The 45,925-nt window shown below is 44.0% G+C and carries 37 protein-coding genes and 3 pseudogenes; 26 read left to right on the top strand and 14 right to left on the bottom strand.

The window, feature by feature from the left end; translation table 11 throughout:
• From gidB to AB204_RS06455, 17 genes and pseudogenes are all read left to right on the top strand, one after another.
• A pseudogene (gidB, locus tag AB204_RS21260) lies at positions 1-178 on the top strand (16S rRNA (guanine(527)-N(7))-methyltransferase RsmG); the annotation flags it as partial.
• 611 nt (positions 179-789) lie between these two features.
• Positions 790-1,167: a F0F1 ATP synthase subunit I gene (gene atpI / locus AB204_RS06530; RefSeq protein ID WP_047962572.1), complete on the top strand. Its 378-nt coding sequence runs from the start codon at positions 790-792 to the stop codon at positions 1,165-1,167.
• A gap of 31 nt (positions 1,168-1,198) precedes the next feature.
• The gene (gene atpB, locus AB204_RS06525; RefSeq protein ID WP_047962571.1) at positions 1,199-2,023 is read left to right on the top strand and encodes a F0F1 ATP synthase subunit A; all 825 of its coding nucleotides are present in this window, start codon (positions 1,199-1,201) and stop codon (positions 2,021-2,023) included.
• 50 nt (positions 2,024-2,073) lie between these two features.
• Positions 2,074-2,319: a F0F1 ATP synthase subunit C gene (gene atpE / locus AB204_RS06520; protein ID WP_047962570.1), complete on the top strand. Its 246-nt coding sequence runs from the start codon at positions 2,074-2,076 to the stop codon at positions 2,317-2,319.
• A gap of 55 nt (positions 2,320-2,374) precedes the next feature.
• A complete protein-coding gene (gene atpF, locus AB204_RS06515; protein WP_047962569.1) occupies positions 2,375-2,845 on the top strand; it encodes a F0F1 ATP synthase subunit B in 471 nt (156 codons plus the stop codon).
• A 12-nt stretch (positions 2,846-2,857) separates the two neighbouring features.
• The gene (gene atpH / locus AB204_RS06510) at positions 2,858-3,391 is read left to right on the top strand and encodes a F0F1 ATP synthase subunit delta (RefSeq protein WP_047962568.1); all 534 of its coding nucleotides are present in this window, start codon (positions 2,858-2,860) and stop codon (positions 3,389-3,391) included.
• A gap of 14 nt (positions 3,392-3,405) precedes the next feature.
• Positions 3,406-4,947, top strand: coding sequence for a F0F1 ATP synthase subunit alpha (atpA, locus tag AB204_RS06505; RefSeq protein ID WP_047962567.1), 1,542 nt, complete (start codon positions 3,406-3,408; stop codon positions 4,945-4,947).
• Between the two features lie 73 nt (positions 4,948-5,020).
• Positions 5,021-5,884: a F0F1 ATP synthase subunit gamma gene (gene atpG / locus AB204_RS06500; protein ID WP_047962566.1), complete on the top strand. Its 864-nt coding sequence runs from the start codon at positions 5,021-5,023 to the stop codon at positions 5,882-5,884.
• Positions 5,885-5,918: 34 nt separating this feature from the next.
• Entirely contained in the window at positions 5,919-7,301 is a 1,383-nt protein-coding gene (gene atpD, locus AB204_RS06495; RefSeq protein ID WP_047962565.1) for a F0F1 ATP synthase subunit beta, read from the top strand.
• A gap of 21 nt (positions 7,302-7,322) precedes the next feature.
• On the top strand, positions 7,323-7,745 hold the full coding sequence (locus tag AB204_RS06490; protein ID WP_045967700.1) for a F0F1 ATP synthase subunit epsilon: 423 nt from the start codon (positions 7,323-7,325) through the stop codon (positions 7,743-7,745).
• 187 nt (positions 7,746-7,932) lie between these two features.
• A complete protein-coding gene (glmU, locus tag AB204_RS06485) occupies positions 7,933-9,348 on the top strand; it encodes a bifunctional UDP-N-acetylglucosamine diphosphorylase/glucosamine-1-phosphate N-acetyltransferase GlmU (RefSeq protein WP_047962564.1) in 1,416 nt (471 codons plus the stop codon).
• Between the two features lie 125 nt (positions 9,349-9,473).
• Positions 9,474-11,303 carry a glutamine--fructose-6-phosphate transaminase (isomerizing) gene (glmS, locus tag AB204_RS06480; RefSeq protein ID WP_047962563.1) on the top strand — a complete coding sequence of 610 codons (1,830 nt, stop codon included), beginning with the start codon at positions 9,474-9,476 and terminating at the stop codon, positions 11,301-11,303.
• A gap of 244 nt (positions 11,304-11,547) precedes the next feature.
• Positions 11,548-11,720 (top strand): annotated as a pseudogene (locus AB204_RS24110) (IS982 family transposase); the annotation flags it as partial.
• Between the two features lie 294 nt (positions 11,721-12,014).
• Positions 12,015-12,320 (top strand): type II toxin-antitoxin system TacA family antitoxin, encoded by a 306-nt coding sequence (locus AB204_RS06470; protein WP_047962561.1) that lies wholly within the window; start codon positions 12,015-12,017, stop codon positions 12,318-12,320.
• Positions 12,301-12,849, top strand: coding sequence for a GNAT family N-acetyltransferase (locus tag AB204_RS06465; protein WP_047962560.1), 549 nt, complete (start codon positions 12,301-12,303; stop codon positions 12,847-12,849). Before AB204_RS06470 ends, AB204_RS06465 begins: the two co-directional genes overlap by 20 nt.
• Positions 12,850-13,080: 231 nt before the next feature.
• Positions 13,081-15,039 carry a site-specific DNA-methyltransferase gene (locus AB204_RS06460; RefSeq protein WP_235428040.1) on the top strand — a complete coding sequence of 653 codons (1,959 nt, stop codon included), beginning with the start codon at positions 13,081-13,083 and terminating at the stop codon, positions 15,037-15,039.
• Positions 15,040-15,049: 10 nt separating this feature from the next.
• Entirely contained in the window at positions 15,050-18,223 is a 3,174-nt protein-coding gene (locus AB204_RS06455; protein WP_047962559.1) for a type III restriction-modification system endonuclease, read from the top strand.
• 45 nt (positions 18,224-18,268) lie between these two features.
• Here the strand turns inward: AB204_RS06455 and AB204_RS22695 are convergent, their stop codons facing one another.
• Positions 18,269-18,424, bottom strand: a complete 156-nt coding sequence (locus tag AB204_RS22695) for an AbrB/MazE/SpoVT family DNA-binding domain-containing protein (protein ID WP_161796539.1) — start codon at positions 18,422-18,424, stop codon at positions 18,269-18,271.
• A gap of 117 nt (positions 18,425-18,541) precedes the next feature.
• On the opposite strand from AB204_RS22695, the gene AB204_RS06445 reads away from it, so the two are divergent.
• The gene (locus AB204_RS06445) at positions 18,542-19,990 is read left to right on the top strand and encodes a flavin-containing monooxygenase (protein WP_047962557.1); all 1,449 of its coding nucleotides are present in this window, start codon (positions 18,542-18,544) and stop codon (positions 19,988-19,990) included.
• Positions 19,991-20,263: 273 nt separating this feature from the next.
• Here the strand turns inward: AB204_RS06445 and AB204_RS22275 are convergent, their stop codons facing one another.
• The 8 genes and pseudogenes from AB204_RS22275 to AB204_RS06410 all read right to left on the bottom strand — a co-directional run bounded on the left by AB204_RS22275 (position 20,264) and on the right by AB204_RS06410 (position 30,597).
• Positions 20,264-20,647 (bottom strand): hypothetical protein, encoded by a 384-nt coding sequence (locus tag AB204_RS22275; RefSeq protein WP_072061400.1) that lies wholly within the window; start codon positions 20,645-20,647, stop codon positions 20,264-20,266.
• 2 nt (positions 20,648-20,649) lie between these two features.
• Positions 20,650-21,009: a tlde1 domain-containing protein gene (locus tag AB204_RS06435; protein ID WP_047962556.1), complete on the bottom strand. Its 360-nt coding sequence runs from the start codon at positions 21,007-21,009 to the stop codon at positions 20,650-20,652.
• 463 nt (positions 21,010-21,472) lie between these two features.
• Entirely contained in the window at positions 21,473-22,027 is a 555-nt protein-coding gene (locus AB204_RS06430; RefSeq protein ID WP_324292609.1) for a rhomboid family intramembrane serine protease, read from the bottom strand.
• A gap of 100 nt (positions 22,028-22,127) precedes the next feature.
• Positions 22,128-22,523 carry a hypothetical protein gene (locus AB204_RS06425; RefSeq protein WP_047962554.1) on the bottom strand — a complete coding sequence of 132 codons (396 nt, stop codon included), beginning with the start codon at positions 22,521-22,523 and terminating at the stop codon, positions 22,128-22,130.
• A gap of 9 nt (positions 22,524-22,532) precedes the next feature.
• Positions 22,533-22,655: pseudogene (locus AB204_RS21250) on the bottom strand (LemA family protein); the annotation flags it as partial.
• An 18-nt stretch (positions 22,656-22,673) separates the two neighbouring features.
• Positions 22,674-27,623, bottom strand: a complete 4,950-nt coding sequence (locus AB204_RS06420) for a DNA repair ATPase (protein WP_047962553.1) — start codon at positions 27,621-27,623, stop codon at positions 22,674-22,676.
• Positions 27,624-27,730: 107 nt separating this feature from the next.
• Positions 27,731-29,935: a flotillin family protein gene (locus AB204_RS06415; RefSeq protein ID WP_235428039.1), complete on the bottom strand. Its 2,205-nt coding sequence runs from the start codon at positions 29,933-29,935 to the stop codon at positions 27,731-27,733.
• Between the two features lie 35 nt (positions 29,936-29,970).
• Complete coding sequence (locus tag AB204_RS06410; RefSeq protein WP_047962552.1) at positions 29,971-30,597, bottom strand: NfeD family protein; 627 nt, start codon at positions 30,595-30,597, stop codon at positions 29,971-29,973.
• A 787-nt stretch (positions 30,598-31,384) separates the two neighbouring features.
• On the opposite strand from AB204_RS06410, the gene AB204_RS06405 reads away from it, so the two are divergent.
• Complete coding sequence (locus AB204_RS06405) at positions 31,385-32,074, top strand: hypothetical protein (RefSeq protein WP_047962551.1); 690 nt, start codon at positions 31,385-31,387, stop codon at positions 32,072-32,074.
• A gap of 93 nt (positions 32,075-32,167) precedes the next feature.
• Positions 32,168-33,274, top strand: a complete 1,107-nt coding sequence (gene asd / locus AB204_RS06400) for an aspartate-semialdehyde dehydrogenase (protein WP_047962550.1) — start codon at positions 32,168-32,170, stop codon at positions 33,272-33,274.
• A gap of 122 nt (positions 33,275-33,396) precedes the next feature.
• Here the strand turns inward: asd and AB204_RS06395 are convergent, their stop codons facing one another.
• The gene (locus AB204_RS06395) at positions 33,397-34,125 is read right to left on the bottom strand and encodes a hypothetical protein (RefSeq protein WP_047962549.1); all 729 of its coding nucleotides are present in this window, start codon (positions 34,123-34,125) and stop codon (positions 33,397-33,399) included.
• A 359-nt stretch (positions 34,126-34,484) separates the two neighbouring features.
• Between AB204_RS06395 and AB204_RS06390 the strand changes: the two genes are divergently transcribed.
• Positions 34,485-35,111 (top strand): hypothetical protein, encoded by a 627-nt coding sequence (locus AB204_RS06390; RefSeq protein WP_047962548.1) that lies wholly within the window; start codon positions 34,485-34,487, stop codon positions 35,109-35,111.
• Between the two features lie 82 nt (positions 35,112-35,193).
• On the opposite strand, the gene gyrB is transcribed toward AB204_RS06390, so the two are convergent.
• The 4 genes from gyrB to dnaA are packed head-to-tail and all read right to left on the bottom strand — an operon-like array spanning position 35,194 to position 41,245.
• Positions 35,194-37,608, bottom strand: a complete 2,415-nt coding sequence (gyrB, locus tag AB204_RS06385) for a DNA topoisomerase (ATP-hydrolyzing) subunit B (protein WP_047962547.1) — start codon at positions 37,606-37,608, stop codon at positions 35,194-35,196.
• A gap of 18 nt (positions 37,609-37,626) precedes the next feature.
• Positions 37,627-38,718, bottom strand: a complete 1,092-nt coding sequence (recF, locus tag AB204_RS06380; protein ID WP_047962546.1) for a DNA replication/repair protein RecF — start codon at positions 38,716-38,718, stop codon at positions 37,627-37,629.
• Positions 38,719-38,751: 33 nt separating this feature from the next.
• Positions 38,752-39,852 carry a DNA polymerase III subunit beta gene (gene dnaN / locus AB204_RS06375; protein WP_047962545.1) on the bottom strand — a complete coding sequence of 367 codons (1,101 nt, stop codon included), beginning with the start codon at positions 39,850-39,852 and terminating at the stop codon, positions 38,752-38,754.
• A gap of 4 nt (positions 39,853-39,856) precedes the next feature.
• Complete coding sequence (gene dnaA / locus AB204_RS06370) at positions 39,857-41,245, bottom strand: chromosomal replication initiator protein DnaA (protein ID WP_047962573.1); 1,389 nt, start codon at positions 41,243-41,245, stop codon at positions 39,857-39,859.
• Between the two features lie 738 nt (positions 41,246-41,983).
• Between dnaA and rpmH the strand changes: the two genes are divergently transcribed.
• From rpmH to mnmE, 5 genes are all read left to right on the top strand, one after another.
• A complete protein-coding gene (gene rpmH, locus AB204_RS06365; RefSeq protein WP_015836465.1) occupies positions 41,984-42,124 on the top strand; it encodes a 50S ribosomal protein L34 in 141 nt (46 codons plus the stop codon).
• An 18-nt stretch (positions 42,125-42,142) separates the two neighbouring features.
• Positions 42,143-42,502 (top strand): ribonuclease P protein component, encoded by a 360-nt coding sequence (gene rnpA / locus AB204_RS06360; protein WP_047962544.1) that lies wholly within the window; start codon positions 42,143-42,145, stop codon positions 42,500-42,502.
• Entirely contained in the window at positions 42,466-42,723 is a 258-nt protein-coding gene (gene yidD / locus AB204_RS21245; RefSeq protein WP_072061399.1) for a membrane protein insertion efficiency factor YidD, read from the top strand. Before rnpA ends, yidD begins: the two co-directional genes overlap by 37 nt.
• Before the next feature lie 2 nt (positions 42,724-42,725).
• A complete protein-coding gene (yidC, locus tag AB204_RS06355; RefSeq protein WP_047962543.1) occupies positions 42,726-44,357 on the top strand; it encodes a membrane protein insertase YidC in 1,632 nt (543 codons plus the stop codon).
• Between the two features lie 116 nt (positions 44,358-44,473).
• On the top strand, positions 44,474-45,838 hold the full coding sequence (gene mnmE, locus AB204_RS06350) for a tRNA uridine-5-carboxymethylaminomethyl(34) synthesis GTPase MnmE (protein WP_047962542.1): 1,365 nt from the start codon (positions 44,474-44,476) through the stop codon (positions 45,836-45,838).
• Positions 45,839-45,925: the final 87 nt, after the last annotated feature.

Raw genomic sequence — 45,925 nt, 5'->3', positions numbered from 1 at the left:
CTCTTGGTGCCATCATCTCCCTAAGCCGCTTGAAGGGCGTTTTTATGCTCTGAAAGGTGTGTTACCGTAAGATGAGTTGGCTCAATTGCCCGCAGGGATCGTCCTTGAGAAAGCTATTTCTCTTCAAGTTGCAGAGTTGGATGAACAGCGTCATCTGGTTATTCTTAAGTCAAACTAACTTTGTTATTTGTCAATAAAAATATAAATAATTAGTGATGCTAACCACATTTAAGATGTTGCTAGCGTTACTAATTATTCCTTTCCATTGTTTTAATTTTATTTACTGGTTGTTCACAGAAAAACAACGTTATTTTTATATTGATATGATTTTTCTTTCTGATGACAGCTATCGATTTTCTTTATAAATAAAATTTAGGGAAAGTGGGCAAAATAAACATTTAACCTTTTTTATCGATATAGCAGATAAAATTTTATAGGTATAATATTAATTGATTGATTTTAAGTGGAAAAAATAAAAAATCTTTATCATATATTTAATGATAAAAATAATTGATGAATTTTGTTTGGTGTGATACGCATCACGTTTAATTTCGCATTTATCCCATTAATCGTTGCAGAATATTAAATGGTATTTGTGAGCAATCTAGCACCAAAGTTAGAAATTTAAATAATTATTCACTTTTTCGCTACTTATGGATTGAATTCATTTTGGCGGCCCGTATAATTTGCACGTTTTTGTCACTTGACACTCTTAAGCAAAGCCAGTTTTATACAGCATTCAGCAAGACCTGATATGTGATGGTGTACCTCAGGGAGAAAACAAAAGTCATGTCTGTATCCCTTTACAGCGGTAGAATGGCACTGAAACTGTTACTTTTGCAGTTAATGACTTTTGTTATTCTCAGTGTAGCTTTTTGTACCAAAAGTATAGAGTGGGGCGCTTCTGCTTTTGCAGGTGGGTTAGCATGTTGGCTACCAAATGTCATCTTCATGTTGCTTAGCCGCTTCCAAAAAGCGAAAGAAGAAGGTGTTCCAGTACGGATTGCATGGTTTTTCGCGATTAGCGAAGGGGTTAAAGTTATCATTACGATAACTGTGCTGATAGTCGCTTTAGGGGTGTTCAAAGCGGCATTTGCACCACTTGGTGTGGCCTATTTAGCGGTGCTGATTGTGCAGATCATCGCACCTGCCGTAATGAACGGTTAGCGTTTTTAACAACAAAAGGGTAAAAAGCATCATGTCTGCATCAGGAGAAGTTTCAACTTCGGAGTACATAAGCCACCACCTGAAGAATCTTCAGTTGGACTTGCGTACCTTTGAGTTGGTCAATCCCCACGCTAGTGGTTATGAGGCGACGTTCTGGACGTTGAACATTGACTCGCTTTTTTTCTCCATCGTATTAGGAATGTTGTTTCTATTTGTATTCAGAAGAGTCGCGGTTCGCGCCACTGATGGCGTTCCGGGTAAATTCCAGACTGCAGTAGAAATGGTAATCGGTTTCGTTGATAACACCGTTCGTGATATGTATCACGGTAAGAGCAAAGTCATTGCCCCACTGGCTTTAACTGTGTTCGTTTGGGTGTTACTGATGAACGCATTGGATTTGCTGCCAATCGATTTTATTCCTTTAATCGGTGAACACGTCTTCGGCTTACCTGCTCTGCGCATTGTTCCAACAGCAGATGTCAGCGTTACCTTGTCGATGGCTCTGGGTGTCTTTGTCCTCATTCTGTTCTACAGCATTAAGATGAAAGGAATTCGTGGTTTTGCGAAGGAGCTGACATTACAGCCTTTCAACCATCCACTGTTTATTCCAATTAACTTAATTTTGGAAGGGGTCAGCTTGCTGTCTAAACCTATATCACTCGGTCTGCGACTGTTTGGTAATATGTATGCCGGTGAATTGATCTTTATTCTTATTGCGGCTCTTTTACCGTTTTGGTCACAGTGGTTACTCAGCCTGCCGTGGGCGATTTTCCACATACTGATTATTACGTTACAAGCCTTTATTTTCATGGTTCTGACGATTGTTTATCTCTCGATGGCATCTGAAGAACATTAATTTTTATCAATCAATAATAGTGTTTTAACTGAAACAAACTGGAGACTGTCATGGAAAACCTGAATATGGATCTGCTGTACATAGCTGCCGCTATTCTGATGGGGTTGGCGGCTATCGGTGCTGCGATCGGTATCGGCATCCTCGGGGGTAAATTCTTGGAAGGCGCTGCACGCCAGCCTGATTTAATTCCTCTGCTGCGTACGCAGTTCTTTATCGTCATGGGTCTGGTTGACGCCATCCCGATGATTGCTGTGGGCCTGGGCTTATTTATGATGTTCGCTGTTGGCGGCAAGTAAAATAGCAGAACTGCAAATTACGCCAATTCATTAATTGAAATAGAGGTATTGTGCCGTGAATATTAACGCAACAATCCTCGGCCAGGCCATCGCGTTTGTCCTGTTTGTTTTGTTCTGCATGAAGTATGTATGGCCACCAATCATGGCGGCCATTGAAAAACGTCAGAAAGAGATTGCTGACGGTTTGGCTTCAGCAGAGCGTGCCAAAAAGAACCTGGACTTAGCGCAAGCCAATGCGTCCGACCAACTGAAAAAAGCGAAAGCTGATGCACAAGTTATCATCGAGCAGGCTAATAAACAAAAAGCCCAAATTATTGATGATGCTAAAGTAGAAGCCGAGCTGGAACGTAACAAAATTGTCGCGCAAGCTCATGCTGAAATTGAAGCTGAACGCAAGCGCGCTCGTGAAGAGTTACGTAAACAAGTTGCGATGCTGGCTATCGCAGGTGCCGAGAAAATCATCGAACGTTCCGTGGATGAAGCTGCTAACAGCGACATCGTTGATAAACTGGTCGCTGAACTGTAAGGAGGGAGGGGCATGTCTGAATTTGCTACGGTAGCTCGCCCCTACGCCAAAGCAGCTTTTGACTTTGCTGTAGAACACCAATCTCTTGAACACTGGCAAAACATGCTGGCGTTCACTGCCGAGGTCACTCGCAATGAGCAGGTTGGTGAGCTGCTTTCCGGTTCATTGGCACCGGAAACGTTAGCCAAAACCTTTATCACCATTTGTGGTGAGCAGGTTGATGCGCATGCTCAGAACTTTATTCGTGTAATGGCAGAAAATGGTCGCTTGCTGGTATTGCCAGAAGTCTTCCAGCAATTTATCCAATTGCGTGCGTCACTTGAATCAACCATCGATGTTGAAGTGATTTCTGCGTCCGAACTGAATGAGCAGCAGCAGGCTAAAATTTCTGCGGCGATGGAAAAACGTCTGTCACGCAAAGTGAAGCTGAATTGCAAAATTGACAAGTCTGTTATTGCCGGTGTGATTATTCGCGCAGGTGACATGGTGATCGATGGCAGTATTCGTGGCCGTCTGGATCGTTTAACAGACGTCTTGCAGTCTTAAGGGGACTGGAGCATATGCAACTGAATTCCACCGAAATCAGCGAACTGATCAAACAGCGTATTGCTCAGTTCAATGTCGTGAGCGAGGCTCACAATGAAGGTACGATTGTTTCCGTTAACGACGGTATCATTCGTATCCACGGTTTAGCCGATGTCATGCAGGGTGAAATGATCTCTCTGCCTGGCAACCGTTACGCAATTGCACTGAACCTGGAGCGCGACTCCGTAGGTGCGGTTGTCATGGGTCCGTATTCTGACTTAGCCGAAGGCATGAAAGTCAAATGTACCGGCCGTATTTTGGAAGTACCTGTTGGTCGTGGTCTGCTTGGTCGTGTTGTTAACACACTGGGTGAGCCAATCGACGGTAAAGGCGCTGTTGAGCACGATGGCTTCTCACCTGTTGAAGTGATTGCCCCGGGCGTTATCGATCGTCAATCCGTTGACCAGCCTGTCCAGACAGGTTACAAATCTGTTGATGCCATGATCCCAATCGGCCGTGGCCAGCGTGAGCTGGTAATCGGTGACCGTCAGACGGGTAAAACTGCTCTGGCTATCGATGCGATCATCAACCAACGTAATTCTGGTATCAAATGTATCTATGTTGCGATTGCTCAGAAAGCTTCTACCATTGCTAACGTAGTTCGTAAACTGGAAGAGCACGGTGCACTGGAAAACACCATCGTTGTTGTTGCGTCCGCTTCAGAATCAGCGGCCCTGCAATATTTGGCACCATATTCTGGTTGTGCGATGGGTGAATACTTCCGTGATCGCGGTGAAGATGCACTGATTGTTTACGATGACCTGTCTAAACAGGCTGTTGCATATCGTCAGATTTCCTTGTTGCTGCGTCGTCCACCTGGACGTGAAGCATTCCCTGGTGACGTTTTCTATCTGCACTCCCGCCTGTTGGAGCGTGCAGCGCGTGTTAACGCTGAATATGTTGAAAAATTCACCAATGGCGAAGTGAAAGGCCAAACCGGTTCTCTGACTGCACTGCCAATCATTGAAACTCAGGCGGGTGACGTTTCTGCGTTCGTACCAACAAACGTTATCTCCATTACTGATGGTCAGATCTTCCTTGAATCTTCCCTGTTCAACGCAGGTATCCGTCCGGCGGTTAACCCGGGGATTTCCGTATCCCGTGTAGGTGGTGCTGCTCAGACTAAGATCATCAAGAAACTGTCTGGTGGTATCCGTACCGCTCTGGCTCAGTACCGTGAACTGGCTGCGTTCTCCCAGTTTGCTTCTGATCTGGATGATGCAACACGTAAGCAGTTGGATCATGGTCAGAAAGTAACTGAACTGTTGAAACAAAAACAGTATCTGCCGATGTCCATTGCACAGCAGGCTCTGTCCCTGTTTGCTGCTGAGCGTGGCTATCTGGAAGATGTCGAAATCGCGAAAGTGGTCAGTTTCGAAGCTGCGCTGTTGGCATATGCTAGCCGTGAACATGCTGATCTTCTGAAAGAGATTGACCAGTCTGGTGATTACAACGGAGAGATTGAAGCTAAGCTGAAAGCTCTGTTGGAATCCTTCAAGGCGACTCAGTCCTGGTAACACTATTCGGCCCTGTTTGATTCTGTTGATGAATAAAAAACATGGGCCGTCTGGTTAATGAGGAGAAGCAGAAATGGCCGGCGCAAAAGAGATACGTACCAAAATCGCCAGTGTGCAGAACACGCAAAAAATCACTAAAGCGATGGAAATGGTCGCCGCGTCCAAAATGCGTAAAACGCAGGATCGCATGGCAGCCAGCCGTCCTTATGCAGAAACCATTCGCAGTGTGATTGGACACCTTGCGTTAGGTAATCTGGAGTACAAACATCCATACCTTGAAGAGCGCGAAGTGAAGCGTGTTGGGTACGTGGTTGTTTCGACTGACCGTGGTTTATGTGGCGGTTTGAACATTAACTTGTTCAAAAAATTGCTGATAGAAATGAAAGACTGGTCTGATAAAAGCGTTCAGGTTGACTTAGCGCTTGTTGGATCGAAAGCGGTTTCTTTCTTTTCTTCTGTTGGAGGCAACATTGTTGCCCAAGTAACAGGGATGGGAGATAACCCATCATTGTCCGAATTGATCGGGCCAGTCCACGTCATGATGCAAGCATATGACGAAGGGCGTCTGGATAAACTGTATATAGTGACAAACAAGTTCATGAATACAATGTCTCAGGTTCCGACGATCACTCAGTTATTGCCTCTGCCAGCCGGAGACGATGAAACACTGAAGAAGAAGTCCTGGGATTATCTGTATGAACCTGATCCTAAGGCGCTGTTGGATACCCTGCTGCGCCGCTATATAGAATCGCAAGTTTATCAGGGCGTCGTTGAAAACCTGGCTAGTGAACAGGCCGCACGAATGGTAGCGATGAAAGCCGCGACCGATAACGGTGGCAACCTGATCAAAGAGTTACAGTTGGTTTACAACAAGGCTCGTCAGGCCAGCATCACTCAGGAACTCACCGAAATCGTTTCGGGTGCTTCTGCGGTTTAACAGCTAGGTTTACGAATTACGTAGAGGATTCAAGATGGCTACTGGAAAGATTATCCAGGTAATCGGCGCCGTAGTGGACGTCGAATTCCCTCAGGACAGCGTACCGAAAGTATACGATGCCCTTGAGGTTAAAAACGGTGAAGAAAAATTGGTGCTGGAAGTTCAGCAGCAGTTAGGTGGTGGTATCGTTCGTTGTATCGCAATGGGTACCTCCGATGGCCTGCGCCGTCATTTGGACGTAACTGATTTAGGGCACCCAATCGAAGTACCAGTGGGTAAAGCTACACTGGGCCGTATCATGAACGTATTGGGTGATCCAATTGACATGAAAGGTGAGATCGGCGAAGAAGAGCGCTGGTCAATTCACCGTACAGCACCAACCTATGAAGAGCTGTCCAACTCTCAGGAACTGCTGGAAACCGGTATCAAAGTCATGGACTTGATCTGCCCATTCGCTAAGGGTGGTAAAGTGGGTCTGTTTGGTGGTGCGGGCGTAGGTAAAACCGTTAACATGATGGAGCTGATCCGTAACATCGCGATCGAGCACTCAGGTTACTCCGTGTTTGCTGGTGTTGGTGAGCGTACCCGTGAAGGTAACGACTTCTATCATGAAATGACCGATTCAAACGTACTGGATAAAGTATCTCTGGTATACGGTCAGATGAATGAGCCACCAGGAAACCGTCTGCGCGTTGCACTGACTGGCTTGACCATGGCGGAAAAATTCCGTGATGAAGGCCGTGACGTTCTGCTGTTCGTTGATAACATTTACCGTTATACCCTGGCAGGGACAGAAGTATCTGCACTGTTGGGTCGTATGCCATCTGCGGTAGGTTACCAGCCAACACTGGCGGAAGAGATGGGTGCTCTGCAAGAGCGTATCACTTCAACCAAAACTGGCTCTATCACCTCCGTACAGGCGGTTTACGTACCTGCGGATGACTTGACTGACCCATCACCAGCGACAACCTTTGCTCACTTGGATGCAACTGTCGTATTGAGCCGTCAGATCGCGTCTCTGGGTATTTACCCTGCGGTTGACCCTCTGGATTCAACCAGCCGTCAGCTTGATCCACTGGTTGTTGGTCAGGAGCACTATGATGTTGCCCGTGGCGTTCAGTCTATCCTGCAACGTTATCAGGAGCTGAAAGACATCATCGCTATTCTGGGTATGGACGAACTGTCTGAAGATGACAAACTGGTTGTGGCACGTGCCCGTAAGATCCAGCGCTTCCTGTCTCAGCCATTCTTCGTTGCAGAAGTCTTCACCGGCTCACCAGGTAAATTCGTTTCTCTGAAAGACACCATCCGTGGCTTCAAAGGTATCCTGAACGGTGATTATGACCACCTGCCAGAGCAGGCGTTCTACATGGTTGGTACCATCGACGAAGCTGTGGAAAAAGCGAAAAAGCTTTAATACGGCTGACGGGAGGTTGATATGGCTGCAATGACGTTCTCCCTGAACGTAGTCAGTGCTGAAAAACAGATGTTTGAAGGACTGGTACAGAAAATTCAGGTGACAGGCAGTGAAGGTGAATTGGGGATCTATCCTCAGCACACACCACTGCTTACTGCCATAAAACCGGGCATGATACGTATTGTTAAACAGTTTGGTGAAGAAGAATTTATCTACCTGTCAGGTGGAATTCTTGAAGTTCAGCCAAACGGCGTTATCGTACTGGCCGATACAGCGATCCGTGGTAAGGATTTGGACGAAGCTAAAGTGCTTGAAGCCAAGCGCAAGGCGGAAGAACATATCCGTAATTCTCACGGCGATGTTGATTATGCTCAGGCATCTGCTGAATTGTCGAAAGCGATCGCGAAACTTCGCGTTATCGAATTGACAAAAAAAATGATGTAATAAGTACCCGATAGATTTTGAATTGCGCCCAACTGAGCTGCAACTTGAAAGATTAAGGGTATAGGCAGTGAGATAAAAAGCCAGTTAGTGAAAGCTAACTGGCTTTTTTGCATTGCGAAATATGTAGCAATTTATTTCGTAAACAGGTTTACTTTCATACTTAAAATTGGGAATTGTTAGGTTTCTTATGTCTATTAGTGAAAACTGTGCCAGTGAAAACAGTATCAGTGCAAAAAGTGTTGTGATCCTTGCCGCAGGTAAAGGAACGCGCATGTATTCTGATCTTCCTAAAGTTCTGCACTTGCTGGCTGGTAAACCAATGGTTCAGCATGTCATTGATATCGCAATGGAATTAGGTACGCAAAATGTTCATCTGGTTTATGGACATGGTGGTGACCTGATGAAACAAACACTCTCCAACCAAAATCTTGCCAACCAAAATTTAAACTGGGTACTGCAAGCTGAACAGCTTGGTACTGGTCATGCCATGCAGCAGGCCGCCCCACATTTTTCGGATGATGAAGATATTCTGATCCTTTATGGTGATGTCCCTTTGATCGCCAAAGATACCTTAGAGCGTCTGATCGACGTTAAGCCAGAAGGCGGTATTGGTTTATTAACGGCTATTTTGGATAACCCAACCGGATATGGCCGGATCATCCGCGAAAATGGCGACGTAACGGGCATTATCGAACAGAAAGATGCGACGGAAGAGCAGCGTAAAATCAACGAAATTAATACCGGTATTTTGGTGGCAAATGGCGGTGATTTGAAACGTTGGCTATCCAAGTTGGAAAACAACAACGCACAGGGCGAATATTACCTTACCGATGTTATTGCGATCGCACATAAAGAAGGGCGCCAAATAAAGGCAGTACACCCAAGCCGTTTGAGTGAAATGGAAGGGGTCAATAATCGCCTTCAACTTTCCGCACTGGAGCGTATTTACCAGTCTGAACAGGCAGATAAATTATTGCTGGCGGGTGTCATGTTATTAGATCCTGCTCGTTTTGATTTGCGTGGAACATTGGAACACGGCCGTGATGTAGTGATTGATACCAATGTGATTATTGAAGGCCATGTCACACTGGGAAATCATGTTCATATCGGTTCTGGTTGTATCCTGAAAAATTGCATTATTGGTGATGGCACGGTAATTAGCCCTTATACCGTAATCGAAGATTCTGAACTTGCTGCTGAGTGCACCGTTGGGCCTTTTGCCCGTTTACGCCCCGGTTCTAAACTGGCGGAAAAAGCGCATGTTGGCAATTTCGTCGAAATGAAAAAATCCTCTCTTGGCAAAGGTTCCAAGGCGGGTCACCTGACTTACCTTGGTGATTCTGAAATCGGTAATAATGTGAATATTGGAGCGGGAACAATTACCTGCAACTATGATGGTGCCAATAAATTTAAAACCATCATTGGCGATGATGTATTTGTTGGTTCTGATACCCAGCTTGTTGCACCTGTTACAGTAGCGAAAGGCGCAACTATTGGTGCAGGAACCACAGTAACAAAAAACGTTGCTGAGAACGAATTGGTTATCAGCCGCGTGAAGCAAACCCATATTCAGAATTGGCAACGTCCTGTTAAGAAAAAATAAATAAAGATATATCCATAATAATAATCCCCATCTCTACAAAGCTCGGGGACGGCAATAGCCGAAACACAATCAGGCTGGCGACATAAAAAGGGCTTTATTTGCCCTGTTCTTAGGAATAAAACAAAATGTGTGGAATTGTTGGTGCAGTAGCACAACGAGATATTGCAGAAATTCTGATCGAAGGTCTTCGTCGCCTGGAGTACCGAGGTTATGACTCTGCGGGTATAGCTGTCGTTGACAGTGAAAACCGTATGACCCGCCTGCGTGAAGTGGGTAAAGTACAAATGTTGGCTGATGAAGCAGATAAACAGCCAGTCATTGGTGGCACAGGGATTGCTCATACTCGTTGGGCGACTCACGGTGAACCAAACGAACGCAATGCCCATCCTCATCTTTCTGAACATATTGCGGTTGTGCATAACGGCATTATTGAAAACCACGAAGAGCTGCGCGAAGAGTTAAAAGCGCGTGGTTACATCTTCTCTTCTGATACAGATACAGAAACTATCGCCCATCTTGTTCATTGGGAACAGCAACAAGGCGGCTCATTGCTGGAAGTGGTTCAGCGTGTGATCCCACAATTGCGTGGCGCTTATGGCACTGTGATTATGGATAGCCGTCATCCTGATGTACTGGTAGCAGCACGCTCTGGCAGCCCATTGGTGATTGGTTTGGGGATGGGGGAAAACTTCCTTGCCTCTGACCAACTGGCGTTACTGCCAGTAACTCGTCGCTTTATCTATCTGGAAGAAGGTGACATTGCAGAAATCACCCGCCGTACCGTTCGTATCTTTGATGTACAGGGCGAAGCGGTTGAGCGCGAGCAAATTGAATCCAACGTTCAGTACGATGCAGGTGATAAAGGTGTATACCGTCACTACATGCAGAAAGAGATTTACGAACAGCCAATGGCGATCAAAAGCACATTGGAAGGCCGTTTGAGCAATGGTCAGGTAAATCTGTCAGAACTGGGCGCTAACGCAGCGGAATTATTGTCTCAAGTTGAGCATATCCAAATTGTTGCCTGCGGTACTTCTTACAATGCAGGAATGGTTTCGCGCTACTGGTTTGAATCTTTGGCGGGCATTCCATGTGATGTTGAAATCGCTTCTGAATTCCGCTACCGCAAGCCGGCGCGCCGTAAAAGAAGCCTGCTGATCACCCTGTCCCAATCTGGCGAAACGGCGGATACTCTGGCTGCATTGCGTTTATCTAAAGAATTGGGTTACCTGACTTCACTGACCATCTGTAACGTGGCAGGTTCCTCTCTGGTACGCGAATCAGAATTTGCCCTGATGACCAAAGCCGGGGCAGAAATCGGCGTAGCATCCACCAAAGCCTTCACCACACAGTTAACTGTGTTATTGATGCTGGTAGCATATATGGGGCGCCTGAAAGGTGCAGATGCAGCACTGGAGCAAGATGTTGTCCACGCTCTGCATGCGTTGCCAAGTCGTATTGAAAGCATGTTGTCTAAAGACAAGCTGATTGAATCACTGGCGGAAGACTTCTCTGAAAAACATCATGCACTGTTCCTTGGTCGTGGCGATCAATATCCGATCGCGGTTGAAGGTGCGCTGAAACTGAAAGAGATTTCTTACATTCACGCAGAAGCTTACGCAGCCGGTGAGCTGAAACATGGCCCGTTAGCACTGATTGATGCGGATATGCCGGTTATTATCGTTGCGCCAAACAACGAACTGCTGGAAAAACTGAAATCCAATATCGAAGAAGTTCGTGCCCGTGGCGGTTTGTTGTATGTCTTCGCTGATCAGGATGCAGGTTTCACTAACAGCGAAAACATGAAGATCATCTCCCTGCCACACGTAGAAGAGTTGATCGCACCGATCTTCTATACCGTGCCACTGCAATTGTTGTCTTACCACGTTGCATTGATCAAAGGCACGGATGTGGATCAGCCACGTAACTTGGCGAAGTCGGTGACGGTGGAGTAAAACCCATCTGTTTTAATATAGAAACATAAAGAAGATTAAAACTCTCTAAATCCGGTTATGCGTAAGCTGACCGGATTTTTTTATTCTTAACTGAATAAAAACATTTAATCGGACGATCTCATGTTGTTAACGATAAGAAAATTCTACTTATAAGTATCATGGTTTTTAGCGGGAATAGTCGTTCTATTTAGATAAACTTGAAATAATGCTTACTAAGAATTTAAAAAAAATGACATCAAATGCAATTGAAAATGATGAGCAACTCAAACGTCATCGGCAGGTTTTCCTTTCGCTCAGTGAAATGATGGCGATCCTCATTTTATTCCATATGAGTCACTATCGGGCATTCAAAACGTTTTATCTTCAACATGTTAAAAAATATTTTCATCACGATTTCCAGATCTGGTCAGTTATATGTGAATGTTAACGTTGAAAATGAGGACACTCATTCCCTTGTGTCCCTTTCTTACTTTAAATACATGTCGTTAAAAAATTTGAAACAGTTCGACACCGACAACCAGACGGCGTTTAAACCAGCAAATAGGTGCCACTCAGTTGTTAAACTTCCATCTTATGCGTACGGCTTACAGCCGTACATAATTGCATCTGGCTCCACTAAATGCTATCTTCCATCAGTACAATATATACACAAAAACTATTCCTACAAACGAGTAAGAAATAGTAATTATCAAACAACAGGAGTGACCTAGAATGGCAACGGTATCAGTGGAAAAAACGCTCAAGGCGGCTAAAAATGCCCGTGTAGAGTTAAAAACCAGCACCGAACTAAAAGAAATCTTACGTCAGGCCGCGCAGGTTGCGGGTGTTGATTTAAGTGCTTTTATCTTGAATGCGGCTTTTGAGCGGGCGGAGGAAGTTCTGGAAAACCAAAAACGTCGTGAATTAGATGAAGAAAACTGGCGTACCTTGAATGTACTGATTGCTGAACCCGCATCTCCAACACTTGCTTTATGTGCTTTGATGAGAAAGAGCAAAGATGGAAAAGCGATTAAATGAAATCATGGTTGAATACATTTGTGTGAACTATCAGAGCGATATGACATACCCGGGTCAAAAAGCTTTTGATTGTGGCAATCATGTTATTAATCGTTATGTTCGCAATAGTCTTAAGAGCAACGTCGCCAATGGAAATTGTGTTGCCAAAGTCCTAATTGACACTAAAACGGGTGAATTACTCGGAGTCTGTAGTTTTACTGGCTATTCACTGGCAAAATCTCGGCTCAGTGGCGTATTAAGCGGCTCAATGCCAAGTGACCTTTCTGTTGTTCGTTTGGTGATGCTGGGAGTATCAGTTAAACATCAAAAGAAAGGATATGGTCATGTTTTAATGAGGGAATTTTTAGGGCATGCCATTAAAGTTCATAATGTGATGCCAATTAAGGGAATATTTTTGGATGCTGATCCTGATGCCGTTGCATTTTACACACTTCTCGGATTTGTTGAATTGGGAATTCCTGCATCCAATGGAACAACTCCCATGTTTTTAAAAATTCAGGATTTATTGGCATCTATACGTGGAAGCTGACCGGATTTTTTATTAGTGCGCAGGGCATGGCCCGTAGTGTTGCAACAGGCGCTGTTTTCAATTCAGTGGAATGTTGGCGGTCCGGTGGTTTTAGTTTCATATATCAGTTTATGTTATAAGAGCATCAGTATTTATTATGATGTCTCAGGAATTCTTTACTACGCTTAAACAGTAACTTGCTGCGATTAAGGCAACAATTTAACAGTTTAACGAAGAATATGAGCCACGGGCATGAGTTTTGCTCAGTTGGCAATAAATGGAATTCCTCTGATGACAATTGAAAAAATCACCCTGAACTACCCAGAATCCAAGAGTGCGGATATCACTCAAGAAAATATCGATCAACTTAAACAGCTTTTCCCTGAGGTATTTTCTGAAGGAAAAATCGACTTTGACGCTTTAAAAGCTGTGCTTGGTGAAGTCGTTGATGATTCAGATGAGCGCTATAACTTCACTTGGCATGGTAAAACCCGCGCACGTCAAATTGCCCAAACTCCATCAACAGGTACGCTACGCCCTTGTAAAGAAGAAAGTGTGAATTGGGATACCACAGAGAACCTTTTTATTGAAGGTGATAACCTTGAAGTGCTTAAATTGTTGCAAAAGGCCTATCACAAGAAAGTTAAGATGATATATATCGATCCTCCTTACAATACGGGCAAGGATTTTGTTTATACTGATCATTTCCAAGATAATATAAAAAATTACTTAGAAGTAACTGGTCAAGTAAGTATTGATGGTAAAAAATTAAGTACTAATACAGAAGCTTCTGGACGTTACCATTCTAATTGGTTGTCTATGATGTATCCTCGCTTGAAATTAGCAAGGAACCTTCTTAAAGAAGATGGAGTGATATTTGTATCTATAGATGACAATGAGTCCTCAAATCTAAGAAACATCATGAACGAGATTTTTGGTGAGACAAATTTCGTAGCTGATGTGTGTGTCGTAAATAACTTAAAAGGCAGAAATGATAAAAAGAATATTGCGACAGCAAATGAAAGACTTCTGATGTACAAAAAATCAGACTTGTTTGAAGAATATGGGCTAGACCTCACAGATAGCAAAGTTAAAGATTACAAATTCTCTGATGAAAACGGAAGGTATCGCCTTATTGAGTTACGTAAACGTGGAGGAGCAGATACGCGGGAAGAAAGACCAAATATGTATTATCCGTTCTACGTGGATCCCATGACGGGAAATGTGAGTCTAGAACAAAGTGAAGTCTTTTCTAAGATAGTACTTCCAGCAAAGTCAAACAATGTAGATGGTCGTTGGAGGTGGGGGAAAAGTACAGCTAGCCTGAGATTAGATAGTTTAATTGGTCGAACAGTTCGAGATAGCGATAAGCGCAATATATATGAAAAAGATTACTTAGATCAATCAGGAACTATCAAACGTGTAAAACCAAAATCAGTTATGTTTGGCACTGACTATTCGACTGATGGCGCGACAAAGAAATATAGAGCGCTCATGACTGACGTAGATTTTGATAATCCAAAGCCTGTTGAATTTATTGAAGATTTAGTCGTGTATTCTTGTCCTCCAAATTTAAATGAAATCTGCATGGATTTTTTCTCGGGTTCGGGAACCCTCGCTCATGCCATAATGGCTCGAAATTCAAAAGATAATGGTAATCGTAAATTTATTGCTATCCAATTACCTGAGCTACTTATAAAACCTATAAGCGAATACAAGAAAATAAGCGATATCACTAAGAAAAGAATCCGGAGAGCTGGTGATAAAATAGCATTAGAAAACTCTAATGTGGATACTGGCTTTAAAGCGTTTACTTTGAGTGACACCAATATTAACAGCTGGGACGCTGATTTTGATGATCTAGAATCAGTTATCCAACAAGCAGCTAATTCCATAAAAGATAATAGAAGCTCAGAAGATATTCTTTATGAAATCCTACTTAAATACGGTATTGAATTGACCACCCATGTTGAAGAAGCAATTGTAGAAGGTAAAAGAGTATTTGTTGTTGGCACAGGTGCCTTAATGGTTTGCTTGGACGATGGTATCACTGAACAGGTGGTTGAGGGCATCGTCAAACTGAAAGAAAAATTCAATCCAGAAAGTACTCAAGTCGTTTTTAAAGACCAAGGCTTTGCCGACAGCGTAGTGAAGGCCAATACGATTCAGATCCTGAAGCAGTATGGTATCAACGATGTGAAGAGCATTTAAGGTGATGGTAATGAAGATTCAATTTAGATCGGACTTATCACACCAAATAGATGCGGTTGAGGCTGTTTTAGGTGTGTTTGAAGGGCAGGAAACATTTCAATCCAATTTCACTGTAGCTGATAATATGCTGGCGAATCAGCAGCTAGATATCTTTGGTAAGAACAACGACATCGGTGTTGGTAATATTCTCGCTTTATTGCCTGATGAGATTTATGCCAACACACGTAATGTCCAGTTAAAGAATGGCTTGCCACAGGTTGAAAACGTCAAACAAGAACTGCCAAGTCTAGATTTCAGCATTGAGATGGAAACTGGTACAGGTAAAACCTATGTGTACCTGCGTTCTATCTTTGAGCTAAATCAGCGTCATGGACTGACAAAATTTATCATCGTGGTGCCGTCTATTGCGATTAAAGAAGGTGTCTATAAATCACTGCAAATCACTGAGCAGCACTTCCGTGAGCAGTACAAAAATATCCAGTATGACTATTTTGTCTATGACTCATCAAAGCGCGAACAGATCCGTAACTTTGCTACCAATGATTACATCCAAATCATGGTGATCAATATTGATGCGTTCAGTAAGTCATTCACCGATCCGACAAAGGAAACTACCGCGAATCTGATTCACCGTACAGATGACAGATTGAACGGGATGAAGCCTATTGAATTTATTCAGGTTACTCGCCCTGTGGTAATCATTGATGAACCACAATCAGTAGTATCAACGGCAAACCGAAAAGAAGCGATTGGCAGCTTAAAACCGCTGTGTACATTCCGTTATTCAGCCACGTTGAAGGAAGCGCCACATCTGCTGTATAAACTTGACGCTATCGATGCCTATGAACGTAAACTGGTTAAGCAAATTGAGGTTGCTTCTCTGGATGTTAAGGACGGGCACAACCAAGCCTACATCAAGCTAGTGAGTGTTGATAATAAGACGTCCCCCATTTCTGCCAAGATTGAAATTGACGCTCAAACACGCACAGGTAAGCTGCAACCACGTAAGGTAATAACTATCAAAGATGGTCAGATTAATGACTTATTCGAACTTTCGGGTGGGCGTAGTGTTTATGAAGGCTATATTGTTAACGATATTTATTGCGAAGAAGGTAATGAGTATATTGATTTTACCAGTCGCGATGAAATTGTGCGCCTTGGGCAAGCCATTGGTGAAGTGGATTCAGAGGCCTTTAAGCGCATTCAAATAGCCAAAACTATCGAAGAGCATCTGGAAAAAGAGCTGAAATTCTATCACAAGGTAACAACGGGCTATGACAGGCTCGAGCACCCGAAAATTCTAAGCCAGAAAGGGATTAAGGTGCTGAGTCTGTTCTTTATCGATAAGGTTGCCAACTACCGCGGCTACTCTAAAGATGGCGTTCCTGTTCAGGGTAAGTTTGCCAAGTGGTTTGAAGAAGAGTTTGCCAGGCTGGTTAGCAAGCCCAAATATCGCGTGTTATACCCGATAATCTGGGATCATGATGGAGATAAATACACCATCAACGAAGCCGCGTTGCGAGAACTCATTCAAGCGGTGCATGATGGCTACTTTGCACAGGACAAGAAAAAAGATGCTTCTGGCAAACCTCAGTTTGCTGATTCGAAGCTTTCATCTAAAGGCGAAGGGGGAAAAACTGCGGCCGATGAGTCGGCCTATAACCTGATCATGAAAGACAAAGAAAAGCTTCTATCTATAGACGAGAAGCTGCGCTTCATCTTTTCACACTCAGCACTGAAAGAAGGCTGGGACAACCCGAATGTTTTCCAGATCTGTACGTTGAATGAAACCAATTCAATCACTAAAAAACGACAGGAAATCGGTCGTGGCCTACGTTTAGCCGTTGATCAATCGGGTGAGCGCGTGCCTTATGGTTTTGAGGTAAATACGCTGACCGTTATGGCAAACGAATCTTATGAAGGCTTTGTTTCTGAACTGCAAAAAGAGATTGAAGCGGAAGAAGGCATTAAATTTGGTGCGGTTGAGTCTCACCAATTTGCCAACATTGTTGTTTCTGGCGGACTGGATCAGAAAGCCTTCTTGGGGGCGAAGAAGTCAGAAGAGATCTTCCGGCACCTTATGTTTCAAGGTTATATCGATGCCAAAGGCAAGATTCAGGATGCGCTGAAAATTGCCATTAATAACAACGAGGTGAGTCTGCCTTCCAGTGTCACTGAGCATACTGATGCCATCGTTGCCACGTTGAAGAAACTGACAAAAGGCTTGAACGTGAAAAAACACGAAGAGAAGCGCTCTGTCGCTTTGTGTGAAGATACAAATGGTAAGCAGGTTGTACTTGGTGAAGCCTTTAAGGCGCTTTGGGGGCGCATTAAATACAAAACAACTTATCGTGTTAACTTTAATATCAACGACCTGGTTGAAAACTGTATCAAGGAAATTAGAGAGAACGTGGTGGTAGCCAGCGCCAAGTTTCAGTACACCAAAGTTAAGGTTGCGGTTACTGAAGCCGAACTGGAAACCTACGATGAGAAAACCAAAATCCAGTATTATCGCAATCGCAACTTCCAGTTGCCTGATATCGTGACTTATCTGACCGATCAGACCAATCTGACCCGTCAGACAATTATCGATATTCTGCTGGGTTTGGGCGATAAGTTGGAAGCCTTCAAAAACAACCCTCAGCGCTTTATCGAGTTAGCTGGTGAGGTTATTCGTAAACAAATGCGTATTGTCATTGTAGGTGGTGTTAAATATCACCGTCTTGGTGAAGAAACATACTATGCCCAAGAGCTTTTCCAGGAAGAAGAGCTGACTGGCTACCTCAAAGATATGGTGAAAGCTGAAAAATCGATATATGACTATATCATTTGTGATTCAGATACCGAGTTTAACTTCGCCGAAAAGCTAGAACGCGCTGAAGAAGTGAAGATTTATTCCAAGCTGCCATCTTGGTTCAAGATTGATACCCCGCTGGGCAGTTACAATCCTGATTGGGCGGTATTAATTGACAAAGATGATGGAATGGGAGAGCAGCTTTACTTCGTGGTTGAAACGAAATCAAGTATATTCTCAGATGATCTGCGTGAGGCTGAACAGGCTAAGATCAAGTGTGGCGTTGAGCATTTCAATGCGTTAAGCAAAGACAAAGATGGCAAAGAGATACCCAATGCTGCCAAATTTGTCAAAGTCGATAACTTTGATACGTTCAGTGCTCATTTTTAATCTTTATGTACGGCTATCAGCCGTGCATAATTGCTTAGTAGATATTTAATCATCAAATGATTCTCTTTGACTGGTTACTTGATCAGGGCGTTCAGATAAAAAATCGTCAGCCACGGATTGACCTAAGAGAAAAAAACTATCCCATGTATTTTGAACAGGTGTGATAGTACGTTCCTTGCCTTTTGCTCTGATCATTAACATCCTGATACTCCCCCCATATAAATGCAAATGGTTGTCCCTGCAAATAAAAAATAACATGACATATTGAACAGCAAGCTACTTATCTGATTAGAAAGCCTTTTTGCAGGAGGGGGTAACATGAATAACCATTATGATGTTTTGATTATGGGAGCTGGAATTTCTGGCATTGGTATGGCATGTCATCTGGCAAGAGAATGTCCTAACAAGAAAGTAGGGATCTTGGAGCGTCGCCATAATATAGGTGGAACCTGGGATTTATTTCGCTACCCAGGTATTCGCACAGATTCCGATATGATGAGTTATGGCTATAAATTTCGTCCTTGGACAGAAACCAGTATTTTTGCAGATGCACCTTCAATCAGGCGCTATCTCCATTCAGCGGCGGAAGAGTATGGAATTAATAAGAAAATACAGTTTGGATTAAAGATCACCCAAACTAATTGGTCAAATGAAACTCGCCAATGGATTATTACCGCGATTGACGAAACCAGTGGGGAAACTCGGCAATTTACCTGTCATTTTCTTGTCGGTGCGACAGGTTACTACAACTATGATGCTCCTCATTTACCCAAATTTCCCGGTCTTGAAAATTTCAAAGGTCCGGTCATTCACCCCCAACATTGGCCTGAAACATTAGATTACAAAGGGAAGCGGGTTGTTGTGATTGGGAGCGGCGCAACTGCTGTCACTTTACTTCCAGCCATGGCCAATGACACTGAACATATCACCATGCTTCAGCGTTCTCCGAGCTACATTTTTTCAATACCGGAAAAAGATAAGATGGCGGAGTTTTTCAACGGCATTATTCCACCACGTTGGATTTACGCGTTAAGCAGAAGTCGTAATATCTTCTTTTTCAGTTCGATATATAAAGTAAGTCGGTATTTTCCCAAGCTGTTGAAATCGTTTTTGCTGGGGTTAGCTCGCAGGAAGGTCGGCCCTGATTTTGATATGAAACACCTTACGCCAAAGTACATGCCATGGGATGAACGGCTGTGCTTTGTTCCCGACAGCAATCTATTTAAGGTATTGAGAGAAGGCAAAGCGTCTATCGTTACCGACCAGATTGAACGTATAACTGAAAACGGTATTTTATTGCAGTCTGGTAAAGAACTACCTGCGGATATCATAGTGACAGCAACAGGGCTGCAATTACAATTGATGGGCGGAATTGAGCTTTTAGTTGATGGACAACAACAGCAAAGCAATAACCTAATGCTCTATAAGGGGACATTGATACAGGATATCCCTAATTTCGCCTATTTGTTTGGTTATATCAATAATGCCTGGACATTGAAAGTTGATCTATCAGCAGAATATATTTGTCGCTTGTTAAACGAGATGGATCGCCGCCATGCCACGGTTGTAACCCCACATGCTCAATCGGGTGAAATATTGTCCAATGAGCATATTTTTGGTGCATTGCGATCGGGGTATGTACAACGTGGTGAATTTGGCCTTCCTCGTCAGGGGCGCAGCCCAAATTGGTATGTTCCACACGATTATAAAAAGGATAAAGAAGTTATAGGGCAACCAGTAGATGATATGGCATTACGCTGGAAGTAACTTTTTAATATCCGACAAAACAAGCCAATTAGTTAAACAATCGTGTGACCGAATTGACAATGCAGCTCCAGCAGTTCGAGAACTTTTGCAGGCAGAACAGGTGATAAGGCAGTAGAAATTAGAACGGCCAGTGCCAAAAAATAAACCCAACCGTAACTATGGGCCTAGCATGTGATTTCAACTGCTCATGAGAGTAAAAAGGGGGAAGCTTTATCGTTTTGAAAAGCGATAAAGCCCCTGATTAATCCTATTTTGAGAATAAAATTAATCTTTTTAGTGAGTTATATCAAAGTAAGCGGGTTCTGTTAATGAACACTCTTCCGCTGATATGATTGATGAGGCTATGAAAATAACAGGTTTTTTGTGATTATCGATATATGGAATAGAGACTTCTATTGTTTGAGTGTATAACTGACCCCAGTCTTCGAATGTGATTGGTTTCTTCCCTTTTACCAATTTATTTCTCTCAATTAGGGAAGAGGTCGCTTTCATTCGATCAAGCTGTTTATTTCTCTCGACTGCTGCATCTATCACTTTTTGAGCAGCCCAAGATTCGGTTGTTGCACAGTAATCTAAAGCTTCTTTTGTTGAATCTTTCGCTGAAGATAATGCAATACTAGGAACAAATAACATTGCAAGTAAAATGAATTTTTTCATACTTATTCCACCACTAACTCTCTATCTACAGAGCTGATTATTTCCCTTCTGGCATCAGGCCCTACAATGATACAACCTTCTGATGCTTGCCCAGGATTTTCTCTACTATCTCCATGAATTCTAAAAAGGTCTCTTCCATACATATTATTACAATCACACGGTTCCAGAATGATAGTCATTGGTCCTTTGCTGCTTGTATATCCCCCTATAGTATATTTTCCTCTAGGAATAGGGCCTTTCCCGCGTATTGATTCTGATGCAGGGTTGTTTTTATGTATCCCTTTCCCACTATATCCGCCACGATAAACTAATCTGTCGTTATGATATAGGTCACCTGAGTATTGATGATAAGTCCAAACCATTTAAAACTCCTTTTTAGATTTTATGGATATAGAGAATAGATATAAAGTACATTGAGTGAAAAGCATTGCATGTGCTTATACTTACTTTATCATTCATTTATCGTAGTGTTCAATAACCATAAAGATTAATTATTAGATAGAAATGTTAATAAATATTAATTTATATTGGAATGTTCCACTTTATATTTTTAATTTAAGTTGGTTTAATATAAATTGAATTTAAGTTAATCTAATCCGATCTAATTTTAATTAAACCGTAAGTAGATTTATTTGATTTTAGGCCGCTATATTTTTAACAAAATAAGTCTCATATCCTAAACGTTCTGATGTCACCGTTGGGCAATTCGACACATAGGCTAAGTTTCCCGACTATAGCTCTTGGAGAGAAGTTAGCTTCCTCTCTCAATAGCTGTAATCCGGTCTTTAAAATGAATTCTCCCGCCATATTTTTTGTTTTTCTGAACTAGCGATGTGTAATGATCCATTTTTTAGTAAGCCAAGAGAAAACTACCCCTGCGAGAGTACCAAAAATATGTCCTTCGGTTTGTTGCCACGGCAGCAAACCGAAGGCAATTCCTTGATAGAAGATGAACACCAGAATCGCAAAGAAGAAATCCTTAAACCTTCTCAGGAAATAAGCATTAGCCAGTAATAATCCCCATAAACCAAAAATCCAGCCGCTGGCACCAATATGTATGGCAGCACGGCCAAATAACCAGAGCAGAGTTCCCTCCGTCAAGATAATAAACAGGCTGGCCAGTAAATAATAACGAATGGAGTGAGTCATCAGCAATGCACTGAGTACTAATAAGACGGGAACGTTACTAAACAGATGCTCCCAACTGCCATGCAGGAAAGGAGAGAAAGGGATACCAATTAGCCCTTGAACATGGCGGGGAATAAGGCCGAAATGATTTAAGGCATACCCCGTGAAGCTATTAATTAACTGAATGGTGATCAGTATTAAAGCTATTCCTATAAGGATATTTAAGCGTTGTTTAAACCATACTGTCATCATTGCCTCCCTGTTAAGAATTGGAAACGGCTTACTAAGACTTTCTTTCCCTATCATAACAGAGAACATGAGAATTATCGGTTCTCTCTTGCTGAAGGACTATCTAATTTATTTTTCTACTTTTTTTACTCCGTTTTCTATCGGTTATTTCCGGATCATGTCCAGGTAAAGGTGAATTAATATAATCTGCCAACTGATGATAATTAAACAGGATAAAGAAAAAGCAGCCAAGCATAATAATTATACAGATAAAGAACGCATGTATTCCTTTGATATTCAGAGCAAATAGAGACATCAATGCGATTAAATTTGGAAACAATGATAATCCAAGAGTTCCCAGGATAATATTGGAGAAAGTCCTTAATGGAGGAATTTTCTGCAATATAGCGAATATGAAGAAAGGAATAAACAGGCCAAAGGTTGATATGGCAATGACGTATCCGGGTTCTTTTTCCATCATATCGGCAAAACCAAATAGTTCAAAAGGGATGGTCAGCATGAAATTTCCTTATTTATCACTGGCACTGATATCAAGCATGGTGCGTGGTTGATAACCTAATATTCTGGCAAGTATCAGATTAGGGAAGGTTTGAATGCCAGTATTATAGAGAGCAACACTCTCATTAAAAAATTCACGGCGAGTTTCCTTTTAATGCTTCGGGTAGCTTCCCAAAGCCTGAACACTTTCAACCAAATCAGAAAGTTGTGCCACAACGCGGTCACCCACATCGGCATTATCACCACCCAGTGCTTTATTTCGCATAAAATCGCGTTTGATTTGCTGCCAGCGTTGCGCTTCTTCCTGTGTCATTGTGCCGCGAATTTCTGCCAGTTTGAGCAGGTTCTCTTCGGCGCCACTTGTCAGCAATTGGGCTTCACCTAAATAGTGATCATGAATAATGCGCCGTATCTCTTCGTCATTCATGACAGCAGAAACTTTTTCGCTGAGTTTGTTCATGTTGCGGTAACTGCCCTGCAACTTGAACGGTGGTTCTGTCCGGTATTTGTCGGATTGCGCAGCACTGGCAATGTATTGCTGATTCACTTTAAATACGATTTCCCGCATCATCAGCAGGCGTTCAAGGATCGCGACAATTTCAGTGATTTCCGCTTCACTGTAGGGATAGCTCAGGCCATTGCTGGAGAACGGTTTGCCCATCGCTTTATCGATAAACAGATACAAATCGTTCATATCACGTAATGCCAGCGGTGCCAGAACCGGATTCGATGTCAGGCTGTTTTCGATATAACTCAGCGTAAATGCCTCTTCCATACCACCCAACACTTCACCAAGGTTGTAGATATCAGCACGGTTTGCCAGCATATCCGGGATTTTGAACAATTCGCCAGATTCGGTATAAGGGTTACCAGACATAACAACGCAGAATTTTTTCCCTCGCATATCGTAGGTCTTAGTCTGGTTTTTCCAGACCCCTTCAATACGTCGTGTACCGTCACACAGGGAAATAAATTTCTGTAAGAATTCAGGGTTGGTATGCTGGATATCATCGATATACAGCATCACGTTATTGCCCATTTCCAGCGCCAGATTCAGTTTTTCCAGTTCCTGACGGGCGGTGGCGTTTGGCGCCTGATCCGGATCGAGCGACAAAACATCATGCCCTAACGCAGGCGCGTTGATTTTCATGAAGATCAAACCAAGGCGATTGGCGATATATTCCATCAACGTTGTTTTGCCGTAGCCGGGCGGGGAGATCATTAATAACATCCCCATAAGATCCGTTCGCTTACCTTCCCCGATCGCCCCGATCTGTTTGGCAAGGTTATCGCCAATCAGTGGCAGATACACATCGTTGATCAGTTTATTACGTACAAATGAGCTGAGCGGGCGGGCCTTGAATTCATGGAGTCGCAGATTTTTTCTCTGTTGGTTTAATACACCTTGACGCAATTCCTGATAATGATGATAGGCCGGAATAAATACTTTGCGCTGTTTGCGCATCCGGCAGAAATAGTCATCAAGGCTGAGAGTCAGAGCTTGGTTAACGATGGAAGAGTGTTCACCAATCAAGCCGGTAACAGTAAAGTGCAGATCTACTTCACTGAAACGGGCATTCAGCGTTTTTTCTAATAAAACCAACGCCACGGCTTCTGAAATATATCCTTTCAGAGAGGAAAATTCTGGCAGGGAACAGAGACCATTCAGCCAATTTTCCACCAGCATCCAGCGTTGAGTAAAACGTTGACCGAGATTCTGTTGGGAGTGGCTGAAATCCCCCCACATATGGGCTTTTTCCAGTTCAGATTGCAGTCCTTCCAATAATGTACGGGCATATTTGCTGAAACTGAATTCCACGTTTGTCCGGCTCAGTGCCAGGCCCAGGTATTCCGCTGCTTGTGTTTGTTGGTAAGGTTCACACTTAATTGGATGGCGTTCAAGGAACAGGCTAATCTCTGCTTCGATTTCCGCCTGAAGATCCAGTAAGCCAGCATCATTACGGAAAAGCTGATAAATATTGGTACAGGTACGGGCACGTTCAGGCCACAATGCAGGCTGTTCTTCGTGTTGAACTTGTTCCCAAAAAAGCACGGCAATCCCTCTGGCATGAGGGTTGAACCGTAAAAGATCGGCACTTTCCCCAACCGGAATTAATTTACGCAGGATTTCCACTGCGTCATGGTCATGGATACCTTTTTCATAGCCTTCTTTATAGCGGGGTGCAGCGAATTCACGAACGGTTTTTTCCAGAATATCTGGCTTGCTTAACAGGGATTTCAAGCCATCCAGTGTCAGGTCATCATGTTCTTTACTCGCTGCATAAATCAGTGAATAAGCAAGGTACTCAGCGCGATAAACCTGAGGGGATTCTGATTCGAGAGTAATCGACCAATAAGGTTTCAGGGATTCAAGTTCCGGGCTATCAATGGGTTCCTGATAATCTGTGCCTGTCAGGTGCAGATAGAGATGATCGCCCCGTGGCAGGATGGTGAGATCCAGCTCTTGGGTATTCACGCTGAAACGGTGGCGTGGACCAAGTTTGATAACGTTTCCGCCATCTTCATAGATTTCAGTCTTATCCCGCAGGCTGCGGATCGCCTGATCTCGCGCAGCTTTGAATTTGGCATCGATATCGTCTGCTTTTACGCTGTCTTTCAGTTCACGCAAACGTTCAATAATTTCGCGGGTTTTCAGCGATAGGGTATCGGAAGCAAAGAAGGCATTCAGTTCATCAAGGGCCGAAAATTTTGCTGTCCGGCGACTAACGCTATCCAGCAGACGTTCTGCCGCAACCTGCAAGTTCCGGGTCTTACGCTGACGTTCATCCAGCAATGACTGCTTGTGGGTTTCAAAGGTTTCCAGCAACTCTTCACGTTTATCCAGAATGTCATTCAGGAACTCATCGTGATCACTGAATTGGGTTTCCAGCTCTTCCAGTTGTACCAATAGGCGGGAAAGCTGTTCGTCACAGCGTTCTGGATCGGTAGAAAGTGTCAGGGCATTAGTAATCCCCTGACTGAATAATTTAAATTGTGCACCAAACTGCGCGACGGACTCAACCGCGCCCTGTTCTTTACGCCGTTGTTGCAGTCTGGCACGAGCCTGATTCAGCAGGGCATAAATTTCGGAAATCGACTCAATAATATGGGTCTGTTGGGTTGTGTCCTCGAATTTCAACGAAGCCATCAGGTTTGACAACATATCCAGATCGGTGGACATTTTCTCCATGCCCGCCAGTGGCTCGTTAAGCTGGGCGCGATTGGCAGCGGCCTGAACCTGTTTTTCCAGTTCTTGCAATTGCAGAGTAAATGGCTGTAGTGCTTTCTCGCTGGCAAGAAATTCGGCAGTCGCCAGTGAAATACGCTGTTGGTTATCAGCCAGTTGCGCTTCCATTTCATCAAGGCGGGACAGATCGATATAACGATGGTCGCGCAGTGTGATCAAGTGACCACGCTGGATGCTCAAACTGTTTAAGGCTTCAATAAATTGCTGAGTTTCAGTCCAGCTTTCAGGCAGCATCGCTGTCAGTAACGCTTTCTGATGTGATGTCGCCTCATTCATGGCCCGAATGGACTGGCGACGGATACTTTCTACTTTTTCGTATTCATCCAGTACCTTCTCACCGGTATTGGCAATCTCTTTCAGTAACCCGGAGATATGCAGGCTTTGTTCGTCATTTAGCCAATAATAGATATCTACCAAACGGCGGGCATCCTGGCAGAGTTTTTCGTAGAGCAGGGAGGAAATTTGCTGTTGTTCAATTTCCTTAGCAATATGGTAAAGATCGGAAATACCGCGCACCAGTTCAGCATTACCGATGCGGCCTAAAAAGCTGTTTCTCGCAGGTTGGCGAGCAGCGTATTCGTCAGAATAGAACGGAGTTTGCCAGATTTGCATCGGATGGATGCGGGTTGGTTCCTCTGATTGCCCTTCAAACAGCACCATCTGACCATCTTCCAGCATGGCATAGCCGTGACCAAATAGTGGGTTTTGGAGTTTGCGTTCGATTAAGTTGTAATTGAACAGAGCCAAACGGCCTAAATTAGGTTCATAGAAGATATACATGACATCTTCGCCATTTGGGGATCGGCGGACACGACGAAAACGCATGCCATCCATCGGCTGATCGAAAGTTTTGTATTCCCCGCTTTGCAGATAATAGCCGCCGGGGAAAATAATACCGTGATCTTCAGGTAACTGAATACAGGCCAGACCGATGGCATCAATGCGCTGCACACTTTGGGTCAGCGTGTTATAGACCAGATAACGCCAGGATTCTTCACGGTAGGGCAGGATTTTCAACAGGATCAGGCTGCCTGTCTGGGCGTATTCAATCTGGGCATCATCCAGTGATTGGGTTTTATCCAGCACCGCTTCCCGGTAGATCCCCAATCCATCTTCGGTGTTGTTTTCACATTTAATGGTCAGATCGCCGCCAATGGTTTCCACAAACACGGTATCCAGAATGTTCATATGTGGATAGCGGCCATTTACGGTGTTTTCGCGCGTGGTTTTCTGCCATTCAAAATCATAGGCAGGAGGCAAAGCGATATCACGTTCACCACGGTTATCAATGTAGGTTATTTCTGTTTTGTCGCTGGAGATTGCCCAGCGAAACACGCGAATGTCGGTAATTCGTTCACCAATCTGAAAGCTGGCGAGCAATTTGCCATCACGCTCAACCAGTTCCAATAGCTGGGTGTTTTTGTAGTAAGTGTAAAGCTCGTTGAAATCCTGTACAAAGCTGGTGATGTTGAGAAACGTGCCTGTCAGCGCGACGGATTCCACATCATATTCGTCATTTTCTTTCTTGAGCCTGTACAGGGAAAAAACATCTTCAACCCGCGTCTCTTTTTTTAAGCCGAGGAATACGTTGTAGCCAAACAATAACCAATTGCCGACACGGACAATATCACGGGCAACGCAGTTGTTTTCTGTACGGATGCGGATACGCCCGATAATATCAGTCTGGTTTTTGCCAAACTCTTTCAGACGTCGGCTGTTCAACAGGCTAGCTTTTTCATGTAGCTGCTGGCCTTGTTCAGACAGACGACTGCGTAAGATATCGTAGGCTCCGCCTTCCGCGACAGCATTATCCAGTAATTCCTGTTCACGATTATTCAATTGGCTATCTGACATGGCGTATCACGTTTCCTTCAATATGGTTCAGTATGGTGCGTAGTACAGGGAAAATGGAGTGCAGGGAAAATCCGTCACAGGCAACCGTGACGGATAAGTGTTGCTTTTTACTCTTCGGTACTTTCTTTGTTATGGCGTTTTTTATTTGCACCAAACATGTTGACCAAAGACTGCACTTCTGGGTTTTGCAGGAGTGAATCGAGGTTTAGCTTTTGTTCTCCCACTTCTTTTTCGCTGATTTCTTTTTCACCTTTTCCAGCCAGTAACTTCTGCACGGCTTCTTTGACCAGAGGGCTTTTGTCTACCACGCCATTAATGGCTTTACCCACACTGAGCGCTTTGGAGAAGGTATTAAAGAAACTGCCGTCACCACCGACGATATCAATGTTGGTTTTGCTGAGCGCCGCTGCCAACACTTCCGCTTGCTCTTTGGCAATCTCTTTGTTGGCTGCAATGGAGGCTATCGCTTGTTCGAAGTTCTTCTCAAGCTGCATACGGAACTCTTCGTGATCGCGAGCTGTATCGTTGAGATTACCCATCGCCGTGAATTTGTCGGTCAGGCCGTCCGCTTCTGCTTTCAGACGCTGACGGATAACTTCTGCTTGTGCAGAACCCAATTGGCCTTCACCGCGAGCCTGTGCCACCAGTTTTTCTTCCAGCACTTTGGCATCCGCCAAACCCAGTTTTTCTTTAGCATTGGCTTGTTGTTCATCACCACGCGCCTGTGCTGTCAATTTCTCTTCCAGAACTTTCGCTTCGGCAAGGCCTTGTTTCTCGGCTGCGCTGGCCTGGGCTTCCAGAACACGTGCTTCTGCCAGACCTTTTTCCTGCGTACCACGGGCTTCTGCCAGCAATTTTTCTGCAATCACATTCGCCTGTACCAGACCTTCTTTCTCTTCGGCTTCGGCTTTGGCTTGGCGAATTCGTGCTTCGGCCAGACCTAATGCGGCTTCTTCGGCTTCAATACCTTCGGCCATACGTTTTTTCGCTTCTGACTGCTTGGCGGTAGCTTCCAGCTCTGCTTGTGCCATCGTACTGATTTCCAATGCTTTATACTTGGCACTGTTCTCATCCGCTTCGGCTTGTTTCACCTGACGAACCAGCTCTTGTTCCGCTTTGGCCTGGGCTTGAATAATGGTGACCTGCTTCTGGCGGTCGGCTTCAGAAACCATGCGGACTTCTTTGATGCGTTCTTCTTCCTGCGCCACGGTTTTCTCTACGGCAACACGTTCACGAATCACGTTAGAGATGTTTTTGCGCTCTTCTTCCAGTGCTTTTTCTTTATCAATGCGCTGGAGTTCGACTTCGCGTTCACGGGAAACAATTTCCAATTCTTGTGCACGAATGACTTTTTCCATCTCAATGGCGACGGCACGGGAGCGATTTTGTTGTGCCACTTCGACTTCACGCAGACGGTTTTCTTCGCGGATTTCAATTTCTTGTTGGGTCTGAATACGAGCCTGCTCTGCTTTCAAGCGCTCTTCTTCCTGTACACGCAAAGTTTCAGCAGATTCACGGGCGCGGATACTTTCGATTTCACGCTTCTGACGGGCTTCTGCATCCGCTTGCTGGCGCTCCAGTGCCAGGCTGGCTTCACGGGTTTCTACATTTTTCTTTTGGATAGCCAGTTCTTGATCGCGTTCTTTCTGGTTGGTTTCAATATTGTGGATGGCGGTGATTTCAGTAATTTTACGAATGCCTTCCGCATCGAAAATATTGTTCGGGTCCAGAGAGTTTTTCGGCGTTTGTTCCAGATAGTCGATGGCGACGTCTTCCAGCGCATAGCCGTTCAGATCTTTACCAATGACATCAACAATGCGATCGCGGAAGTTTTGGCGATCTTCGAACAATTTTGACAGTTCGAATTGTTTACCCACGGTTTTCAGTGCTTCTGAAAATTTGGCGCTGAACAGGGTATTGACGGCGTTATGGTCAGAAGCGCGCTCTACGCCAATGGATTTCGCCACTTTCAGTACATCTTCGGTGGTTTCATTAACACGCAGGTAGAATGCAACGGTAATGTCAGCACGCAGGTTATCTTTACAGATCAGGCCATCTTTACCACGGCGATCGACTTCCAGAGTCAGCAAAGAAATGCGCATGAACTCCTTTTTGTAAATAATCGGATAAACCAGCGCACCGGTAAAATGCACTTTTGGCTGGGAGGACATATCGTTGACGATCAGCGCGGTTCCTTGCGGGACTTTGATGTAAAACGCTTTGAAAAGCCCAAAGAAACCCAGAATGACGACAATTATCGTCGCAACGATGATCAAGAAAGGCATGAAATCTGCCATGGCAATATCTGACATGTATTTCTCCATTTTATTTTGGGGCTAGTAAGTCGTTACAACTTAAATTCATCTTCACTCACCACGGTGTAACTGTGGGTTGCAGCGTCATAACTGATCAATACGACACGATCTCCACGAGTAATACCGTCACTTTCTGGTGCTCGTACTTGTAAGATTAAACTGGCTCCGTGATTATCCATCAGGGCTTCACCACGCTGTTCAGTCACAATGGGGGAACGGACTTCGGCGACTTTGCCAATCAGATTGTCAACACTGTTGGAACGATTGAGTCTGGACAATTTCGGTTGTAATGGGCGCAAGAGCATTGCCGTCAATAACAGGGCAATGAAACTCACGATAAAGAAAGTGGCGGTTCCAAGTAAATAACGGAGCACATCAGTTTCAATGAAACGGAGCATTAAGTGCATGCTGAAATAGCTGAGTGGCCAGCCAATCAGAGTAATGAGCGTAATAATAACGGTGACAGGAATTCCAGTGAGGCCGAGTTTTGTTAACCAGCCAGCCAGTGAGGAAGCATCTAAGCTATCTACATCCACACTCAGGAAATCAATATCAAGCAAACCAAAAGCAGCACATATCCAATAAAACAAAACAATGAATAATAGCCCACTGAAAATAACAACGGGAAAAGCCAAGCAGTTTTGTAAAAAAAGCGCCATCAGAATGCTGTCTCAAGGTGATAATGATTATTAAGCAATGCTTAATTAAATCAGTTTTCAGAATAAGTTAATAGCGGAAAAAAGGTCTTTTTTGAATCGTATCGCAATAATTGGATTACTCTGATTACCTGATATTTATCATGGGAATTTGGCGATAAGCATGCCTGTTTTATGGATTTACGGCGAAATGAAATGATGAATATCAAAATGACCAACAAATATAAATTAATTTTCTCATTAAGTGAAAATTAATAGTGAAAAAATCTAAGAGCCTCAATATGAATAAGAAATAGTGACAAACTAAATTATTAGCCTGTATTTGCTTTTTTCATTTTAGTTCTATTCGGTGAATAGCAGCAAAAGAGAGTTGTCAGCAACAAGAAATCGGATTATCGTAATGTTATATTATAACGATATGCGGGTTTTATGAGATCAGATATTCACCTACGTTATCGAATTGTCGCAAACAGTAAGTACGACGAGTTTCCAGAAAAGATTTGGTCGCTTTTTTAAGGCTGTTCAGGGTAAGAAAAGAAAGTTGATCCAAAGCCTACAGTTTTGCTGTAGGTTTCTTTGATTCTTTATTTCCATCCATTTGATATTCTGATCATTAAATCAGAATCCAATCCTTAATGTAGTCAATTTATTTGCTTGTTTTTCTGCGATATTTCGTTCTAACTAATAAGTGGTAATTAATTGCATGAATAATCCACCAGGTTGCTATCGTATTCATACTGATCAGTATGGGAATGGTAAAGACAAGAGTGGCATATAAGGAATGGTTATCATGAGGAATATTAAAGTCTTTCGTGGTTTTTATACATTCGAAGATACTTATCGTGGTCATCTCCGTTTATCAGTTTGTTCTCATGGTGAATATGATGAAAATTATTTCATGGGATATTTAACCGTTCTGAGTGAAAATCTGACTGTAGAAAACATGACACCTAATGAACTATATGATCAATTAGTTAATAATGGAGGAATAATATTAGACAGATTTAGGTATATTCATCTGGTGGTATGTAATTCCGCAACTTGCGAGAAGGATAGAGATTCTCCTTACAGCTTTGAGGAATCTTTTGCTTCTGAGTTTTCTAAATTGTGTTCAAACAGTATTGTGATTGGTTATGTTGGGGCGGTTAAGGTACGTCATAATTATTTTAATCCACAAACCCTGAGTTACGAGCATGATAAAGATATTCAACGTAATGAAGAAGTATTCAGAATAGGTCATATTTGTCAGCTTCATTTTTCAGAGCTTTCTCTGAACCAAAATGCCAGAGCTGCCTTTAGGGCAGAAAAAGAAGCTTATTCAAGGACAATGACTGTCGATCCTATTACACCAAAACCTTTTTTGAAACCTAAAGAGCCAGGCAAACCGATAAGTAATCGTAGTTCCAGTCGTATGGAAAGGCACACTTCTGTATGGTTTAAAAATGGCAAACGCATCCATGCAGAAATGTTGGTGTTATAGTGCATAAATATGCTTGCACCTTTCGTTATATTTTGTCAGTTTTAATGATGTCAGTTGTGTCTGACGAACATCTTTCAAGACAGGGTAAACATGATGAAGAGTGTAGGTTTTATCGGCTGGCGCGGTATGGTCGGCTCAGTATTAATGCAGAGAATGATGGAAGAGCGGGATTTTGACGAAATCGATCCGGTTTTTTTTACCACTTCCCAACATGGGCTGGCTGCACCGGAATTTGCGGGTAAATCAGGCGTCTTACAGGATGCTTTTAATATCGAGGCACTGAGTGCGCTGGATATCATCATTAGTTGTCAGGGCGGGGATTATACCAATGAAATTTATCCCAAACTGAGAGCGACCGGCTGGCAGGGATATTGGATTGATGCTGCTTCCGCACTGCGCATGAATGACGATGCAGTCATTATTCTCGATCCTGTTAACCATCAACATATTCAGAACAGCCTGAATGAAGGTATTAAAACGTTTGTTGGTGGTAACTGTACTGTCAGCCTGATGTTGATGTCATTGGGTGGCCTGTTTGCCAATGATTTGATTGAGTGGGCATCGGTATCAAGCTATCAGGCAGCTTCTGGCGGTGGGGCTCGCCATATGCGTGAACTGCTGGTACAAATGGGAATGCTGCATAATCAGGTTGCAGATGAATTACAGAATCCTGCCTCCGCAATTTTGGATATTGAAAAACGTGTAACGGATTTTACCCGCAGTGGTGCATTGCCGACTGACCAATTTGGCGTTCCTTTGGCGGGGAGTCTGATTCCCTGGATTGATAAGCAACTGGAAAATGGGCAGAGTCGTGAAGAGTGGAAAGGCCAGACGGAAACCAACAAGATTTTAAATACGGGCAGTCATGTGATTCCGATTGATGGTTTGTGTGTTCGTATTGGCGCATTGCGCTGTCATAGTCAGGCATTTACCCTGAAATTGAAAAAAGATATTCCGATTCATGAAATTGAAACGTTGCTGGCTTCTCATAATGACTGGGTTCGGGTGATCCCGAATGATCGTGAACTGACAATGCGTGAATTAACGCCGGCAGCGGTAACCGGTACGTTGAATACGCCGGTGGGACGCCTGCGTAAGTTGAATATGGGGCCGGAATATCTGTCTGCATTTACCGTCGGTGATCAGTTGCTGTGGGGAGCGGCAGAGCCTTTGCGCCGTATGCTGCGTATTTTGTTGTAGAAAAGGGTTAAATTTTTTTATTGAAGTTTCTGTTTATTGTATTCGTTAGAACCATACCGCCAATCCAATAAAAAGATTGGCGGTATTTATTATTTTTACCTGAATTTTTTTGTATTGAATATTCAGGGGAACCTTTTAAAGTGGTATTCTTCATTTATTGGAGATAAAAACCAAAAATTGCTTTTTTCTGGATCTAACGTCATATAATCGCCATTGTTAATGAATCCCATTTTATGATAAACGTCATATAGATCATCGGTTGCTGTTATCAATTTTAATTTTCCTTTAAAACCCATTTTGCATGATTGATTGACTGCTTTTTCCATCAAGAAATAGGAACATTTTTCTACTCCAGGATGAGTGACAATGTAGGATATTTCAAGACCATTTGGTTCACATTTCAGCTTCATCACTCCGAAAGGTATTGTCTGGATATCACAAGAAAAATAAATATATTTTTCAGGGTTTCTTTCTTGTTTATTGAATTCTTTTTTCATTAAACGTAGTATATGTGCAGTTACACAACATCTCAGATTCCACCTGTCTGTTTCTGTCTTTACTTCTTTACTCTCTATATTACGCCATAATCTTGAGGGTTTTTCGATATGGTCAAGCCAGCCGTCTTCGTAGATTGAATAGTAAAGTTGTTTGACTATGTTTTGGGCTTCTTGCGGATTGACTTTTCTTAATCTGGGATTGGCAATTGTATATATAAGTGGTTGATTTTGAATGTTAATAAATATTCTAGATAGATTATCTGGTAGTGAGGCGGATAAATTTTTTGAACGAGTCAAAGAGTTTGACTGCATTTTTTCAATATCTTTATTAAAAGAATAAGTTTTTTTAAACATAATAAAGACCTCTTAATATGGCTTTTCAGTAAGTTCCTTTGAACCTATACCCCCCATGGCTAAGAAAAAGACCATGTATTGGTATAAGGTTTGTTTTTGTTAAATTCTCATCCTTTGCAAATTCACTGATAATATATCATAGCAATAAAATTACTGTTGTAATAGTTAAATATTATTTAATTGATGACATGAAAATGTTCTATGTTTGATTTTTTATAGTGAGTGATTTTTATTATTTATTTTAATTACCTCTGACTTAATTTGTTTTTGTTTTATCTTTACGGTTGGATTAAATTTTTATTGTTGTTTTGTATAAATAAGGTTTTTGCTGATTTTAATCTCTTAATACGAGGTTTTTTATGAAACTGAATAAAAAAAATTATCTTTTTCTGATGCCTTTTTTGTTAGGGGTGAGTCATTTTAGTGTGGCGGATAAAGCGATTGAAAATTTAATCACAAAGAATGGTTTAAAAGATACGAAAGTGATGTCGTTGTATAAAAATGGAACATTGGTTGTTGAGGCCAACACGCCGAATAAAGTGACTTTAATCAATAAAAAAGCAGCCAAAGCCAATAAAGAGGCAAAGGACGCAATGTATTGGTATCGGGGAATGGGATCAAATGAATATAAGGTATTTGATGCCAATAAATACCGGAAGCTTCCTTGTGTTACAGAGGAAAACGCATTTTGTGGTATTGCGCCTCGTTTTGATTATTCAAAAGGTTATTTGACTAATAAAAATCCAGGTGTTGTCATTGAGTTCAGTACCATAGAACCTAAATGGTTATATCATGATTTCACTAAGTTACATAAATGCCAGCCTAAAGCCGAGGGTGGTGGAACGTATGGTTTAGGCCCTATAGGGACATTTGCAAGTTGTGATGACGCTTATAAACAAAAAGGGATGGGTAAAGTCTTTAACAAGTGGCTGGAAAAACCTGAAAAGATTGATGTGATTATTTCATATGTGTTATTGGCTAAATAAAAAAACTCATGTCAGCAAATGATATGAGTTTTTTATCCCAGATAACCTTCGTTATCTGGGATATGAGATTTAAGCAGTAATATTAGATATCAATATTCGCCGCTTTCAGCGCATTCTCTTCAATAAATGCACGGCGAGGCTCAACGGCATCACCCATCAGGGTCGTGAACAGTTGATCAGTCGCAATGGCATCTTTTACCGTAACACGCATCATGCGGCGTGTTTCAGGATTCATCGTGGTTTCCCACAACTGATCCGGGTTCATTTCTCCCAGACCTTTATAACGTTGGATGGAAAGACCACGACGTGATTCTTTGGTCAGCCATTCCAGAGCCTGTTCAAAGCTGTTGATTGCCTGACGACGTTCACCACGTTCAATATATGCGTCTTCTTCAATCAGGTTTCCGATCAATTCGCCCAGTTTGGTGATGCGGCGGTATTCGCCACCGTGGATAAAATCGAAATCCAGATTGTAGTTGGTATCAACGCCATGTGTACGAATGGTCAAAACTGGCTCGAAAACCTGGCGTTCACGGTTTTCATGAATGTGATAGCTGTATGTGCTGCCATGCTGCTCTGTGTCATTCAGGCGAATCGTCAGCGCACTGACCCACTCTTCCACTTTTGTCTGAGCGTTCAGTGTATCTTCGGTCAGTTTTGGATGGTAAACCAGGTTGTTCAGTAGTGCCAGCGGATACAGGCGTTCCATGCGACGGATGATTTTCTGGGTGGCGTTAAATTCAGTCACCAGATTTTCCAGTGCTTCACCTTTCAGTCCCGGCGCATGTGGGTTGGTATACAGCGCGGCACCATCCAATGCGATGGACATCTGGTACTCTTCCATTGCATCGTCATCTTTGATGTATTGCTCTTGTTTGCCTTTCTTCACTTTATACAGCGGTGGCTGGGCGATATAGACATAGCCACGCTCGATGATTTCCGGCATCTGACGATAAAAGAATGTCAGCAACAGGGTACGGATGTGAGAACCATCAACGTCGGCGTCGGTCATGATGATAATGCTGTGATAACGCAGTTTATCCGGGTTGTATTCGTCACGCCCAATACCACAGCCCAGTGCGGTGATCAGGGTTGCCACTTCCTGTGAAGAGAGCATTTTGTCAAAACGCGCTTTCTCAACGTTCAGGATCTTGCCTTTCAGTGGCAGGATAGCCTGATTTTTACGGTTACGGCCTTGTTTTGCAGAACCGCCCGCAGAATCACCCTCCACCAGATAGAGTTCTGACAGAGCAGGATCGCGCTCCTGACAATCCGCCAGTTTGCCCGGCAATCCGGCCAGATCCAGCGCACCTTTACGGCGGGTCATCTCACGCGCTTTACGTGCTGCTTCACGGGCACGTGCCGCATCAATGATTTTACCGACAACCGTTTTGGCATCGTTCGGGTTTTCCAGCAGATATTCTACCAGCTTCTCATTCATCAGGGTTTCGACGGCGGTCTTCACTTCGGAAGAAACCAGTTTGTCTTTGGTCTGGGAAGAGAATTTAGGATCAGGCACTTTAACGGAAATCACCGCAATCAAGCCTTCACGAGCATCATCACCGGTAGCGCTGACTTTGGATTTTTTGTTGTAGCCCTCTTTATCCATATAGCTATTGAGGGTACGGGTCATCGCGGTACGGAAACCAACCAAGTGGGCTCCCCCATCGCGCTGAGGAATGTTATTGGTGAAGCAGTAAATGTTTTCCTGAAAACCATCATTCCATTGCATGGAAATTTCAACGCCAATCCCGTCTTTTTCCGTAGAAAAATAGAAAACATTGGGGTGAATTGGGTTTTTATTGCGGCTCAGGAACTCAACAAACGCCTTAATCCCACCGTCATAATGAAAGAGATCTTCTGCATTTGTGCGCTTGTCGACTAAACGAATGGAAACACCGGAGTTCAGGAATGATAATTCACGCAGACGTTTTGCCAGAATATCGTATTCGAATTCAGTGTTAACCTTGAACGTCTCCATGCTTGGCCAGAAACGGACAGTGGTTCCCGTTTGCTCGGTATCACCGACAACTCTCAACGGTGCCTGTGGAACACCCATACGATAGGTCTGTTCATGGACTTTTCCGTCACGACGGATAGTCAGTTCCAGTTTTTCTGATAAGGCGTTAACAACAGAAACCCCTACGCCATGCAGACCGCCGGAAACCTTATAGGAGTTGTCATCGAATTTACCCCCCGCATGCAGCACGGTCATGATGACTTCTGCTGCTGAAACACCTTCTTCTTCGTGTATGCCGGTAGGAATACCGCGGCCATCGTCCTGTACAGAAACAGAGTTATCTGCATGGATGGTGACAACTATCTTGTCACAATGACCTGCGAGGGCTTCGTCGATAGCGTTGTCAACAACCTCGAAGACCATGTGGTGCAGGCCAGTACCATCATCGGTATCACCGATATACATGCCTGGACGTTTACGGACGGCATCCAGCCCTTTTAATACCTTGATACTTGAGGAGTCATATGTATTCGACATCAACGTTTCTCGCTCATCTTAATCCTGTGGTTGAACCTCTATTTTGCCATGTTCTACGCGAAACATCCTGCTATTTACATCAATCATGTCTGTAACTTGCCCGGTTGTGATTGCGCTGACAAACACCTGGGCTTGCGTAGATTTCAGACGCTCGGCTAATAGCTGACGACGGCCGGCATCCAGTTCTGAGGCAAAATCATCAAGCAGATACAGGCATTTTTGCCCGCTCTGTCGGGTGAAATATTCACCCTGTGCTAACCTCAACGCACACATCAGTAACTTCAACTGACCACGGGAAAGCATATCTTCTACCGGTGTGCCGTCCGCCCTGATCCGCAGATCAGCTTTATGGGGGCCGGAAGCGGTGTAGGTTAGCGATTTGTCGCGCTCAAACTGCCGCGCGAGGAGTTCTGCATATTCACTCTCTTTGTCCCAGCCTTGTTGGAAGCTGATACTGAGGGTGAATTCAGGTAAAAATTGTTGGCAGGTTTTTTCGATATCCTCCGAAATTCCTGCAATGTATTCAGCTCGCCAGTGACTTATTTCTGTCGCCAGCGGAGCGAGTTCACGATCCCAATGTTGGATCTGGTTATAGCGGGTGACTTGTCGCAATGCCGCATTCCGCTGTTTGAGCAGCCTTTTCAGGTTGACCCAGGCAGTGAAAAAGCGTGGCTCATTGTGAAAGCAGCCCCAGTCAATAAAAGCCCGACGATATTTCGGGCCGCCATTTAGTAAGGTGAAACCTTCTGGTGTGATAAGCTGCATGGGTAATATTTTCGCCAATTCGGCGATTTTATGCCCGTCACTACCATCGATGCGGACTTTGCTGTCGCCTTGGCGGTTTTTGCTCAGTCCGACCGATAAGGAACGTTCATGGGGTTGCTGATCAAGCCGCCCATGAAGAATAAATTCCTCGCAATCATGGCGGATCACCCTTCCGGCCTGAATGCTGCGAAAGGCACGACCATGTCCCAATGTATAAATGGCTTCCAGTATACTTGTTTTGCCACTACCGTTTGGCCCAACCAGAAAATTAAAACCGGTCGCCAACGGTAAGTCAGCATTCGCGATATTACGAAAATCGCGGATCAGCAAACGCGAGAGAATCATAAGTATGAATTAATACTGTTACAGGTGCATTCTTTACAGGCGCATCGGCATCACGACATAAGTCGCGGCCTGACTGGCTGAGTTCTCAATTTTCACGCTGGATGTGGCATCCGTCAGCAGGAGGCTCACCTGCTCGCATTTCAATGCGTTCAGAACATCCAGTACGTAGCTGACATTGAAGCCAATTTCCATTTCTGTACCTCGATAGCTGACGTCAACGATCTCTTCTGCTTCTTCCTGTTCAGGGTTATTGGCTGTAATTCTGAGTTGGTTTTCGCTTAAGTAAATGCGGACGCCACGGAATTTTTCGTTGGATAAAATCGCTGCCCGTGAAAATGCTTGTTTAAGCATGTCGCAATTGGCTTCCAGTGTTTTATCTGGATTCTTTGGCAGTACGCGGCGGTAGTCAGGAAAACGGCCATCAACCAATTTGGAAGTGAAGATAAAATCACCAACATGGGCACGGATGTTATTGCTGCCAATCTGCAATTGCAGTGGATTATCACCGCCATCCAGCAGACGCATCAATTCAATGACACCCTTACGAGGTACTATGACGGAATGGGACGGCAAATTTTGCCCGATATTCATGGAACAGACCGCCAGACGATGGCCATCTGTTGCAACGGTACGCAGCTCTTCCCCTTCGGTTTCAAACAGCATGCCGTTCAAGTAATAGCGGACATCCTGATGCGCCATGGAAAATTGAGTGGATTCAATCAGACGTTTCAGTGTGGCCTGTGGCAGAGAAAATTCGACTTCGCTCTGCCAGTCATCAAGATTGGGAAAATCTGAAGCGGGCAGGGTAGAAAGTGAAAAGCGGCTACGCCCGGAACGGACGAGAATGCGATCGCCATCCAATTCTACGCTGATCTCTGCACCATCAGGCAACCCGCGCCAGATATCAAAGAATTTACGCGCAGGGACGGTCGTTGCTCCCTGCTCATGAGGCTGGGTAAGCGTTACCCGTGCCTTCATTTCCATTTCTAAATCGGTGCCTGTCAGCAGCAGAGAGCCTTCAGTGACCTGCAATAATAAGTTGCCTAAAATGGGCAGGGTAGGGCGACCGCCCAAGGGGCTGCTAACCTGCTGCAAGGGTTTGAGTAATTGCTCACGTTCAATGATGAATTTCATAGCGCTATGAAGATAATGTTCTGATTAAGTTAGAAAAATCTTCTTTGATGTCATGACTCTCTTCACGCAGTTGCTCGATCTTACGACAAGCGTGAAGTACGGTTGTATGGTCACGTCCACCAAAGGCATCCCCGATTTCAGGCAAGCTGTGATTTGTCAGCTCTTTTGCCAGCGCCATTGCCATCTGTCTCGGACGGGCAACAGAGCGTGAACGGCGCTTGGAAAGCAGGTCAGCAACCTTGATTTTGTAATATTCAGCTACGGTTTTCTGAATATTATCAATGGTTACCAGCTTTTCCTGTAGAGCCAATAAGTCACGTAATGCTTCTCGTACAAAATCAATGGTAATTGCACGGCCGGTAAAATTGGCATTGGCGATGACTCGATTCAAAGCGCCTTCAAGTTCACGAACATTGGATCGCAGGCGTTTGGCAATGAAAAAAGCTACTTCCCCCGGCAACTGGATTTGATTCTCGTCAGCTTTCTTCATCAGAATAGCGACGCGAGTTTCCAGCTCCGGTGGTTCTATGGCAACGGTCAATCCCCAACCAAAGCGGGATTTTAACCGATCTTCGACGCCGTTGATCTCTTTCGGATAGCGATCTGATGTCAGAATAATCTGTTGATTACCTTCCAACAGGGCATTGAACGTGTGAAAGAATTCTTCTTGGGATCGCTCTTTATTTGCAAAAAACTGAATATCATCGATCAGCAGGGCATCCACTGAGCGATAATAACGTTTAAACTCTTCTATCGCATTGTTTTGCAATGCTTTTACCATGTCCTGAACAAAACGTTCAGAGTGCATGTATACCACTTTTGCATTGGCTTTGCGCGCCATGATGCTATTGCCGACAGCATGCAGAAGGTGGGTTTTACCCAAGCCTGTACCGCCATAGAGGAACAAAGGATTGTATGCGCCTCCCGGATTATCAGCAACTTGTCTGGCAGCCGCTCTGGCGAGCTGGTTAGATTTACCTTCAACAAAGTTATCAAATGTGTGTTTAGGATTGACATTGGAACGATAGGATAACTCTGGCTGGGCTTTTGCAGTGTCCCAGCTTGGACGTACAGATATACTGGACGGCGCAGCAGTTACCGGCATATCGGCAATGATTTTCTGAGATGCAGACTGGTTAGGTGAAACAGGCTTATTTCCTACTTCAAAACGCAGCAACGGTACTTCAGGACCACAGAAATCATTTAATAACACATTGATATTATTGATATATTTCTCTCTCACCCAATCCAGCACAAAACGGTTGGGGGCGTAGAGAGCCAAAGTGTTATCACTCAGTTCTGCCTGAAGGGGTCGTATCCACATACTGAATTCTGTGGCAGGTAACTCATCCTGCAATCGGGCAAGACATTGCTGCCAAAGCGAAAGTGACACGGCGAACTCCCCTAAAACGAGACCAATAAAAGAAACCGGAATAATAGATACGTTATACTGGACACAAGGCATTACTCCTCAATGCTGAGGAAGATAGCATGTACCTTGTGGCGATTTTTAATATCATCGCTCCCCAACGATCCGCATAATATTAGAGAGGTTGGGATCGTGGCCGACGATCATAACGCAAAAGACGACATAGATCCTCATTCTTTTACACAGCTTTGACGCTTTTTATCCACAGGGTGATCACCACGCTTTGGTACTTGCTGAATATAAAGGCCCGTAAGAGATACTGTAGTGTAATCATGGCATATAGCAAACTTCGTTTATCTATCGTTTAAAATTTGATGCGAAAACAACATGATGATCACTAATTCAATCGCAACGATCTGTGTATGATCCTTGCGCTTTATTACACAGTCCGTATAATCTTGCACCCTGCGTGTTATACCAACGATTTTTTTCCGGCCATGTCTGGTGAGGATTTGGGGTAAGCACTTCGGGTAGCAAAAAGTCTGGTCATGTTTGATGAATGTCTGATTGAAGTAAAAATCTGACAGGAAAACGACCAGGCTCGCGTCATCTTGGATTGACTAAGGGTAGTACATTTTATTACAATCCTGCCTCTTTCTATATATTGATGTTGCGATTGAGGCATCGGTGTCTACTCATTCTCACTGGTCGCCAACGCATTTGCTGAATCAGTAACAAATTTTAAGCTAGGTAGAAATCGCTATGAAACGCACTTTTCAACCGTCCGTACTGAAGCGTAACCGTACTCACGGCTTCCGCTCTCGTATGGCCACTAAAAATGGTCGTCAGGTTCTGGCTCGCCGTCGTGCGAAAGGCCGTGCTCGTCTGACCGTTTCTAAGTAATAAAGCTTACCATACCAAGTGGTTAAGTTCGCTTTTCCGAGGGAGTTACGTTTGTTAACTCCCGAGCATTTCACTTATGTTTTCCAGCAGCCACAACGGGCAAGCTCCGCAGAGATAACTATCCTTGGACGCCTGAATGAGCTGGGGCATCCCCGCATCGGTCTGACCATCGCCAAAAAAAATGTAAAACGCGCCCATGAGCGTAATCGTATTAAGCGATTGGCTCGTGAAAGTTTTCGTTTAAACCAGCATAAATTGCCTTCAATGGATTTTGTGATTTTGGTGAGGAAAGGGGTCGCTGAGCTTGATAACCGTGAGCTAACGGAGGCTTTGGGCAAATTATGGCGTCGTCACTGTCGCTTGGCTCGCGCCTCCTGATTGCTTTAATCAGGGGGTACCAGTTAGTGATCAGTCCGCTACTGGGGCCTCGTTGTCGTTTCAACCCTACCTGTTCTCATTATGGCATAGAGGCATTGCGTAGGTTTGGAATGATAAAAGGCAGTTGGTTAACAGTGAAACGCATATTAAAATGCCACCCTTTACACAAAGGTGGTGATGATCCTGTCCCACCTAAAAACAACGATAACAGAGAACATTAACGATGGATTCGCAACGCAATCTTCTTCTCATCGCTTTGCTGTTTGTTTCGTTTCTGGTCTGGCAAGCGTGGGAGAATGATAAGAACCCACAACCAACGGCCCAGATCACTCAGCAAACAAATACGCTGAGTAGCGAAGCAAGCAGTGGGCAAGGTGAACTGATCACCGTGAAAACGGATGTGCTTTCATTGCACATTAATACCCGTGGCGGTGATATCGAGGAGGCTGATTTGCTGGCCTATCCTGATACCCTCGGTTCCCCAAAATCGTTCAAACTGCTGGAAACAACTCCTGAGTTCACTTATCAGGCTCAAAGTGGGTTAACTGGTCTTAATGGCCCGGATAATCAGGCAGAACGTCCACTTTATCACACCACTCAGAATAGCTTCGTTTTGGCTGATGGTCAGGATGAATTGCGTATTCCGATGACTTACACTGCGCCGGATGGCGTTGTTTATGTCAAAACTTTCATTTTAAAACGCGGTAATTACGCAGTTTCGGTTGATTACAACATCAATAACGTTACTGATAAACCGCTGCAAATGGCGTTCTTTGGTCAGTTGAAACAGAGCGTTGATTTGCCAAAACACCGTGATACCGGCAGCAGCAACTTTGCCCTGCATACTTATCGTGGTGCTGCGTATTCTTCTGATGAAGCCAAATACGAAAAGTACAAATTCGATGAGATTGAAAGCAATGCGCTTGCTGTAACCACAAAAGGTGGTTGGGTCGCGATGCTCCAGCAATATTTTGCGACTGCCTGGGTTCCGGGTGAAGGCAAAACCAGCAATTTCTACACCATTGACCTGAAAAACCAGAAAATGGCGATCATCGGGTACAAGGGTGAAAACGTCAATATTGCGGCAAACAGCCAGCAGAATATCTCTTCTACCCTGTGGGTTGGTCCTGAAATTCAGGACAAAATGGCAGAGGTTGCGCCACATCTGGATTTGACCGTAGATTACGGTTGGTTGTGGTTTATTTCCCAGCCGCTGTTCAAGTTACTGAAATTCCTGCATGAATATATCGGTAACTGGGGCTTCTCCATCATTGCGATTACCTTTATCGTGCGCGGTATCATGTACCCGCTGACCAAGGCGCAATACACCTCAATGGCGAAAATGCGCCTGTTACAGCCGAAAATTACGGCAATGCGTGAGCGTTTCGGTGATGACCGTCAGCGCATGAGCCAGGAAATGATGGCGCTGTACAAAACAGAGAAAGTGAACCCGTTGGGTGGCTGTTTGCCTCTGGTAATTCAGATGCCAATCTTCCTTGCGCTGTACTACATGTTGATGGGGTCTGTTGAGCTGCGCCATGCGCCATTCATTGGCTGGATTAAGGACTTGTCTGCACAAGACCCTTACTACATCCTGCCATTGCTGATGGGTGTGACCATGTTTGTTATCCAGAAACTGTCGCCAACGACTGTGACAGATCCGATGCAGCAGAAGATCATGACTTACATGCCGGTTATGTTCACCGTCTTCTTCCTGTGGTTCCCATCTGGTCTGGTGCTGTACTACATCGTCAGTAACCTGGTGACTATCATCCAGCAGCAGGTTATTTTCCGCAGTCTGGAAAAGCGCGGTTTACATACCCGCGAAAAGAAAGTAGACCTGAATAAAAAATAGGCCTTTCAGAAAAACCAGTCTGTTAAAAAACCAGTCTGTTAAAAAATAAGTAGAAGGCGGTCATTGGCCGCCTTTATTATTTCCGTTCCTAATCCTGGCTCAAAAGAGAGAATTTCATGAATACCACTGACACGATAGTCGCTCAGGCCACTCCTCCGGGACGAGGCGGTGTAGGCATCCTGCGTATTTCTGGCCGCAAGGCGGCGGAAGTCGCTCAAGTGGTATTGGGGAAACTCCCAAAACCTCGTTATGCTGATTACCTGCCCTTCCGTGATGCAGATGATTCTGTACTTGATCAAGGCATTGCCCTTTACTTCCCCGGCCCGAACTCTTTTACGGGGGAAGACGTGCTGGAGCTTCAGGGGCATGGCGGGCCAGTTATTCTTGATTTGCTGTTAAAGCGTATTTTGACAATTTCGGGTGTGCGCATTGCCAATCCGGGTGAGTTTTCTGAACGCGCTTTCCTGAATGACAAACTCGACCTGGCACAGGCAGAGGCGATTGCGGATCTGATTGACGCCAGTTCTGAACAGGCAGCTCGTTCTGCGATGAATTCCCTGCAAGGAACGTTTTCCAACCAAGTTCATCAAATGGTGGAAGCGCTGACTAACTTGCGAATTTACGTTGAGGCGGCGATTGATTTTCCTGATGAAGAAATTGATTTTCTTTCTGATGGCAAGATAGAGGCCAAGTTGGATGAAGTGATCGCTGAACTGGAGAACGTTAGTTCACAGGCGCGTCAGGGTAGCTTGCTGCGTGAAGGCATGAAAGTCGTGATTGCAGGTCGCCCGAATGCGGGTAAATCCAGCCTGCTCAATGCACTGGCAGGCCGTGAAGCGGCGATTGTGACTGATATTGCGGGTACAACGCGTGATGTTTTGCGTGAACATATTCATATTGATGGCATGCCGCTGCATGTGATTGATACGGCCGGATTGCGCGAAGCGAGTGATGAAGTGGAACGCATTGGTATTGAGCGCGCCTGGCAGGAAATCGAACAGGCGGATCGGGTACTGTTTATGGTAGACAGTACGACAACGGATGCCATTGAACCTGTACAAATTTGGCCTGAATTTATGACCAGACTACCCGCATCCCTGCCAGTGACTGTTATTCGTAATAAGACGGATATGACGGGAGAAGCAACGAGCGTATCAGAAGTCAGTGGCTACTCATTAATTCGTCTTTCTGCCCGTGACGGAGAAGGTGTTGATTTACTGCGCGATCATTTGAAAGAAGCGATGGGTTTTAACAGCAATACTGAGGGTGGTTTCCTTGCCCGTCGTCGCCACTTGCAGGCATTGAATACCGCAGCAGAACATTTGCAGGAAGGCCATCAACAGTTGGTTTTCGCCCGCTCAGGAGAATTGCTGGCAGAAGAATTGCGTTTAGCACAGCAAGCATTGAGCGAAATCACCGGTGAGTTTACTTCTGATGATTTGTTAGGGCGGATTTTTTCCAGTTTTTGTATTGGGAAGTGATATTGCAAGAAAGCCCGCTAATAGCCTGTCTCTTCTACACAAATCCCTCGATTTAATCGAGGGATTTTTTTGAACCTTTTTCTACCT

Source organism: Xenorhabdus khoisanae (assembly GCF_001037465.1).
In the GTDB taxonomy this organism is placed as follows: domain Bacteria; phylum Pseudomonadota; class Gammaproteobacteria; order Enterobacterales; family Enterobacteriaceae; genus Xenorhabdus; species Xenorhabdus khoisanae.
The sequence above is the reverse complement of the archived record's forward strand: the minus strand, read 5'-3'. Positions and strand labels throughout refer to the sequence as shown.

What these genes read in the sequence shown, in the direction of transcription:
- atpI (WP_047962572.1), top strand. Translation starts at nt 790, where the DNA reads ATGTCTGTATCCCTTTACAGCGGTAGAATGGCACTGAAACTGTTACTT.
- atpB (WP_047962571.1), top strand. Translation starts at nt 1,199, where the DNA reads ATGTCTGCATCAGGAGAAGTTTCAACTTCGGAGTACATAAGCCACCAC.
- atpE (WP_047962570.1), top strand. Translation starts at nt 2,074, where the DNA reads ATGGAAAACCTGAATATGGATCTGCTGTACATAGCTGCCGCTATTCTG.
- atpH (WP_047962568.1), top strand. Translation starts at nt 2,858, where the DNA reads ATGTCTGAATTTGCTACGGTAGCTCGCCCCTACGCCAAAGCAGCTTTT.
- atpA (WP_047962567.1), top strand. Translation starts at nt 3,406, where the DNA reads ATGCAACTGAATTCCACCGAAATCAGCGAACTGATCAAACAGCGTATT.
- atpG (WP_047962566.1), top strand. Translation starts at nt 5,021, where the DNA reads ATGGCCGGCGCAAAAGAGATACGTACCAAAATCGCCAGTGTGCAGAAC.
- atpD (WP_047962565.1), top strand. Translation starts at nt 5,919, where the DNA reads ATGGCTACTGGAAAGATTATCCAGGTAATCGGCGCCGTAGTGGACGTC.
- AB204_RS06490 (WP_045967700.1), top strand. Translation starts at nt 7,323, where the DNA reads ATGGCTGCAATGACGTTCTCCCTGAACGTAGTCAGTGCTGAAAAACAG.
- glmU (WP_047962564.1), top strand. Translation starts at nt 7,933, where the DNA reads ATGTCTATTAGTGAAAACTGTGCCAGTGAAAACAGTATCAGTGCAAAA.
- glmS (WP_047962563.1), top strand. Translation starts at nt 9,474, where the DNA reads ATGTGTGGAATTGTTGGTGCAGTAGCACAACGAGATATTGCAGAAATT.
- AB204_RS06470 (WP_047962561.1), top strand. Translation starts at nt 12,015, where the DNA reads ATGGCAACGGTATCAGTGGAAAAAACGCTCAAGGCGGCTAAAAATGCC.
- AB204_RS06465 (WP_047962560.1), top strand. Translation starts at nt 12,301, where the DNA reads ATGGAAAAGCGATTAAATGAAATCATGGTTGAATACATTTGTGTGAAC.
- AB204_RS06460 (WP_235428040.1), top strand. Translation starts at nt 13,081, where the DNA reads ATGAGTTTTGCTCAGTTGGCAATAAATGGAATTCCTCTGATGACAATT.
- AB204_RS06455 (WP_047962559.1), top strand. Translation starts at nt 15,050, where the DNA reads ATGAAGATTCAATTTAGATCGGACTTATCACACCAAATAGATGCGGTT.
- AB204_RS22695 (WP_161796539.1), bottom strand. Translation starts at nt 18,424, where the DNA reads ATGTTAATGATCAGAGCAAAAGGCAAGGAACGTACTATCACACCTGTT.
- AB204_RS06445 (WP_047962557.1), top strand. Translation starts at nt 18,542, where the DNA reads ATGAATAACCATTATGATGTTTTGATTATGGGAGCTGGAATTTCTGGC.
- AB204_RS22275 (WP_072061400.1), bottom strand. Translation starts at nt 20,647, where the DNA reads ATGAAAAAATTCATTTTACTTGCAATGTTATTTGTTCCTAGTATTGCA.
- AB204_RS06435 (WP_047962556.1), bottom strand. Translation starts at nt 21,009, where the DNA reads ATGGTTTGGACTTATCATCAATACTCAGGTGACCTATATCATAACGAC.
- AB204_RS06430 (WP_324292609.1), bottom strand. Translation starts at nt 22,027, where the DNA reads ATGATGACAGTATGGTTTAAACAACGCTTAAATATCCTTATAGGAATA.
- AB204_RS06425 (WP_047962554.1), bottom strand. Translation starts at nt 22,523, where the DNA reads ATGCTGACCATCCCTTTTGAACTATTTGGTTTTGCCGATATGATGGAA.
- AB204_RS06420 (WP_047962553.1), bottom strand. Translation starts at nt 27,623, where the DNA reads ATGTCAGATAGCCAATTGAATAATCGTGAACAGGAATTACTGGATAAT.
- AB204_RS06415 (WP_235428039.1), bottom strand. Translation starts at nt 29,935, where the DNA reads ATGTCAGATATTGCCATGGCAGATTTCATGCCTTTCTTGATCATCGTT.
- AB204_RS06410 (WP_047962552.1), bottom strand. Translation starts at nt 30,597, where the DNA reads ATGGCGCTTTTTTTACAAAACTGCTTGGCTTTTCCCGTTGTTATTTTC.
- AB204_RS06405 (WP_047962551.1), top strand. Translation starts at nt 31,385, where the DNA reads ATGAGGAATATTAAAGTCTTTCGTGGTTTTTATACATTCGAAGATACT.
- asd (WP_047962550.1), top strand. Translation starts at nt 32,168, where the DNA reads ATGAAGAGTGTAGGTTTTATCGGCTGGCGCGGTATGGTCGGCTCAGTA.
- AB204_RS06395 (WP_047962549.1), bottom strand. Translation starts at nt 34,125, where the DNA reads ATGTTTAAAAAAACTTATTCTTTTAATAAAGATATTGAAAAAATGCAG.
- AB204_RS06390 (WP_047962548.1), top strand. Translation starts at nt 34,485, where the DNA reads ATGAAACTGAATAAAAAAAATTATCTTTTTCTGATGCCTTTTTTGTTA.
- gyrB (WP_047962547.1), bottom strand. Translation starts at nt 37,608, where the DNA reads ATGTCGAATACATATGACTCCTCAAGTATCAAGGTATTAAAAGGGCTG.
- recF (WP_047962546.1), bottom strand. Translation starts at nt 38,718, where the DNA reads ATGATTCTCTCGCGTTTGCTGATCCGCGATTTTCGTAATATCGCGAAT.
- dnaN (WP_047962545.1), bottom strand. Translation starts at nt 39,852, where the DNA reads ATGAAATTCATCATTGAACGTGAGCAATTACTCAAACCCTTGCAGCAG.
- rpmH (WP_015836465.1), top strand. Translation starts at nt 41,984, where the DNA reads ATGAAACGCACTTTTCAACCGTCCGTACTGAAGCGTAACCGTACTCAC.
- yidD (WP_072061399.1), top strand. Translation starts at nt 42,466, where the DNA reads ATGGCGTCGTCACTGTCGCTTGGCTCGCGCCTCCTGATTGCTTTAATC.
- yidC (WP_047962543.1), top strand. Translation starts at nt 42,726, where the DNA reads ATGGATTCGCAACGCAATCTTCTTCTCATCGCTTTGCTGTTTGTTTCG.
- mnmE (WP_047962542.1), top strand. Translation starts at nt 44,474, where the DNA reads ATGAATACCACTGACACGATAGTCGCTCAGGCCACTCCTCCGGGACGA.